The sequence below is a fragment of the Nostoc sp. NZL genome, from assembly GCF_015714705.1.
Classification (GTDB): domain Bacteria; phylum Cyanobacteriota; class Cyanobacteriia; order Cyanobacteriales; family Nostocaceae; genus Nostoc; species Nostoc foliaceum_A.
This window is the reverse complement of sequence record NZ_WBKL01000022.1, coordinates 1-57,671: the sequence shown is the minus strand read 5'-3', so window position 1 is coordinate 57,671 and position 57,671 is coordinate 1. Positions and strand designations below refer to the sequence as shown.

Sequence of the window (57,671 nt, the reverse complement as noted above, 5' to 3'; positions counted from 1 at the left end):
AGGAACAATGCTCTTTGGGCTTTATTTAGCTTCACGCTACACCTTGAAAGAACAACTGAAGTTATGCGCATATATGCTTGGTATCTCAGCAGTAATGTGTTTTCTGTTTGCTCTATTAATACCCAAATACAGTATTGTAGGCGATGTTGGCACAGTTGCTTGGCGAGGAATATACCCACATAAGAATCTTCTTGGCAAGAGATTTGTACTTAGTGCAGCAATATTTTTCTTCCTTGCTATGACTAATAGAGAAAATCGCTGGGTTTTATGGCTTGGCTATATTGCTTCTGGAGTGCTTGTATTATTATCCAAATCAACAACATCTCTGGGCAATTTTATAATCATTACAGTTGCTTTTCTTATATATTATCGAATTTTACATTTAAAGTATAAAGTAATGGTACCTATTGTGACGTTGCTAGCAACATTTGGTATAGCTTTTTATACTTGGTTTCTCTCACAAGCTGATACAATTTTAGGCTCAGTAGGTAAGGACACAACACTTACTGGACGTTCAGATTTATGGCCTGCTGTGTTGGATATGATTGCTAAAAAACCGTGGTTAGGATATGGCTATGGAGCATTCTGGGAGAAGAATGGTGAGTCTTCTCTTGTTCTACAAACTGTACAATGGAATACTCCTAATGCTCACAATGGTTTTCTCGATTTATGGTTAGCGTTGGGTCTAGTAGGAGTTTTGGTTTTTATAATTGGCTTTGTTATTAATTTATTAAGATCGATATATTTAATCCGATGGAATCAAACATTTGCAAACTTATGGCTTTTACTTTATCTAACCTATATTATTCTTTCAAATTTAACTGAAACTACATTATTAGAGCAAAATAGTCTGGAATGGATACTTTATGTATCAGCAATATTATCAAGCAAACTTCCTACACGTGCAAATGTGTAACAATAAAATCAATAGAGTTATTTATTAAATTAGGGTGAATAATGAATATATGTGGTCAAAAATCGCAAACTGACTGGAAAATGAGTTTTTTACTGGGCTGGGTAACTTTAGACATCATGGGTGATTTCACAATGGATAGAGCCATATCAACTTCGACGAGAAAATCAGACCCTTGATAATCGAGAAACAAATTTAAAATTTTAATACTAATGGCTAATAGCAAAAAAAAATTCAATGTATGTAGTGATGCTAAAAGGTTAATTTATGGTGCATTAGAGAGTGACGACACCTTTCACTCACCTCGAATCCAGAATTTGTTAAGTTAGTTTTTGCTCACTAGCGTGGTCTGCAATGCTATGGCACCATTGTGCCAGAATGGGAACTCAATTTGTGACTTAGATAGTCTATACTATTGTCATATTGTCAAATCGCATCAGTCTTGTCAATTGCAGTGGTTTGTGTATTCTTTAAGTAAGTCAATTGTTAGTTTCTTGTTAAAAACCTGTACTTTTGAAGATTTATGTCACAAAAATCTATGGAATCTAGAGAATCTATTGATTTAGACCTTAGTCGTTACTTATTGATATTGAAACGATGGTGGCTACCTGCTACTGCAATATTTGCGGCTACAGTTATGCTCAGTGCTGTAGCTACACAATTTATAAAGCCATCCTATGAAGCCGAAGGAAAACTGTTATTTAGAATTCCTTCTTTTAAGGTAGTAGGATCTAATCTTTTGCCTAATAACAGTGAAGGAGGAGATGCAGGAGATTTAAAATCCCTGATAGCAAATCAAAATCCTATAAATACTCAAATAGAAGTTATTTCTTCACCGACTCTATTGCAGCGAACAATAGACAAACTACAGCTTCAAGACTCAGAAGGTAAACCTCTGGAAGTAGATCAACTACGAAAATCTCTGATACTAAAAATTGTTGGTGGTACAGATGTATTGCGAATTAGCTATACCAGCCGTGACCCCGAACAATCAGCGGCTGTCGTAAACACAATCATGAGTCTTTATTTAGAAAATGACATTCTGACAAATCGCTCTGAGGCAGCAGCAACTCGTCAATTTATGGCCAAGCAGCTTCCTAAAACTCAAGAAGCTGTTAATAATGCGGAAGTAGCCCTACGTATATTTAAGCAAAAGCATCAGATTGCAGATTTATCAGAGGAGACAAGATCAGCCGTTACGACTATTGGAAATCTAGACAATGAGATGAATACTGTTAAGGCTCAACTGGATGAGGTAAACGCCCAAACTAATCAACTGCGCCAGAAAGTAGAGCTAAATTCTAAGGAAGCGATCGCAGTCAGTGCCCTCAGTCAGTCACCTGCAGTGCAGGGAGTTCTTACACAACTTCAAGAAACCGATCGACAGCTAGCGATTGAGCGTAGCCGTTTCCTAGATGACAATCCCGTAATTGTTAACTTAGAAGCAAAGAAAGCTAGCTTACAATCCCTCCTGCAACAGCAAATTGGTCAGACTGTTGGTAATCAAACACAAATTCCACAGAGCCTATTACAAATTGGAGAACTCAGACAAAACCTGATTCAAAATTTTCTGCAGTCAGAAATACAGCGCTTTGGTTTAGCCAAAAGACTCTCCTCCCTATATAATTCCCGTTCTACCTACGAACAGCGAGTTAAAATCATACCACAGTTAGCACAAAATCAGCGGGAGTTAGAAAGGAAAGTTGAAGTCGCAGAATCGACATATCAAACTCTTTTGAAAAAGGTTCAAGAATTACAGTTAGTAGAAAATACAAATACAGCTAGTTCCCGGATTATTGCTCAGGCTTTAGTGCCTAAAAATCCAGTAGCAGGCAAAAAAATGATAGTTTTGCTGCTAGGGGTGATGTTTGGTTTATTTTTGGCGACTACAACTGTTCTCTTTTTAGGAATGAGAGATAGATCTCTGAAAACACTTAAGGAAGTCAGAGATGTATTTAGATATACGTTGCTGGGAATTGTTCCTTTGTCTGTTAAAAAGGTTGGCTCCCGTTATTCAAATGTAGAATCAATAACTCAAAAAATTGCTGTCAGAGATACGCCTTACTCTTTAACTAGTGAAATGTACCGAATGATTCAAGCCAATCTGAAATTCCTGAGTTCAGATAAAGTGCTCAAAACTATTGTGGTAACTAGTGCAGTTCCTAAGGAAGGTAAGTCTACAGTTTCAGCTAATTTGGCAGCAGCGATCGCTCAACTAGGACGTAAAGTTTTACTAATTGATGCAGATATGCGAGTTCCTTCCCAGCATCATCTCTGGCAACTAACCAATGCAGTTGGTTTGAGTGAGGTTCTTGTAGGTCAGTCCGAATTTGAAGTTACAGTATCTAAGGTAATGGATAATCTTGATGTCTTGACTGCTGGAGTTAGACCTCACAACCCACTTGCTTTGCTTGACTCACAACGGATGGCAGCATTAATTGAAAATTTTTCATCTCAACATAACTATGATTTTGTAATTATTGATGCTCCTCCCCTCCTTTTGGCAGCCGATGCTTTAACTTTAAGCCAAATGACTGATGGGATTTTGTTAGTAGCTCGACCTGGGGTAATTGATTCTAACAGTGCTAACGCTGCTCAAGAGATGTTAGAGAGATCCAATTACAATGTCCTAGGTTTAGTCGTGAATGGAATCATTGATAAACATGAGTCTAGTAGTTATTTATATCACGATCATGAATATTTTAAACCAAGGGAGTTGACAAAAGAACTTAAGGGACTTGCGAAAAGATAAAATCTCCAAAGTTTAGGGTCTACTTCAAGATATTAAAAACAAGGTTGTAGATCAGGTAAGCAATGCAGGTAAAAACAACGGGTTGTAGACAAAAGCTCTATATAAATCAGAATTTTGCCATACAACCCGATGCCATACTACTATTAACTCAATACCTGTCTTCGTAAATTAGCAAAGATAATTGTTAACTAATCCTGCTTTTCGTGTGCCCCTCTATCGGATGCTGAACCATAGATACGAGGATTGCCTAGAACATCGGTTGCCAAATTATTCCATCTAAAACCACTATTGATTGCCCGACTCGTCCCTTTCAGTCTAAAGTCACCAATCGAGGCATTAAAAAATTGTGGATCTGCCATAATATCGTTAGTCCCGACAACACTTACACGGGAACCATTGTTGTTGTATAGGTTGTAGTTGAAAGTAGTGTTGCTACTGTTATAACGCGCGTTTATTGGTTTGTTAGGTGCAGAATAAAGGATGTTATTCAAAACTTTGATATCAGCTGAAGAATTACTCATGATTTGCCCATAATTAATTCCCGCAGTCTGGTTATTCAGATAAGTTGTGTTGTGGACAATATCGACATGGTCACTTTCATAGGTATGAATGCCCGAACCACCATTTTTATATGAGATATTGTTGGCAATCAAAGTACGTCCTCGATATGCACTCAATTTTGAGCCACCAGACCCATTATTTCTTGAACGATCAACAATAATGCCATTACCGTCTTGGAACTTTCCGTTCTGAATCCAGGGAATGAGCATTTTATTGTTGTAGACCTTGTTTCTGGTCACAAACATCTTGTAGTTCTGGCTGTTGTCATAATTCCAAGTATTGAGCAGCGAAATGCCGCTACAGCCGTAGACTGAGTACCAGGCATTATTGAACACCTCGTTATTATCCACTGTTATGTAGTCCGATTCTATGGCTGAAATGCCTCCACCTCCACAATCATGTACTTTGTTGTTGAGAATACGTATATGGTGGGGGCGCTTACTGTTTCGTCCATCTATGGTGATGCAGTTTCCATTAGTCAGCGGGTTTGATCTATTATACTTCTGACTCTGGGCGTACGAAAGGGTTATATTGCGATTGTTCCCTGCAATATCCAGTCCGTTTACCTCTATATATGATGCTCCATTGGAAATAAAAATTCCATGCCATCCACTATTCTGAAGTTTTGGCAGGTGTCCAGGATATGCTTTATAAGTAATCCATGCATTTGCCGTTCCAGAACGTTTAATATCTAGTACTGTTCCGGATGGGTGTGCATTCTTATATACCCCATTCATAATGAGTACCTTGTCCCCAGGGTTAGTCAGATTTGCTGCCCTTTGAATTGTCCTAAAGGCGGATGAGGTGGTGCGTCCGCTATTTTTGTCGCTTCCGGTACCACTAACATAGTATGTTGTCCCAGTTGGAACCTGGCTGATCAACTTGCGACTTGGTAGTGTCGTTTCCCGATCAGTAGATGACTGACGAACATCTTTAACTAAAGACTCTGCTATTCTCTCTCCTTGAACTAGTCCTGTTAATGCCCAGGGAAGTACAAGAGATGCGCTCAAACTGAGAAAACCGAAACCATGAATCATCATAGGGAAAAAATAGGGTATGTTGCAAAAACTAAATTGTCAACGGTCAGTAACTCTAGCCTTAGTAAGTAACTCAGTATTGGATACGGTCATGTAACTGCTATTTGTAAGTTTATACACGCTTTATCAGGATTGCACCTGAGAGGTTCCACGTAAATATGGCTGAAAAGCCTTTTTAGCTTGTGTTCCAGAAAATGGCAACTGTCTAGTAAAATTACTGAATTCAAATTATCAGTATCGATGTTTACCGCATTTATGGACATTAAGCAACCGTACAAATAGCGTTATTTCCAATTCGACATCATTCTACTGTGTATACGCGGTATCTATGGTTAAGATAGTATATCTGTCATCAAACAGTTAATTTACTTAAATATTTCTTATGATAATAAGAATCATTTTGTGAGTATAAACAAGGCAGAGCCGAGAAATTAATACCTCTACCTTCTAACTAATTCTCATTATCATAAGAAATTAAAGTAACTGAAACAAACTTTGAAAAAGCCTATCAATAGCAGATTAAGAATTTTCAGTGATAAATTTAGGTTCATACCATTTGTCAATGAGTAATATTACTTGATATTATTTTAAAATGGGGATAGAAAATACAATTTTTGAGTCAGCGATCGCTCCATCTAAGCCAGTTCGTACCATACTCTTGTCTTATCCTGTGGTCGATGAGTGCGTAGCTTGCTTGTCCCCAGGAATACGAGAACGGCTATTCTAGCCTACAAGTTTTTCTTTAGAATATAAAGACGCTTTGCATAGCTTGCTTCTCTGCAAGAGTACAGCTCTACGATCATTGAAGTAGGTGGGCAAGAATAAATAAAACTATGTTACCCAATGTAAAATTTATTAAGTTAGCTCATACTAAGCGGCTCCAACCCTAAAATAGGGTTGGAGCCGCTTAGTACAAACCTTTAATTATTCACATCCACTTACTTAATTCTTGCTTTCAAAAAGCAGTACAGGAGTTAGTTTAATACTGCAATTAATGAGTCTATAGTTGTTTTTATGGCAATCCAATACGGAGATAAATTTACGTATTTATAAGCTTTTCAGCCTTTTTATCTTTCACAAATGATTAAGTAGGGCTATATTAACTCTTGACGATTGAGCTTTGACTCATAGAATAATGGAATTTTGGGGACGGAGAGATTTGACCAACGCCCCCAATTCATATCTGTATTTTAAACTAGAGTCCGAACACCCTCAAAATACTAAATATAACACCTAGAGGCCCAGCTATAGTGTTTGTGGTATCGCCAGCGTTAGCTAAACCAGATCGATTGACTACCACAACATCATTATTGCGGAGTATGGGATTAGTTTGCTCATTAATCCCAGCGGAGAAATCCACCTTTACTATACGTTTAGTCACGGAACCATTAGGATTGAGGCGAATCAAATCAACAGCATCACTACTAGCTCTGGCATCATTAAATCCTCCAGCAGCTAGTATAGCTTGATTTAAAGAGCTATTCGGCTGAACATCTGTTAACCCTGGTCTTTTAACTTCGCCTACCACACCAACTTGAATGCGTGCAGGAGACAAAGTAGTTGTAGCTAATTGAGTGGCTTCTGCGGGGTTGATTTCAGTTGCCGTCGGAATAACAATGGTATCTCCGTCTTGCACAATGATGTCTTGATTGGCATCACCACTCTGCAATAATTGCCAAAGATTGATATCTATAGCTTGTTCTGAACCAGATCTTGTAGGTCGGCGTAGCTTGAGATTACGAATATCAGCCTGTGCTGTAATTCCCCCAGCTAGTTGAATTACCCGCGTCACATTTGGTAGACCATTAGGAGTCACAGTACCACTATTAGCGGTTGCGCCCCCCCCCTGTGCATCTGTGCTAGCTGGGGTGACAAGATACGAACCGGGACGGTTAACTTCACCGATAATTGTTACTGTGCGGGGTGTGGTTTGGCTAGCGGCAAAGTTAGATGCAAATATATTACGGGATTCTGCCACGTTGAAGTTAGTTGCAGTTGGCACAACTATAGTGTCTCCATCCCGCAAGGTAATATCCTGTGATAACCTGCCTGTTTGGATGAGTTCCTTCAAATTGACACTGACGACTTGCTCTGAGGAGCGTCCTATTTTACGCCGTAATTGTACTTGAGTCACATCCGCAGCTAGGGTTACCCCCTGCGCTGTTGTCAGTGCGGCTAATACAGTGGGGTATTGTACGCCTGGATTATCTCCTGCCCCTCCACTCAAGCTCAGGGTGTAAGCCCCTGGACGTGTCACCTCTCCAGCAACAAAAATATTGATCGGACGAGGCGATAACAAATTGACTGAGATCAAGGGACGTTTGAGGAAGCGAGCATATCTTCTGGCAATTTCGTCAGCAGCCTGTTCAGTTGTTAGACCAAGGACTGACACACTACCAATTAAAGGTAGGTTGATTGCTCCACCTGGGGGAATTTGGTATTCGCCTGTATACTCAGGTACTTCAAATACATTTACACGGATGCGATCGCCGCCTCCTAATGAATAATTAGTATCTATTTGTGTTTGCGTGGTTGGTGATTGTGTAGTTGGTGGTACTGGTTGTCCCTGAGCTAGACTGGCAGATGGCACAGCGGCATTGACAGCAGTTAACAAAGCCACACCCACAACTGGCTGAGTTAGGAATTTAAACAAAGTTGTGTTAAGCATATTTACCTTGAGACTCTGAAACTACGATCAATAAAGTACTGTCTAAACATTTTTATTTTGACTATACCTAAGTATTCAAGTTCCCCGACACTCTTATTTTCCTCGAAAAGTGTCATTTTCCGGAGTAAATTTGTCTATTGAATTTGAATTTTTAGTGAAGTTAATTTAAAGTTAAGCCAACTTGAATATAGGAATTATCAAAAAATATTAGGACTTACACAAATCAACATAGTTTATACAAGAAACTATCTGTTAACCGAACAAGTACTTACGAATGAAATTTATTGTCAAAGTCAATTTTACGACATCTTAACTGTGATTCAAAATCTGCTAGGACTACCAAAATTATGAACAATTTCATTAAATAAATACAAATAACCTTAAAAATAGATCGTAATTTGATTTTTTGTAGGTTGGCTTGAGAAAGATAAACTCAAAAAGACAGAAATTTTGGGTTTTCTTCCTCAAATTAATCCAAAATTTACTATTTACCAACAAGCGAGAAGATTAATTAAGTGAGTCATTTTTCCTTTGAATTTGTTGAATAAAAAACTCTTCTAGGGAGTAACGCGACAAGTTCATGGCGATAATTTTACCCTCCATGAGACGAAGACTGGCGAGAAAATCATAGTAATCGTCTTGTAATGTACCTTGCCATGAACCATCAGGTTCAAATCTGAGAGTGGGTATCCATTTTTTCAGAATTTCCCAGTCACCACCTTGACCTTTTACGTGATATGTGTTGTTTTTACCTAAGAGTTCATTGAGGGAACCAGAGCAAATTAATTCACCTTGAGCGAGGATGGCAATGCGATCGCAAATCTGTTCTACTTCACTAAGAACGTGGCTGTTGAAAAAAATCGTCTTCCCAGCGGCTTTTAGCGCCAAGATAATTTCCCGCATCTGGTAGCGTCCTACCGGATCAAGACCAGACATCGGTTCATCGAGAAAAACCAAATCTGGCTCGTTAATTAGCGCCTGTGCCATGCCAACACGCTGTAGCATTCCTTTAGAGTAGCGACGCAGCAGCTTTTTGCGGGCATCGGCTTGGGATAAACCCACTAATTCCAGCAGTTGGGGAATGCGTTGGCGTTGGATACTTTGGGGAATTTGGAATAGCCCAGCGGCTAGCTGCAAAAATTCCCAGCCAGTGAGATAGTCATACAAATAGGGATTTTCCGGCAGATATCCGATATGTTGCTTGATAGTGCGATCGCCCAGTGGCTCACCCAATAATAATCCTCGTCCAGAGCTAGGACGAATAATTCCTAGCAACAATTTTAAAAGGGTAGTTTTCCCAGCTCCATTTGGCCCCAGCAACCCAAAGGTTTCGCCTTTATAAACTGTTAGAGAACAGTTTTTGAGAGATACGACTTTTTGATTTAGCCAAAAACCAGTGCGGTAGACTTTTCGCAACTCAGAAGTCAGGACTACTGGCGGAGTATCTGTGGTATTAAGTTGAGAATCAGGGTCATCTGCAACAGACTTCATCTCGGAATTACCAGCTTGGTATTAATTACAAGTTACCCAGTAGGCTGATAATAACCATCACTAACCTGTGTGTCAATTATCGCAAACAGAGTAGCTGAATTAACATTAAAAATATCAGCCCTGGCAAGTAATTCTGGCTAGCTTTACAAAACGCCTTTAGAACTGGGAATCAAGCCAGCACGACGGGGGTCGATTTCAACCGCCAGCCGCGTTGCCCTCGCAAACGCCTTAAATGTTGCTTCAATAATGTGATGGGAATTAATGCCATCCAGTTGCCGAATGTGCAGTGTCATTTGGCTATGGTTCACCAAAGCCACAAAAAATTCGCGCACGAGTTGCGTGTCATAGGTTCCTACCCGCTGGGTAGGAATTTGCAAGCCGTAGCTGAGGTGAGGACGTCCGGAAAAGTCTAGCGCTACTTGAACTAAGGCTTCATCCAGTGGTGCTAGGAAATTACCAAAGCGGACAATGCCTTTTCTGTCTCCTAGTGCTTGGTTGAAAGCTTGGCCCAAGGTAATGCCTACATCTTCGTTAGTGTGATGGTCATCAATTTCCAAGTCTCCCTTGGCTTGGACATCTATATCAATCAGTCCGTGGGAGGCAATTTGATGCAACATATGATCCAAAAACGGAATGCCAGTTGCTGCCGTGCAAATTCCTCTACCATCCAGATTAATGGTAACTTGCACATCAGTTTCACCAGTGGTGCGGTGGACAGTGGCAATCCGAGGGGTTTTAGTTGACTGATCGTAGCTTGAATTAACTTGACGATTGGTTGTTTGCATGGGGAGTGGAAAGAGTTAGAAGTTAGGAGTTATGAGTTATAAATTTTTAACTCCTAACTACTAACTTTATCGCGTCACATTCCCATAATTTCATATCCTGCATCTACATACAGCACTTGTCCGGTAATACCGCTGGACAAATCACTACACAAGAAAGCGGCAGTGTTGCCCACTTCTAGCTGAGTGACGGTACGTCGTAGGGGAGCTACTTCTTCTACATGATGAATCATATCCAAAATCCCGCCGACTGCTGAAGATGCCAAAGTGCGGATGGGACCTGCGGAGATGGCATTCACGCGGATATTTTGCGGCCCTAGTTCGGCGGCTAGGTAACGTACACTCATTTCTAACCCCGCCTTGGCAACTCCCATAACGTTATAGTTGGGGATTGCTCTAACACCACCTAAATATGTGAGGGTGACGATACTACCTCCCTCTGTCATCAAAGGTTTAGCTGCACCACTTAACTGCACCAGCGAGTAGGTACTAATTTCTAAGGCGGTGTTGAAGCCAGAACGAGAGGTTTGGCTAAAATCTCCACTCAAATCGTCTTTGCTAGCAAAGGCAAGACAATGGATGAGGATGTCTAGCTTTCCCCACTGATTGCGGATTGTTTCAAAGGTAGATTGAATCTGTTCATCATTTTGGACATTACAGGGAAGAAATAAGCTGGGGTTGAGGGGTTCTACCAACTCCGCAACTTTTTTCTCCATTTTGCCGCGTTCATCCGGCAGGTAGGTAATACCCAGGTTTGCTCCGGCTTTATGGAGCTGTTGGGCGATGCCCCAGGCGATCGAGCGGTTATTGGCAATACCTGTAACAAGAGCATTTTTTCCAGTCAGATTCAGCATAGAAATTGTTAATGCGATCGATCATTAGGAGCATACTAGAATCTGAGGCTAGTTTGTCTTTGTTTTACACAGGATTTGCAAAAATGAATATTGGTAAGAGTGTTTGCTGTGACAAAAATCTTGATTTTTTCTAAAGATATTCTCAAAATAACTTTATTTGTTCTTCAAAAAACCTTTTGAATACAGCTATTGGAAGTACTTATCAACAATTAGTAGCTGAAAGGATCAACAATTATGTATCATTATAAACAAAGAGTTATGAAGAGATTAGTTTGAGTATAGGAAAGTACAAAAAGGTTGACGGTGCTATATTCATTTTTCGGGTGTATTCTTAGGTAATCAGTTTTTGTTTTTCCGGCATTGGGTAGGGGAAGGGAGATGATCGTGACACAAGATAAAGCCCTAGCAAATGTATTTCGTCAGATGGCGACCGGGGCGTTTCCGCCAGTTGTGGAAACGTTTGAACGCAATAAAACGATCTTTTTTCCTGGCGATCCTGCCGAACGAGTTTATTTTCTTTTGAAAGGTGCTGTTAAACTTTCCAGGGTGTACGAGGCAGGAGAGGAAATAACGGTAGCGTTGCTACGGGAAAATAGTGTTTTTGGTGTTTTGTCATTGCTGACGGGAAATAAGTCGGATAGGTTTTACCATGCGGTTGCATTTACCCCTGTGGAATTACTGTCAGCACCAATTGAACAAGTGGAGCAAGCACTCAAGGAAAATCCAGAATTATCAATGTTAATGCTGCGAGGTCTGTCTTCCCGCATTTTACAAACGGAGATGATGATTGAAACTCTCGCTCACCGAGATATGGGTTCTCGGTTGGTGAGTTTTTTGCTAATTCTTTGTCGGGATTTTGGCGTTCCTTGTGCAGATGGGATCACAATTGATCTGAAGTTATCTCATCAAGCGATCGCAGAGGCAATTGGTTCGACTCGTGTTACTGTTACTAGGCTACTAGGGGATTTGCGTGAAAAAAAGATGATTTCTATCCACAAAAAGAAGATTACTGTGCATAAACCTGTTACCTTAAGTAGGCAATTCACATAAATGCAATTGGAGAAAGGGGAATCGGCGCGTGTTCTATTTTGAAAAATGACACTAATAGCTAGAGGTAAATCTAAAAATTGAGTAATTTCAGCTATTGCCAATTTCCACTTCTTTCCAGACAATGGTTAAAAGTAGTAGGCTGTATCTGGAAGGATTTCGGTAGCTAAAGATGACCACCGGATACATCCTCATCGCAGCAATTTTAATTCTGGGAGGCGTAATTGCAACCGTGGGCGATCGCATCGGCACACGAGTTGGCAAAGCCCGCCTCTCACTTTTTAACCTTCGTCCGAAAAATACTGCTGTACTGGTAACTATTTTTACGGGCGGTTTGATTTCAGCATCAACCTTAGGAATTTTATTCGCTGCCGACGAAGGCTTGCGAAAGGGAGTCTTTGAATTGGAAGATATTCAAACAGACCTCAGGCAGAAGCGGGAACAGCTAAAAACCGCAGAAGCTCAGAAAAGTCAGGTAGAGAGTGAGCTAAATCAAGCAAGAATTGCCCAAGCAAAAGCACAACAAGAATTGCAGGTAATCAATCAATCTTTGCAGGCGGCAAATGCCAAACAACGCCAAACACAAGCTCAATTGAACCGTACCATTAGTCAACAAGCCCAAACTCAAACTCAACTCCAACGCACTCAAGGTCAGCTAGAACAAGTTGTAACTCAGTACCAAAAAGCTATAGCTGAATTGCAAAGCGTTTACAATCAGAGAAAGGAGCTACAGGCAGCAGTTGAACTACTGAAGACAGAACGTCAAAGGCTTTACGCTGAAGCTAAAAAAGCTATTGATGAAGCCAAAGCAGCTATTGAAAAACGCGATCGCGAACTCGCTAACCGCCAAGAAGCTGTAGAACAGCGCGATCGAAAAATCGCCCAACTGGATCAACTAATTCAAAAGCGTAATCTAGAAGTTGCAGCGCGAGAGCAAGTAATTGCCAAACGGGAATCTCGCCTCAAAGAATTGGAAGGACAACAGGAGCAACTAGAACTGGAAGTTGCAAGGTTAGAAAAATATTATCAGTCCTACCGCGACTTGCGTCTGGGTAAGCTAGCTTTAGTTCGCGGTCAAGTTCTGTCTGCTGGTGTAGTTCGTGTGACCCAACCGAATGCTGCCCGTCAGGCAGTGGTACAACTTTTACAAGAAGCCAATCGCAATGCCAACCTGGAATTAAGTGAACCCGGCGCAAATCCTGCAAATGCAGAGCTAATACGCTTCACCCAGGAGAGGGTTGAGAAATTGAGCAAGCAGATTGAGGATGGTCAAGAATACGTGGTGCGAATTTTTTCCGCTGGTAATTATGTCAGAGGAGAAAAGCAGATAGAATTTTTTGCCGATACAGCCCGGAATCAATTGGTTTTTTCGGGAGGCGCGGTGCTGGCCACAACTACTACCGATTCCAAAACCATGACATCCTATCAGTTACAGCAGCGGTTGGAAATACTGATTTCTGCTTCCCAATTTCGGGCCCGTAACGCCGGAATTGTCGAAAATGTCCAAGTAGACGGGACTTTTTTACGCTTTGTCAATCAATTAAGACAGTATAATCAACCCTTGGAGATCAAAGCGATCGCAGCAGAGGACACTTATACAGCTGGGCCCTTGAGAGTAAAATTAGTGGCAATAGTCAACGGACAAATTATTTTTAGTACTTAAAAAATTATTTGCACACTGTTATTAGTAAGATTTAAACATATTGAACAGCAGGCAAAATAGTTGCTGTGATTGTATTTATTCTCTACGAGACGCTACGCGTAGCAAGATCCCTGTAAGGGTAAATTTCTAATTCTTAATTTTTAATTTTGAATTTATTATGAATTTCCGTGAATTTTCACCAACGCAACCAGTCATCTTGGGGTTTGATCCAGGTCGAGATAAGTGTGGTTTAGCGGTGATGGGACTGGATCGGCAACTGTATTATCATCAGGTCGTGCTAGCAAAAGAGGCGATCGCTACCATTGAGACACTGCGTCAAAAGTTTCCGATTTCCTTGATGGTGATGGGCGACCAAACTACAGCCAAGCAGTGGAGACAAAAATTATATCAGGAATTGACAGAACCTCTGAGTATTATTTTAGTGGATGAGCGCTACACAACCCTAGAAGCACGCGATCGCTATTGGCAAATGTTCCCGCCCAAGGGGCTAATAAAGCTATTGCCACAGGGTCTGCGACAGCCACCAAGACCGATAGATGACATTGTTGCCATCCTCTTAATCGAAAGATATTTAAATCGCCTCACTGAATCAGCAGTCAACCAATTTTAGATTTTGGATTTTGGATTGAAGAAAAAATCTAAAATCTAAAATCCAAAATTAAATTCCTAAATCCTAACTTTTAAAGTTCTGCCCGAATAGTAAAAGCATAATCTCCTCCAGGCTCTAATTGATAATCTTGTTGCTCCAAGAATCGACCTAGGGGTTCTTTGATTAAGGCGCGGCCTTGGGAAGGCTTGACGGCAAGTTCTCCCCGGCGAAAATGCCACTGGAAATGCCACTCAAACTCACCTGCACTCACTTCGCCTTCAAGGAAGCCGTGTTGCCAGGATTGGCGAGTAATTCTGACATGGGCAATGGTTTCTGGCAGACGTTTTGCACTCACAATGCTTTATGTCAAGTGTGGAATAACAGCCGATCATGTAGGCTACTTATTTTATTTACCAAACATAGCTTAATTAGACAAACTGACAAAGTGGGTATTTGTAATTGACTAGGTTGTGTTAATGAGCAAAACGACATCAGGATACTGAAGTCGCGGCTATAAACCAAGGCAGTTCAGTTAAGATTTGATGAGATCCTCCCTAACCCTCCTTTTTAGATCGTCTGGCATGGGTTGGAGGGATTTTCTATAATCAAAAATTACTGACCCAAGCCTATTGAGCTATAATCTACGCGGACTTAATGCCAAAAAGTTTGGGTCAGCAAGCTATCCTGCGAGTAATTTTGGTTAAACTTACAAGTGTATCTGTACCAGATATTTTGTGAAATGTATTATTAGAATTATCGAAAATCAGCCGCCTCTAATTACTGCTAGGAATTTCAATCACAAACTCTGTTCCTTCTCCTGGTTTAGAGGAACATTTAATTTGACCATGATGTTTTTCAACTACTATTTGATAGCTGATAGACAATCCTAAACCCGTACCTTTACTTGGTGCTTTGGTAGTGAAGAAGGGGTCAAACATGTGCGATCGCACTTCTTCTGGAATCCCAAGACCATTATCAGCTATTCTAATTACAATCTGGTTATTAATGGCTTGCGTACTAATCCAGATAGTTAAGGGTATTCTTGGACACGTTTGGGATAGCTTCAAATACCTTTGCTGTATAGTTTTAAACTTTTCCTCTAATGCATCAATACTATTACTCAAAAGATTCATAAACACTTGATTTAATTGCGAGGGATAGCATTCGAGCAAAGGGAAAGTACCATATTCTTTCACAATCTCAATAGCTGGGCGTTCATTATTGTTTTTGAGCCGATGCCCTAAAATCAGCAAAGTACTATCCAAGCCTTCATTAATATCTACTGGTTTTAATTCAGCCTCATCTGTACGAGAAAAGTTTCGTAGTGATAGCACAATTTCACAAATACGCTCTGTTCCTACTTTCATTGACTCAAGAGTTTTGGGCAAATCTTCGATGAGAAAGTCCAAATCAGTCTTGTTAATTTGCTCTTGGACAGTTGGCGATAGTGAGGAGTTTTGTCGGTAAAGCTTCACTACATTTAGCAGTTCCTGAGTATATTCATTTAAATGGATCAGATTACCAAAAATAAAACTTACAGGATTGTTGATTTCATGCGCGACTCCAGCAAGTAATTGTCCTAAGCCTGCCATTTTTTCACCCTGAATTAACCGGGTTTGAGTTTGTTTTAATTCTTGGAGAGCTTGAGTAAGTTCTGAGGTTTGACGTTTAGTTTGTTCGAGTAATTCTGCTTGCTGAATCGCAATCCCCAATTGTACCCCTACTTGAGCCAGCAAATTAATTTCTTCCTCTTTCCAATAACGCGGTTGCGAATTCTGATAAGCAACTAATAATCCCCATAATTTTTCACCTTCCCGAATGGGAACAAAGGTTTCGTTACGCGGAAGTTCGTTATCGTCGTCTGTGTCCTCAAAGGTTTCTATAATTATTGGTTGAGCTTGTGCAACAGGTATCCAACCATCTTTAAAAGAATCTGCTACAAATTTACCGCTCCAATCTGTGTTGAAGCGGTAGATTGCAACTCGCTCGACTTCGAGCAACTCTCGCACAGCTTGAGTAGTAGTTTTAAAAATAGTTTTAATATCGAGTGACTGGCGGATTTTATCTATGGTTGCAGCCAGTAATTCTTGCCGTTCCATTGCTTTCTCCCGTTCAGTAGCTTCTGCTAACTGGATAACCTGCATTTGAACTTGCTTTAAATAAGAATCCTGTTTTAATGCGACTCCCAATTGCTCGGCTATTTGACTGGCAAATTCAATTTCAGAGGGTTGCCAGTAACGAGGAGTGTTGCATTGGTGAATACACAGCAATCCCCAAAGTTCACCTTTTTTCAATAGAGGTGCGATCATATTTGCACGCACTTGAAATTTTTCTAGGATTTGGACGTAGCAACCTGGAAACTTTCCTTGATAAATGTCCGCGATCGTATTTACTCGACCTTGTGCGTAAAGGGGTGCAAAGTTTTCACCGAAACAATAGTCATAAACTTTTTCTGCTATAACCGAGTTACATTCAGGTACAACATCCTCAGAAATAAATTCTCCTTCCCAATCTTTTTGAGGGTCAAAACGAAAGACTGCTACTCTATCGGCTTGCAGCATTTGCCGTGCCTCGGTGACAGTAGTCTGGAAGATTGTATCTAAATCTAAAGACTCTCGAATTCGAGTAATCACGCTAGTCAGTGTCTTTTGTTGCTCTGCTTGGTACTGAGCGTGTGCTAGTAACTTATAGTGTCGCAGTGCCACACCAATTTGTGTGCCGATTTTGGTCAGCGATTCGACTTCATAAGATTGCCACTGTCTGGGTGAGGCATTTTGGTAGGCAGCAATGACTCCCCAAAGTTTATCTCCTTGGAGAATGGGGGCAGTTGCAAAGGCTTTTGCCTGGAATTGCTCTAACAGGGTTATATGGCAGTTTGTTAATCCGGCTTGATAAATGTCATTGACTGTAAATGTTTGATTGTTAACGTAACGTCCGCCTTGCGTCTGTTGTAAATAAGTATCAGCGATCGCAGGCTCAACACCAACTAAAGGAGTCCAGCCTTCTGCAAATGATTCAGCAACGAAGTTACCACTCCAATCGTCATTGAAGCTAAAGATGGCAACTCGATCAGCTTGCAGCAGCTGGCGTATTTCTTGAGTAGTGGTTTTAAAGATGGTTTCAATATCAAGGGGTGAGCGAATTTCATCGACAATCCGAGCAATTACTTGGTCGCGTTGAGCCGCTTGAGCTAACTCTGCGGCTTGCAATTGGACTTCATGGAGATGCTTCGCTTGTTGAATCGCAACAACAAGATGATCAGCAATTTGACGAATAAACTCAATTTCCGATTCTTTCCAGTCACGAGCCTCACTGCACTGATGAATGCAAAGCAATCCCCACAGTTCTTTTTCCCGCAATAGAGGCACAACGAGGTTGGCCTGTACCTGAAATTTACTCAAAATTGCGGCATGACAATCACTCAGTCCTGCCTTGTAAATATCTGCTACTGCTTGCACTCGACCTTGTTGATAACTGGAAGCAAATTGTTCTCCAAAGCAGTGGTCGTAAACTTTGACTGCCAGCGCTGAGTCCCAGCCAAGTGCAACATCCTCAGAAACAAATTCTCCTTCCCAATCTTTTTCCAAGTCAAACTGGAAGACTGCTACACGATCAGCATTTAGCAACTGACGCACTTGTGTAACAGTAGTTTGAAAAATTGTTTCTAAGTCAAGAGACTCCCGAATTCGCACAATTACACTCGCCAAAGCCTTTTGTTGCTCTAGTTGCTCTTGAAGTTGAGCGCTTGACAAGAGAAGTTGATTTTCCGTGAAATTTGAATTGGGTTCCATTGCTCTGGATTATGTCGTTTTTATATAATGATTCCTCATACCAAACTTCAGGGAGCCAAAGCGCGTCAAAGTATGACAAACTGCAATGCGAATTTTTGCAGTGTTCAACTATTTCCCAGAAAATGGTTATTCTTATAGTTCCCCTTTCTTTATCTATCCTCGTAATGGGTTAAAAAATAATTCTGGCTGAGAATCAATAAATCCGCGATTTGGTTTAATGTTTCTTGTGTTCTCTTTGTACAAGAGTTCCTGCCTTTGCCTGGAAATGAGAGCTAAAATGCGTACTATTATAGCGATCGCTCAGCCAATAGCAAGAGCGAAAGCATTTAAAAAAAGTAATTTGTGGAAATTTACCTGACAGACTGCGGTATTTCAGGTTAAATGTTTTAAAATATGCACTCTGCAAGAGTTGTCGGGTAATATTCGTGACACAACAAGACCAAAAACCCTCTCGTTCTTTCGCTGGAATTGCTGGCATTGTTGCCGCAGCCACATTAATTAGTAAAGTCTTCGGCTTAGTGCGGCAGCAAGCGATCGCTGCGGCTTTTGGTGTTGGTGCAGCTGCTACCGCCTATAGCTACGCCTATGTTATTCCTGGCTTTCTATTGATATTACTCGGTGGTGTAAATGGGCCATTACACAGTGCAGTTGTCAGCGTTTTAGCCAAGCGACGGCGAGAAGAAGCGGCTCCCCTTGTGGAAACCGTGACAACGCTGGTGGCTGGATTGCTGTTGCTGGTGACGGTTGCTCAGATTTTATTTGCGGATGCGATCGTTGATTTAGTCGGTTATGGTTTGGAGCCGACAACCAGAGCGATCGCAATTCAACAACTCCGCATTATGGCACCGATGGCTTTATTTTCAGGATTAATTGGCATTGGCTTCGGTACTCTTAATGCAGCCAATCAATATTGGTTGCTCTCCATCAGCCCTCTGTTATCTAGCATTACCGTTATCATCGGTATTGCTTTCATGACTATGCAAGTGGGCAAGGATATTATCAAGCCAGAATACGCTTTAATCGGTGGTATGGTATTAGCCTGGGGAACCTTGGCAGGGGCAATTCTCCAATGGCTGGTGCAGCTAATTGTTCAGTGGCGGTTAGGACTAGGTACGTTACGTCTGCGGTTTGATTTTAAATCCCCCGGTGTTCAAGAAATGATTAGAATCATGACTCCGGCAACAATTTCTTCAGGGATGATGCCAATTAACTTTGCTACTGTGCTTTACTTCGCCAGTCCCATCCCTGGTGCTGCTGCTGGCTTTAACTATGCCAATTTGCTAGTGCAAACTCCCTTAGGCATTATTTCTAATATCATTTTGCTGCCTCTATTACCGATATTTGCCAAACTTGCCGAACCAGAAAATTGGGACGATCTCAAATTACGTATTCGTCAGGGACTCCTGCTTAGTGCTGTCACCATGCTACCTCTAGGAGCGTTGATGGTAGTGTTATCTGTACCAATTGTCCAGGTAATATATGAGCGGGGTGCTTTCACGCAAGATGCTACGCAGCTAGTTTCCGAGTTGCTAATTGTTTACGGGATTGGGATGTTTGCTTATTTGGGGCGTGATGTCTTGGTGCGGGTATTTTATGCCTTGGGTGATGGGCAGACACCTTTTCGCATCAGTACTTTTAATATCTTTCTCAATGCTGTGCTCGATTGGATTTTAGTTGGGCCTTTTGGTGCTCCCGGTTTGGTGTTAGCAACAGTGGGTGTAAATTGCAGTTCTCTGTTGATGCTGTTATGGTTGCTCGATCGCAAACTCAATGGTTTACCTTGGCGTGAGTGGAGTGTGCCAATTCTAGGTTTGACTGCTGGTAGTGTGGTAGCTGGGGTTGCCAGCTATGGAACTTTAGTTGCTACTCAACAGTTGTTAGGTAAAACGGGTTTACTGGTTCTGTTGTTACAGTTGGGTGTATCTGGCTTTGTGGGGATTGCAGTGTTTGCTGCGATCGCTTCATGGATGAAAATACCAGAGGTGAATATTTTTATATCTCGTCTACGTCAGCGTTTTTTGAAGAAATAACTGTTATCTGAATATTTCAGTTTGTACACCCAGGTGGGTGAGAAATAATTCAGCCACTTGGGTGAGCCAGATGTGCGAGGTTACATTTTGTAAAAAAAGAGATTCTAGTACTAGAGAACATTGATTTTACCTAACTCTAGTGAGAAGAATCCTATGAAACTTACAAAATTAGCTGCCTCTTTCCTCGCTGTTGCTTCCATTGTCCTCTCGGCCGGAATTGCTTCTGCTCAAACAGCTGGTACTAACGGTAACTACATCGGTGCTGGTGTTGCTGCTGGTGCAACCAGTGGCGGGCAAGGAAACGATGAAGCACAACTTGGTGGCAATATTCAAGGACGGTACGCCGTTCCCAATGCGCCTGTTTCAGTGCGGGGTTCTGTGCTGTATGGTGGTGATGCTGCCGCAATTATGCCCATAGTGACTTACGATGCGCCTATCGCCAGAAACACTAACCTTTACTTCGGTGGTGGTTATTCTTTTGTAACTGATGAAGGTCAAAAAACTCCATTGGGCAATCAGAATGCACCTGTAGTTACCCTTGGTATTGAATCAGAAGTTAGCAACAATGTCATTGCCTATGGCGATACTAAATGGGGCATTGACGCTTACAGAAATAGTGATGCTGATGCCGTCAGCTTTCAAGCCGGATTAGGCTATCGTTTCTAGTGATTCCGAGCTAGAAAACAGCTTATTCGGAAGCTAGGGCGATGATGTTAGCCAGGCGTGAGATTGATTCATTCTGTCATATCTGAGTAACCGTACTCAGATATGAACCCTTTTTCAATCATTTTTATTTATGATTTTAAGAAAAAATTATATTGGTTATTATTGATAGTTTCTCTTAAAGTGAAATGAGCAATTTCAAATACGTGTACGTATAAGATATTACTCATGAAAAATATGAATCCCATTCCAGAAATACTGGGTGAAACCACTGATGTAGAATCTTGGCTGATTCGGGCTGGACTAAGATTTTCAGACTTAGGTAACGATGCTGCAAGTATTGCAATCCGTAAGCAATGGCGAGAGTATCAAGCCGCAGTTCAAAGATGCTGTGCAACGCTACACCAACCACCGTCACGTGTTCAATTGTGCGGCGACTATGCCAACCTGAGAATACCTGGTGTAGCCTATCGAGTTGTGCCAAATCCTTAAACTAGGCAAAAGATAGAAAATCTGTAAACAGCAAGTATCAATTGCGGTTAGAGTATTCAAGTGTCGATTAGGGCAACTTATAACTGTTTGACCAAAAATAATTTAGAAGTCAGGAGCCAGAATTCATACTGAATTCTGTGCGCCTGTGTGGCGAATCGAGGTTACAGAGCAAGCAGATTTACCCCTCCAGAAGCATAAATCTTAGTAACTTTATTGAAACCCTGAATTCATGGGGTTATTCTAAATACTGAATTCTGACTCGTTCTCATTAATAATCCTGTTGCACGCCACCTACCACTGGCTTAACTTCAGAAAATGGATCAGTGCCGCCACCCCAGTTAAAATCACTAATTCGGACGCTGAAGCCGCCTAACTCCAGCACCGGATTGTAACGCAAGGTGATGCCATAGGTGCGACGGCTATATTCCAAAATGTAGTCTGTGCTAGTTTCTTTACCAGTATCCAAGTTAACAGAAGTTTGAAAGCCTAAGCGAAAAGGGCCATAGATTTGCTGTGATATCCCAGCGCTCAACACTTTGTTATCAACAGAGCGATCAAACAAAAAGGGTGATAATCCGTTATTTAAGCCTTGAGAATAACTAATATTAAAGGCGGTATAGTCGAAAAAAGGTCGAGAAAAATGACCAATTTGCCCTTGTAAGCCAATTGTACCAGTTAGGGTGCTTTGGTTATCACCATTGGTGTAATAACTGGAAGTGCCTGTGAGGCTAGCGATCGCTTGCAAGTAAGGAACTACAGGGGTAGCCGTGTATCGTAATCCCTCACTGGCAGTGGGTGGTAATGGTTTTCCCTGCCATAGCAACAACCCTCTACTGAGGGAAGCACTGCCTTGTAAACGACCTAGTGAGATGCGATCGTTTTCGCGCTGCGGTTCTAGCAAGTCTTGGCGATCGGTGTTGGCATTGATATACTGAGCGCCTGCCTGATAGGTGAGGTTGATGCCACTCTTTCCTAAAGGAATCACAGGAGAGGTAATAATACCGCCAAGACTGCTCTGGACGGTTTGAAAGCCGAGAGTACCGTTGTAAAGACGATCGCGGTAGTTATATTGCAGATTCAATGTATGGGGAAGGGAAGTCCCTAATATCTGGCGTAATCCCAAATTCACCCGCAAATTTTCTTCCACCTTGTTCAAGTCCAAGCTGGTTAACTCCCCAGTCCCTTCAATTACTGCTCGTGGACTCAAAACAGAATTTATCTTTGTCTTGACAGCAAACAGTGCGCCTAAGTCACCCGTACCTCCTTGCACAGCTTTTTGTACTAGCAACTGAGGCGTGATCGTCCAGCTTGTCCGCTCTGTATCGATCACTGGAAAGCCACGCTCAATATACAAACCACCCCGATCTTCTCCGTCATAGCCGGGGGAGACTATTGCAGGTGTAACGTCCCGCTCCCGACGGTCAATAGTCCGCTGATTCACGGGAATTGGTAAGGAGATTGTTTGATCCAATACCAAACGCTGCCCTTGTGTCCTGATGCGGTCTACCAAGGGTGTCTCTCGCGTCAGAGTTACTGTATCTGCGCGTAATTCTAGTTCTGGGGGCGAAAAAGGATCATTGGTGATGCGGACATCCCTTGCTTGCCACCCTTGTGGATAGAAGTCAATGTTTTCAGCTTCAAACCTGAGCCGATTAACTGCACCCCCTGCTTTCGGTGGCGGGATGTTGCTAGCATCTGACTGACCACCAAATGTCACATCAATTCCTCCAGGGCTGCTCACACCGGAAAGGGGCTGATTGGCTCTAATGCGATCGCTGGGCGGACGTTTTGGAACTCCACCAGCAGTTATACCTGTGGGTGAAAAAGCAAAATCTGTTTGTGCTGAGGGTACGTAAATTTCTCCTCTACCATTTTCCAGTTCTCCATTATCTTGAACAAAGTTATAGGTAAAGCGTTGTCCGCGCAGTACCTGATCGCCCCGTGTTAAAGTTACGTTGCCTTCCCCCGCAGCAATCAAGTTGTCTAAATTGACTTGCAGGCGATCGGCATCCACCACCGCCCCATCAAATCGCACAACTACATTCCCAACAGCTGTAATAATTCGCCGTTGTTCGTCATACTCTTGCCGATCTGAAGTGACTTCTACAATTCTTGGTTTGGCCGGCGGCGTGCTAGCTGGCGCTTGTGGCTGATTGGTGGTGTCTACCTCTGGTGTAGGCGTTGGTGCTTGAGTTTGTTGTTGGACTTGGGAATTAAATTCTACAGTAATGGGCGTTGAGAGTTGGTTTGTCGGGTTACGAGACTTGAATTTGATAAAATTTTGTACTGATTGAGAACTCAGTGCAAGATCAGCAGCAGATACAGAGATATTGTCTCTTTCTGAAGACTGTGGTGCAGTAATATCACTTTGCTGTTTTTGCTGGGTTAACTTCTTAGTTAAAATTTCCCTCTTGGACTCGACATTGCTGTTTGTGGCACTTGGGGCATTTTGAAGAGGACGCGGAGATTGAGCGACAACGGGACTAGGGGCAACTCTAAAGCTACCAGAGTCCAAAAAGGTTTGTTTTTCTTCACTACTAGAATTGGAATCTGGCGATTGCTCACCGAGGTTTTGATAAGGTTCACGTTTTGCTTCTAGAGCGGAAGCCTCCGCTCCAACTTTTCTTGACAACGCAGTGGCTTCTCTTTGTGCCTCCCGTTTGCGTAACGCCGCTCTTAGGACAAGTTCCGAACGCCGAATGCCGATGCTCGGACTTGTCTTTGTGTCTTCTTTATCTTGGCGATTAGAAGTTTTAACCTCCTGCGTGGGATAACCAACGACCAGCGATCGCCCCAAAAGTGCGGCAGATCCAGAATCGCTCAGTGGGGAAGTTTCTGGTGGGAAGGTTTCTGGTGAATCAGGTACAGAGGAAGTTTCGCTAACTACCAAGTCATCCTGAGTTGATTTGATCGAAGTTGGCAATTGCGGATCACTCTTTGCGTTATCCGTAATTGCTAACTGAGCCAAAACCTTAGGCTGCTTGGATTTATCTGTCTTTTCGTGTATTCCAGTATCTACACCTGAAAGAAACCTTATATGACTAGCAGATGAGGCGGGATTTACAGGTTGTAAAGATTCGACGATAGGAGGCGGATCGGGTGGCAGAACTGGATGAAGCATATTTGAGCAAAATCGGGCTAACAAACAGCCAAATGACGAAGGGAAGGATAAACATACATTTTGCCTTCCGACTGTCGCCTTCTGCTACCTACAGCAAGCTACCTGGAGGAAGAAACTTACTAACTTTCGCTTAGTAAGTTTCTGTGGCGTTTAGTATTTTCCGCCTTCCAAAGTCGCGGATGATTTATCGCCCTTTTACTCTAAGTCCCGGCGACCGGGGTTACGAGCGGGATCGTTCGATAAAAATCCGAAGATGAAGATAGTTACGAAGAAGGCAACAACAATATAAACAGCGATTTTTAAAGTCAGCATAGAAATATCTCCAACTGGTAAGACAAAGAAAGCTTTTCTTTCACGATCTGCGATGCAGAAAAGATAGCTACTTTATATTACCCAAATCTTGCCCCTTTTTTAGAGGACTCTAGGGACTTGGGACTGGGACTTGGAGATTAGGGACTAGCAGTGCCTACCCTACGGTTATTGAGAACGGTACAAGATGTCAATTGTCTGACTTTTAGATGACCCTAAGAAATAACTCAGAGGCTGGCTACTCTTGTGACGTTGACTGACGGCAAAAGTTTCTTAAAAAGGGAACATAGTTACCGTCACCTGTTCCCTATCCCCTATTTCTCGGTTTGAACTTTTACTAGGTCTTTGCCAATTCGGTTTTTGATTACTCGTGCAGGTATGCCTACAGCAACAGAAAAAGGAGGAATATCTCTATTGACAACCGCTCCTGCACCAATAACACTGCCTTTACCGATGGTAACTCCATCTAACACCGTTACTCCATGCCCTAGCCAACAGTCATCCTCAATCACAATTCCCTTGCGAGTAACACCTTGGTATTTAATCGGCTTCATCGGATCGGCAAAATTATGATTATTGGCATATATCCCTGAGTGGGCAGCAATCAAGCAGTGTTTACCAATTTTAATGTCTCCTGGACCCTCAATACACACGTTGGGAGCAATGAAGGTGTCTTCATCAATATGTATACAGGTATTTTCCAAAGACCCTATATCAACGTTACGCTCAATGGCGACTCTATTTCCTAGATGAATTCTATTATTTTTGTGTCCTCTAGCATCCATCCGCACACCCTTGAAAATATATACTCCACTACCTATCTCAATACAAGGAGTACCGTTAAATTCAACACCATTTTGAATAAAAACTGGGCTGCCTATTCTGGCAAAAATACTACGATATCCCAAATTACGCAACTTTGGGCCGAGAATAAGTGTAGGAATATCTCCTAATACAGTAGTTACTAAAAGTTCTTGCACGCGCTGCAATTTTGAAAAATATTTCTGATTATGCATGGCTACATATCTCTTAAGTCAATTGTTGTTGGGAGTCTTGAAAGTTGTTTTCGCTGTATCCTAATCTTCTGCCAGCACCAAAAAAATTTGTATTTATTAATACGTTAAATTTATCTGGAATATTACCGAATTTACCCATATTTATAGATGGTTTTCCAATATTTGAAAAACCATAGTCTGGCTTTGACTATGTGAGCAATTATTGAATTTAGATGTGTATAATCACCCAATTGATATGCATAATTGCGTTAAGTCGTTAGAAGCTGTTGTACTATAGTACGTAAAAATTCGGCTTCTTTTTCACGATAACAATTAACAAAACAATTTCAGTAGATTGCAGAGTCAAACCTCAGACTATTAAATTGTCTGATGGGCAAAATTGCTGGTTTAGATTGGCTACTGTTTTAGTTATCCGGCAAATTTGCAAAGCTTGTTACACAATTAGAGATTGAGTTGTTTACCTTGAAGCTACTTTTTTTCAGGCGGTTTTAGCCTTTTTAAACAACTCAGCTCGGCAAGCTATTTTGCAACAAACAATACATTTAACTAGACTATATTCAAAGTTCAGATAAAATTTATGCCTAGCATGACAATGTAATTATTGCTGGATTTTTATGGGAATTTTTCCCAAAGAAAACCCAACTAGGGTGGATTATCTCCCACATCAGCCATCACATTGAAGTTAACCATCGGTGCAAACAAGTAAGCGCTTCCCCGACTGCTATGACGGCTTTCTTGCAACGAATTTCTAGAGTATGCTGCTCCAATCATGTTGCACACAGATGATTTACGGACTAACCAATTCATATTTGTAATTACATGAATGGCTTTTAATAACAATTGTTTTTAACGATAACACATTTTATTTTTAGTGGAACACTCTTATTAAATAAGTTGATTTCCCAGTTGGTTGTTGATGAGAATGGAGGAAATCAGTTAATTTTTCTACTGGAGCGATGCCTACGGCGGGCAAAGCCTACGCTACTCTTAAATAATTTTATACATTTAGAAAAAATCCCTTAAGTAGGGAGAGCAGAGAGGGCTGTGGTTCAATCAGTTGAAAAATGCTATAAGGGGTTAATTGGCACTTTTGTCTATATTTCTCAAGTTGTTTGTGTAAGTAATTTTATAATTAAATGTTAAACTCAGAATGATATCTACTATACTTATGACACCCTCTTTGTTAAAAAGCTAAAAATTTTCCTCTTACCTATTACTTATATCTAAAAATTTGTAAATCACCCATTCGGGTGAGCCAAGCGGGTGATGTGTGCTTGGGACTACTTGTTATAAATTTTATTGAAAGAAAGCTAAAACGCAGCTTAGTTTCCAGGAGAAGTCCCCAAAACAACATCAAATGCCCACATTGAGGTATCGGTTTTAACTCACACACTTGGTTCAAATTATGGCTTTAATTAAAGAAATTGTCCAAGAAGCTCTAACTACCGGCTATCTGAGTGTTGTAGCCGAAGATCAACTGCGATCGCAACTTCAAAGTAATTATGACTCAGAAGACCTAGATGCCTGGATCATTTTACAGCGATCTGTTGTGGCAGGTGATGTCAAACAAGAGTCGCGCCGAAAAAAAGCTTCTCTCTCTCCTAAAGCCAAGGACGCTTCATCGAGTATCAAACTTGCTTATCAAATGGCAGCGGAGATTGCCTATGCAGCAGCTGTAGCTTTGTCGATGACAAAAAATACTAAAGATCAACCTTCACTAGGCGCTTAAAATAACACCTTCGTAAGTTATTTTCCTGGTTTGTTATCAAAATTTATACCAAGTAGTTAGCATAGGCGTAGCCCGCCGCAGGCATCGCTTTTCCTAGTTAACTGCTTGGTATTATTTTTACATCAGCCAATTTTAGCCGATGTTTACAACAAGCTATTTGGTGTCTCATGACCTTGAGCTAACCTTGACCGAAGAATTATTATATTAAGTCTTTCTTCTCACACTGTCTCTACGCTAGGGCAATTTTATTAAAAAATAATTAAAGTTTTAAGTGTTCCTGTAAGCAGCTATGCAGAATTTTCACCCTCAGCCAAGGACTTAGATTGATCCCCGCAATCAATTCTAAAATAAATATAAATTATTTCTTCAAAACTAAATTTTTTTTCAGTTATATATGGCAGTAAATGATTAAATTTTAATATACCAAGTATATGGCTGAGGCTAACGCATAGAATTAGAAACACCTTGGTGTAAACTTTAGCAACGAGGTTAAAAAGAATTCTCAATGCTTAACAAAGTCATCGCTTTTTCACAAACTACTGTATAAAGAATTGGCAACATTGGTAAAGAGAGTAAACAATAACCATAGCTAAACTTGGAGTTTTGCCAACCTATGCAGCCAATTCGCACATTTAACGTATCCCCTTCACTACCGCCGCGACTCGAACCACTACGGCGGCTGGCATATAACTTGCACTGGGATTGGAACGTTGAAAGTAAAGATTTATTTCGTCGCTTAGACTCTGACCTGTGGGAGTCTAGCCATCATAACCCTGTGTTGATGCTGGGTACTATCTCTCAATCGCGGCTTCTGGAAGTTGTCGAAGATGAAGGCTTCCTAGCGCAAATGGATCGAGCTGACCGTCAGTTAGAAGATTATTTGCAAGAGCGCACCTGGTATCAAAAACAACGCGAGCAAAAACCAAAAGAATGTTACGCCTATTTCTCGGCTGAATTTGGACTTGTAGATTGTTTACCCGTCTATTCTGGGGGCTTGGGCGTTCTGGCAGGGGATCACCTCAAATCTGCCAGTGACCTGGGGCTACCGCTTGTGGGTGTAGGTTTGCTGTATCAGCAAGGCTACTTTGCCCAGTATCTGAATGCGGATGGGTGGCAGCAGGAACGCTACCTGCTCAACGATTTCTATAATATGCCTTTGCATCTGGAGCGCAATGCCGATGGTTCAGAACTGCGAATTGCGGTAGATTATCCAGGACGCAAGGTGTATGCCAGAGTTTGGCGCGTACAGGTGGGAACGGTTCCCCTGTATCTGCTGGACACCAACATTGAACCCAACAACACTTACGACCACGACATTACAGATCAGCTGTATGGTGGCGACATAGATATGCGTATCCACCAGGAAATTATGCTGGGGATCGGTGGTGTGCAAATGCTCAAAGCCTTGGGGCTGAAAGTTACCGCCTACCACATGAATGAAGGCCACGCCGCCTTCTCTGCCCTAGAGCGCATCCGCTTGCTGATTCAGGAAGAGGGACTGAATTATGCCCAAGCCAAACAGGTGGTGGCTTCCAGCAATATCTTTACCACCCATACACCAGTACCAGCGGGAATTGACTTGTTCGCTCCCGATAAAATGCTGTACTACCTGGGGTACTATGCAGAGATATTTGGGTTGCCCAAAGAGCAATTTTTAGGACTGGGGCGCGAGAATACAGGTGATTTATCTGGGCCTTTCAGTATGGCGGTGTTGGCGCTGAAGATGGCAACATTTTCTAACGGTGTGGCACAACTGCATGGTGTGGTGTCGCGGCAAATGTTCCAGGGACTGTGGCAGAAAGTGCCAGTAGAGGAAGTGCCAATCGCCGCAATTACTAACGGTGTCCATGCTCGGAGTTGTGTTGCAAAATCGACTCAAGAGTTGTACGATCGCTACCTCGGGCCAAACTGGTCATCAGCACCACCAGATAGCCAATTGTGGGAGCGGATGGACGCTATTCCCGATGAGGAATTATGGCGCAATCATGAGCGCTGCCGCTTAGATATGATTTTGTATGTACGGGAGCATTTAGTGAAGCATTTAACCGATCGCGGCGCTTCCGCTTCCGAAATTATCCAAGCCCAAGAAGTTTTAGATCCTTACGCTTTCACCATTGGCTTTGCTCGTCGGTTTGCCACCTACAAACGCGCCACCCTCTGGATGCGTGATTTGGATCGCATTAAGCGGCTTTTACTGGCTAACAAAGACCGGAAAGTGCAATTTGTGATTGCTGGTAAGGCACATCCTAAGGATATTCCCGGTAAAGAACTGATCCGCGAGATCAATCACTTTATCCGCGAACAACATTTAGAAAAACAGGTAGTGTTTGTTCCCAATTACGACATTCACATATCCCGGTTGATGGTTGCGGGTTGCGATATCTGGTTAAATACACCGCGTCGTCCACGGGAAGCCTCTGGTACCAGTGGCATGAAAGCAGCAATGAATGGCTTGCCGAATTTAAGTGTACTAGATGGCTGGTGGGATGAAGCTGATTACGTCCGCACGGGCTGGGCAATTGGACATGGAGAAAATTACGACGATCCCAACTACCAGGATGAAGTAGAAGCAAATGCTCTTTACGAATTGTTAGAGAAGGAAGTTGTACCGTTATTTTATGAACATCGGGATAGTGATGGTTTACCCCGTCCGTGGGTTGCCAAAATGAAGGATGCAATTCGGTTGAATTGTCCGTTCTTTAATACAGCGCGGATGGTAGGAGAATATGCACAAAGAGCTTATTTCCCAGCTAGCGATCGCTATCATACTCTGACTGTTGATAACTATGCCCCAGCTAAAGAACTAGCTGCTTGGAAAGAAAAACTAAGCGAACACTGGTTCAACATCAGAATCAAAGATGTTGATGTATCGGCAGCTTCAGACATTGAAGTTAACCAAACCGTTGCTGTCAAAGCCAAGGTTGACTTAGCAACTTTGACCAATGATGATGTGCAGGTGGAATTATATCAAGGTGCGATCGATGCCAATGGTGAGATTGTCAACGCTATACCAGTGGTGATGGATTACCAAGGTGAGGATGCACAACAATTGAGCATTTACACGGGTAATATTACTTATACCGCTTCTGGTTTGCAAGGCTTATCGTTGCGTGTATTACCGAAAAATCCACACCTGGCTAATCCTTATGAACCAAGGTTGATTGCTTGGGCAGAGTAAGAGTGCTGGGTAGTTATTGAATACTCAAGATTAGGCGTTGCTGATTTAAGTTTAGCAACGCCTTTTATTTTACAAGTTTTCAGGTAGATAATTAATATCTACTAGCTGTTCTAAGGTATAAGTACAATATTGAGGTAAATTATCTAATTTCCCCTCGGTTTTTTCAATTACATATCCTAAAGCATCATCATAAATTGATACTAGTCCATTTTCTAAATATTAATATAAATTCGTTATCAAATTACGTTTTAATTGATTTCTAAAACTTCTAACTTCTGCTTTCCAATGTCCAGAATTATATTGAGATTCTTCTGTCGAATATTGCAGCAATAAAAGATGTCTAATAATTTGTTCTAATAAACTAGCGACCTGGGCTTTGTCTCTACGACCCAAATTTTCTAGCTCCTCAATTAAATTTTCTAAATCTAATTTTTCTAAATGGCTAGCTTTCAATAGCTTGATTGTTTCCTCTAACCAGAGATGATCATCAATTTCATAAAGCTCTTTTAAACTCAAGTTAGAACTAACTCCTTGCATAAAACCTCCTGGACTTAAATCTTAGGATATTACAATTTTAGGATAATGTTCTCTGGGGAATAATAATGTAGCCAGTGGTGCGATCGCCTAATACTAAATTACGTTGTTCTCCCCAATACCACCAATAAGCAGCAACATAGGCGCAAATTAAGCTATCTAGTTTATCTTCAACTGCTTTGAGGGCTGCGCCTGTCGTGGGGATTTCAAGAAGAAACGAAGCGCAGAGGTGCAGAGGAGGACAGAAGGAGGGGAGAATATCGAGAAGATAATTTTGGAGTTTGATTAATTCTAAGCGGCGTTCACTGATGCGTCCTTTTTTGTATTTGAGGATGCGTTCTAAGTTAAATAGGTTAACGATTGCTGGGTGGGGAAAAACTTCTATTTGATATCTGCTGAGTTTTTGCGGTTCAATGGTGGGTGCATGTGCAAAACCACGTGATTCTAATTCTAAGCCAAAGTTGAGGGTGCGCTCTGCGAAGGGTAAGTTTTGATTAGCTGGGTAGCATCCCGCATGATATTTACCAAAGTACTTATGGCTGAGTTTGTCGGGGAGGCGACTCCCGCTAGCGTTGGGTATGAGGGTAGGTGCATCTACGGCGATGATGGCTGGTTCGTCTGGTTGTACACTTTGATCGATCCAGGTGAGAATGTCTGCAATGGCTTCTTTGCGGTCTAGATCAAGTAGTTGCAGTTGTCCGTCTATCCATTCTAAGCAGCATAGTCCACTTGGTTGAGATTTCCAGCCAAAATCAATGCCAATAAATTTCATGGTCATAACACGAATTTGCGATTATTTTCGCATTTTCGGGTAACCATTTATCTAAATTTACTTGCTAAAAATCGTGAGAAATAATCTTATAATCTTAAGCAGCTTGCCTTAATTTATTTTATCTCGCAATAAATTAATCAAGATTATTCCAATGAAAATTTTATTTTTACATCCCAATTTTCCCTCGCAATTTCGCAACCTAGCGACAGTTTTAGGTAAAGATCCTAATCACAAAGTCGTCTTTGGGACAAATCGTCGTGAAGGGGAAATACCTGGCGTTTATAAAGTTATTTACACTCCTTCTCGTGAAGCTGCTCCCCAAACTCACCACTATGTTCGCAACCTGGAAAATGCTGTTCTTACCGCTCAGGCTGTCTATCGCGTAGCAGAAAAATTAAAAGCCGAAGGTTTCGTTCCAGATATAGTTTATGGCCATTCTGGTTGGGGGCCGACTTTGTTTATGAAAGATGTTTTTCCTAAAGCAGAATTATTGTGTTATTTCGAGTGGTTTTACCATGCTCACGGTTCAGATGCAGATTTTGATCCCAATGAACCACTTAATGCTGATGATGAATGCCGCATCCGGGTCAAAAATGCGCCGATTTTGACTGATTTATATAGCTGCGATCGCGGTCTTTCTCCGACAAATTGGCAGCGTCAACAGTTTCCCAAAGAATATCATAGCAAACTCACTGTAATTCACGATGGTGTTGATACCAAATATTTTGTTCCTAAACCAGATGCAAAATTAGTTTTACCAAGAATAAATCTTGACCTTTCCCATGTAGAAGAGTTAGTAACTTACGTGGGACGGGGAATGGAACCTTATAGAGGTTTTCCGCAGTTTATGGAAACGGTGGCGCTACTTCAGCAGCGACGACCTAAGTGTCATGTGGTAGTTGTGGGAGAAGATAGGGTTGCTTATGGTAAAAATCTCCCCGATGGTAAGACTTATAAACAATTAATGCTAGAAAAATTATCTTTGGATTTATCTAGACTGCACTTTACAGATAGGCTTCCTTATAATGAGTACCTTCAGGTTTTGCAAGCTTCTTCTGCTCATATTTATTTAACCCGTCCTTTTGTTTTATCCTGGTCAATGTTGGAAGTAATGGCAGCAGGATGTTTACTAGTCGCTTCTAAGACTCCACCAGTATTGGAAGTCGTACAGGATGGGGTGAATGGACTGCTGGTAGATTTCTTTTCTCCTCAGAATATTGCTAAGAGAGTTGAAGAAGCGCTGAATCATCCTCAGGAGATGAACGCTATTCGTGCAAAGGCGCGAGAGACAATTCTGAAGCGTTATGATTTGGCGAAACTGTTACCACAGCATTTGCAATGGATGTTGGCTGGTAAAAGTTCTGACAGTTTGAAAAAGCGCCCACATTCTAAAGGATTTGGCATAAATTAGATGTCATTAGTCATTAATTATGAGTCATTAGTTACAACCAACAAAGGACAAATGACAGAGAAATATCAAAGCGATATTTAAAATGCGAATTATTTTTACTATTGCCCATTTTTTCAAACCTAGCAGTGAGGGTCGCCATGCTTCCCAATGCAAAGACCCCCAACCACGCTTGCAGGCTTTAGCTAAAAGCCTTGCCGCTTTACACCAATTATTTGGTAAATCTCAAAGTATCATCAACATTGCTCAACGAATAGCTTTTCCTGCCAACCAACCGCAGTCTCACGAACTAGATATTGTTATTTGTACAACCAAAGATAATCATCTTTTGAATCAGCTTCCTTTACCATCATCTTTATATAAGCATCATTCTACTAATGTAGAACCTCTGCTTTTGGGTTTTGAGTGTCAAGCTGTTCTGCAAAGTTGTCTCGGTCAATATGATTACTATTGCTTTTTGGAAGATGACCTAATTATCCATGACCCTTGGTTTTTTATAAAATTAAACTGGTTTACCCAACAAGCAGGTGATTTAAATTTGCTCCAGCCAAATCGTTATGAAGTCTCCCCTTACGGTTTGGTTCATAAAGCTTACATTGATGGGGATTTGGCTTTACGAGTAACGGCTCCCTTTCAAAATGTGCAGGAGCAACAGGAACTCAAAGGTACAATTATGAATGCACCAATTACCTTTTGTCGTGCCCTCAATCCTCACGCAGGCTGCTATTTTTTGAATGCAAATCAGATGACTCATTGGGCTAATCAAACTTATTTCCTTGACCGGGATATTAGCTTTGTTGGGCCTCTAGAAAGTGCTGCAACCTTGGGAATTATGAAGACATTTCGGATTTATAAAACCTCATCAGAGCAAGCAAGTTTTTTGGAGATTCAACACTCTGGAACAGGATTTTTGGGGCTAATTGGTGGACAGGTGGGTTTAGCAGAGAGGTAAATCGAATTTAAAAGTTTGGTTTTTGTGAACAAAATTAATGCGATCGCTATTTATAAAAACACATTAGCGATCGCTCGACAATCAACTAACCTTAAATTGTGACTAATGGTTTTTCAACAGGGGTAGGCGTGGTAAGCGGATCAAATCCTAACTGCTCAGTAATGCGCTCTCTAGCTAAAAGGCGGTATTCCCAAAAATGCTCACCAGCAGCACATAAACCCAAATACATATTTACAAATTGGGGCTTAGTACGGAGAATAGCCCAAAGCTGTTGCCAAAATTGACCCCGAATTTCCTGCCGTTGCCAGCCTTGTCGCCAGAGCAAGTGTGCAAGTAATCGCAGTCCTTTACCAGGAGGAAAATACATTGTCTGCTGTAGTTGCGGATTAGGTGTAATCTTCAGACATTGTTCAAAACAACGTCGGAGATAGTTTTTGGGTTCGTATATTTTCCAAATTGCCTCTAAATATTCTTTAGCAACTTCAGCCATCGGCCGGGTAGGAACAAAATTCATTAAAGAATTCTGATCCCCCACCTCCAAACCTCCAAATCCTTCTAATAATCGCTCCTCTCGTTTTAGTCTTTCCCAGAGGGCAGTATTGGGAAGGGCTTGCAGTATACCTAGCATTGGTTGAGGAATGCTGGTTTCTTCAATAAAAGCTTGAATTCGCTCTCCAGCGCCAGACTTTTCGCCATCAAAACCAATGATAAATCCTGCATAGATCAGCAATCCAGCTTCATTGATGGTACGACAGGCTTCTAATAGCGGATTGCGGGTATTTTGAAACTTGCGGGTGACTTGCAGGCTGTCTTGATCTGGTGTTTCAATACCCAAAAAGACTGCGTAGAAACCAGCTTTAGCCATTAGTTCTAATAGCTCAGGATCTTCTGCTAGGTTGACGGAAGCTTCGGTTAGGAAGGTGAAGGGATAATTCCGTTCCTCCATCCACGGAATTAATGCTTGTAAAAGGCGTTTTACATTGCGTTTATTGCCAATGAAGTTATCATCCACTACGAACAGAGATCCGCGCCAGCCTAAGTCATAGAGGGTTTGGAGTTCTGCTAGAGTTTGATTGGGTTCTTTGGTACGTGGTTTGCGACCGTATAGATTGATGATGTCACAGAATTCGCATTCAAAAGGACAACCGCGAGAAAACTGGATTGCCATCATTAAGTAATCATCTCGTTTGAGTAAATCAAAGCGAGGTATAGGGCTTTGGGTGACATCTGGTTTTTCAAGGGCGCGAAATGTTCCTTGTTCTTCACCTTTAGCGATCGCATCTAAAAATTGCGGAACTGTAATCTCCCCTTCATCTAAAATCAAATAGTTAGCTCCTGCTTTTTGGGCAGGTTCTGGCACTGATGTTGGATAAGGGCCACCTACAGCAACTTTTTTCCCCAGCTGCGCTGCTTTGTGAATTTGGGCGAGAAAATCTTCTTTCTGTGCAAGCATCGCTGAAAGAATCACGATGTCGCACCATTGCCAATCAGCATCTGTTTCTTGATTAACATTGCGGTCATAAAACCGAACTTCCCAGTCTGTTGGTAGCATAGCGGCAACAGTTAGAATCCCTAACGGTGGGATAAATGCTTTAAGCCCCGCTATTTTCATGAATTCGTCGTAAGACCAAAACGTTTTGGGAAAGCGGGGGTAAAGTAAGAGTACTTTCATTGCTGTAGTCCTCTAATTAAATTTTGGTTGGAAAATTTTTTTACTTTTGATCAATCCGTGTTTTGGATGCCGATTGCAGAGATGATGCTACGATCCCATTACCCCTATTCTTTATCTATCTGTCTTTAGATAGACATTTGCAGATGCAAATATAATTTTTAATTAATTAGCAGGATTACCGCCGTTGTAATAAAACGTCGAAATCACGTTTAATTGCGGAGTTTTGCGATTTAGTATTTGTATTGCCGTGTTATGTAAACGCAACCTCTTGCAATGCGATTGTATTGACTAACAATGCCATTGTATTGACTAACAATGGCATTGCATCGACTAACAATGCCATTGTATTGACCAACAATGCCATTGTATTGACCAACAATGCCATTGCATCGACCAACAATGCCATTGCATCGACCAACAATGCCATTGCATCGACTTCAACAGACTACAGTAAAGCATTGCAATGCCCACTCAACAAGCTGTGGTTAACACACTAAGTTATCGTTTTCCTTCGTAAAGAGTTTTTATAGCAATCCGAGTTGAGTTAAAATCTCTCATCCCACAACGGCGAGTTGACCTGGAAAATGTCAAAATTAAATGAGTTTTGCGTAGGCGCAAGCGACTTGTCGCCAGACATCGCCATTTTACTAGCGCGGATTTGAGATAATTAAATTGGAATTTATGGGCAAGCAACGTGTTCTTTCTGGAGTTCAACCAACGGGCAATTACCATCTAGGTAACTACTTGGGAGCCATTCGCAACTGGGTAGAAGGTCAGAGCGAATACGAAAATTACCTTTTTGTGGCTGATTTGCACGCGATTACAGTGCCACACGACCCAACACAGTTGGCAGCTGATACCTACACTCTTGCTGCTCTCTATCTAGCCTGTGGTCTTGATTTAAATCACTCCACCATCTTTGTACAATCCCACGTTTCGGCCCACAGTGAACTCACTTGGTTGCTCAACTGCATTACACCTCTAAACTGGCTGCAAGACATGATCCAGTTCAAGGAAAAGGCTGTTAAACAAGGAGAAAATGTGAGTGCAGGTTTATTAGATTACCCTGTGCTAATGGCAGCTGATATCTTGCTTTACCAAGCGGATAAAGTGCCGGTGGGTGAAGATCAAAAGCAACACTTGGAATTGACACGGGATATTGCAGCTCGGTTAAATCACCAATTTGGTAAACCAGATCAACCAGTTCTGAAGTTACCAGACCCTTTGATTCGCAAGGAAGGGGCAAGGGTAATGAGTTTAGCGGACGGTACACGTAAAATGTCGAAGTCTGATCCTTCGGAGTTAAGTCGAATCAGTTTGCTAGATTCACCAGAACAGATTCAATACAAGATTAAACGTTGTAAAACCGATCCGATTCGTGGACTGACTTTCGATGATCCAGCGCGTCCAGAGTGTAATAATTTGTTAACGCTGTATACATTGCTTTCTGGGAAGAGAAAGGAAGATGTCGCAGTTGAGTGTCAGGATATGGGCTGGGGACAATTCAAGCCATTGTTGACGGACACAATTATTGAGTCCCTGAAACCAATTCAAGAAAAATATCACTCGATAACAGAGGATAAAAGCTATTTAGAGTCTGTGTTGCGGGATGGAGGGGAAAAAGCTAGAGCGATCGCAAATCAAACTTTATCACAAGTAAAAGCTGCTTTAGGCTACTCTCTTCCTCTATAAGTTTTCCCTTTTCGGTGTGACTTGCTATACCATTTAAGAAATTGAAATTCTTAATGTTATGCATCACACCCATAGCCACACAGCCTTCCGCAGAGCTGTACAAGCAGGTGAATTTCTAGTTACTGCTGAGGTAGCACCGCCAAAAGGGGGAGATCCAGCGCACATGATTCAAATGGCGGCGACTCTTAAGGGAAGGGTTCATGCTGTCAATGTTACTGATGGTAGCCGCGCAGTATTACGGATGTCTTCGTTAATGGCATCGGTCATTTTGTCACAAAACGGCATAGAGCCGATTTGTCAAATTGCTTGCCGCGATCGCAACCGCATTGGTTTACAAGCTGATCTGATGGGCGCTCATGCTTTAGGTATCCGTAATATTTTAGCTTTGACTGGCGATCCAGTTAAAGCAGGTGATCATCCAGATGCCAAAGCAGTGTTTGACTTGGAAGCTGTGCGACTGCTGCAACTAATTAGGAAAATGAATCAAGGCGTTGATTGCAACGAGAAACCCTTGACTGATGGAGCATTAGATTTATTTGTTGGTGCAGCAGTAGATCCACAATGTAAGAGTTGGTCGGGTTTGCAAAGTCGATTTGAACGCAAAATCGAAGCCGGAGCGCAGTTTTTTCAAAGTCAGCTGATTACCGATTTTGAGCGGCTAGAAAAGTTTATGGATACCATTGCCGCTGGTTATAAAAAACCGATTTTGGCAGGAATTTTTCTGTTGAAATCGGCAAAAAATGCCCAGTTTATTAATAGATGTGTTCCGGGCGTAAATATTCCCCAACATATTATTGATAGATTGGCAAAAGCTAAAGATCCTTTTGAGGAAGGGATAAAAATTGCCGCCGAGCAAGTGCAGATAGCGAGGCAATTATGCCAGGGTGTCCACATGATGGCGGTGAAGCGAGAAGATGCGATCGCGCCAATTTTAGATTTGGCTGGGGTTGCTCCACTTAATCAGTTAGTATCGTATCCAAGTAAATAAGATAACGAATCTTTTATTAAAGCAGATGGTTTCATCTGCTTTTTTTAATGCTTAATCAGACACGTACACACTATTTTTGATAAACTTTCAATATCTAATTTTCGCTTGACTAAATCCAGGTGCAAACGGACAAAATATTTTATAGCTTATTTCAAGCTTTTCCTAGCATATTTTTTGCCATAATTGGCGATACGACTGTGAATGCCAACGCCTATAAATTTGTTTCAGTTGAAGTAAAAGAAACTGCTTTTAGGATTGATGGGGTATTCATCCCTACAAGTGAAACCACAAACCAACCACTTTACTTTGTTGAAGTTCAGTTTCAATTAGACTCAACTTTTTATAGACGCTTCTTTGCTGAAATCTTTCTTTACTTGCGTCAAAACGAATCAGTCAATTTTTGGCGTGCTGTTGTCATCTATCCGCAACGAAGTTTAGATCCGCAAGACCAACAGCCGTATCAGTTGCTGCTAAACAGTTCACAAGTACAACGCATTTATCTAGATGAATTAGATTCAGAAGACAACTCACTTCAAGTTGCGATCGTTAAATTAATTATCGAAAGGGAAGAAACAGCCGTTGACAAAGGTAGAGAATTGATTTTACAAGCAAAGCAACAACTGGCAGATGAAGCCACCACCAAGCAAATTGTAGAATTGATAGAGACTATTCTGTTGTACAAATTTACTCGGTTAAGCCGAGAGGAGTTAGCAGAAATGTTGGGTATAGACGACGAATTCAAAAAGACAAGGATGTATCAATCAATCAAGGAAGACGGCTTAGAAGAAGGTCGGCAACAAGGTCGGCAACAAGGTCGGCAGGAAGGTAAGCAGCAAGCTAAGTTAGAAGCTATTCCCCGGTTGTTAGCATTAGGATTGAGTGTAGAACAAGTGGCGGTGGCTCTTGATTTAACGGTGGCGCAAGTACAGCAAACAGCCCAGAATCAGTCTAGCTGATAATGGGCACTGCTTGCGTCTAATGTAATCAGCGAGAGCGACGCAAAATGACCCGTCGTAGTCATCGCCTCTTTTTGTTTTAGCTAAACCAGAGGCGATGTCCACGACGGGCTTACGCTTACGCACTTAAAACCTGGGTTACATCTTACCGTGTTGCATCACTTGTTGTAGATGTTGGCGAACCTCTTGTGCTTGCTCAAGATCAGATTGGCGCAATTTTTGGAATAACTCTACACAAGGCTGGGAACCTACTTGCTCTGCATCTTTAATGTAAATATCGTAAGCTTTAACGGCTTCAGCCTTGTTATGCAAAACTGTGACGAAATCATACTCCAAGTTGCTAATTGGTTCTTGAGATTGTCCGTTACCTGTGTTTGTAGTCATTACCTGATCCTCTTTTAGAATTTCTAATTAACTTTATACTCACCCTTAAAGAGCGATTCATCTTCCAAAAAGAGTATATTTCAATACGTCGGAAGTACCTTGCAAAAGTAAGTTCTACCATTTTAGATTTGAGATGCATCCAAGTTACTGATACAGCTTTAAGCAAAGGAGTGGAGAGTAAGAAAATGCTTTTTCCCACTCCTCACTCCTCACTCCCCATTTTCATAAGAATTTATCCAAGAGGTTGATTTTCATCACATTGACGTGAATACTGTAATTCCAAATCATTTTGCCGTTCCCTACCCCCTCTATACACAATCGGGCAAAACTTAGTGTTAGCACTCATGCAATCCATGTGTGGTGTCTTAGCACAGACCACGAGTAGTCCACCCAGAACAAACAACAAACCACAAATTGCAAGCGTATTAACCCAAGAAATTTCCAGCGCTCCGTGAACTACTACCTCTCGCAGTAGAGATACAATTGTTACCTCAACTGCCACTCCTACAGAGATACTATGTTCTTGCAAATAGACCATTAATAGTCGAAATAACTCGACTAAAATCAACACAAATAGTATTTTTGCAGTCACATGTTTATAGTCTAGTGGCTGCGTGAGGGCGATAGCTATCCCCCACAATTGGATTAGCATGACGGCGAACAAACCCAAACACAAAACAATCACAATTAAGTCTTGAAAGGCTTCCATGTTGCGAACAATTGATTGCCGATCAAGCCAGCGATCGCTAAATAAAAATCGACTCTTCGGGCGCTTTTGCATGTACGTTTTTTCCAATCGGGACAAGTTCAGACAACACCAGCGAGTCAACCCAATAGTTTTATGTTATGCAATATTAAGTTTTTGCGCATCAGCGAGGTTGGTAATTTAAATTTTGTGCTTGTTGCAACAATTGTTCGGCATTTTTCGCCCACTGAGGATTACCCTGAGCATTATATAAATCTCTAGCAAATTGCAATACTTGTACTGCATCTCCATATTGCTGTAACTGCATAAAAACTAACCCTGCACCATAATAAGCATTAGGATAGTTAGAGTTAGCTTCGGCTGATTTTCTAAAAGCCTCTAATGCTTCTTGTGATTTGCGTTGCTGAAACCAAATTGAACCGAGATTGTAGTAAGCTTCGGGGTACTTCGGATTAATTTTTATTGCCTGATTAAAAGCATCTTTGGCTTGATCGAGTTTGCCTTGTTGGAGATAACACATCCCCATATGATAAGGAGGCTCTGGTGCATTTTTGCTATATTCTATGGCTTTTTTAAAAGATGCGATCGCTCGCTCGCAATCTCGTTGCTGTTCTTGTACTAACCCCAAGTTATAGTGGGCAAATCCGAGTTTGGGATCAAGTTCTAACGAGCGTTGCAAATAATCGTTAGCTAACTGTAAATTATTCCCTTCTAACAACGCACCACCTAAATTCGCAAAAGCTGGAGCAAATTTAGGACCGGCTTGCGTCGCTCGATAAAATGCATCCGCAGAGGGTTGCAATTGTCCCGTTTGTCGGAATGCTAGCCCTAAATTATAGTGCGCTGGTGCTAATGCTGGATCTAATTGGGTTGCTTGTTTAAAGGCTGCGATCGCATCTTGTACCCTTCCCGCCTGAATTGCCTGTAAGCCTTGGTTTAACCAGTCTATGGCAGTTTTAGGATTAGATTGTGCCAGCTTTAAGGCAACAGGAGGAGCTAGAGAAAGAGAGGGAAAGGAAATACTAACAACGAGCAGAGTCAAACTTGCTAACCCGGCTATGCGATATTTAAAGAATGATAATGCCATTGATTTTCTGACTCGCAACACTTTCAGTTAAATTTACTTCATCAAAACTTTTTTACAAATATTTTTAATTTGCCATAAAAATTTGTATTTATTAACTTTTCTTAAGCTAAATCTTACGACAGGCTACAATTTTTTTAACTTTCGATTAAAGGGAGGATAATAGCAAATTAAAGAAGGGGTAATTTTGACTCCAGAGAACCATTTTTTATCCCTGATATATACAGAATCGTGCGGTTAGGAAAAACTTACCGCAAGGGAGGTTTTATGAACGAAAAAGTAAAATCGGGTTCGCGGAATGTTGCAATTGTCGGGCCTTATTTAAGTGGAAAAACCACTTTACTAGAAAGCTTGTTATTTGTCACAGGGGCAATCTCTCGCAAAGGGAGTGTTAAGGACAGCAATACAGTAGGAGATAGTTCTGCCGAGTCGCGCGATCGCCACATGAGTGTAGAAGTCAGCGCCGCTAGCACTGAGTATAACGACATACGCTTCACCTTTATTGACTGTCCGGGAAGTGTAGAATTTGCCCAAGAGACGTACAATGCTTTAATCGGAGTAGATGCGGCAATTGTAGTTTGTGAACCCATACGCGATCGCGTTCTCACCCTCGCCCCTCTATTTAAATTCCTCGACGATTGGGAAATTCCCCACCTTGTCTTCGTCAACAAAATGGATCGGGCAAATATTCACGTTTTGGAAACGTTGCACGCCCTCAAAGCAGTATCTAGCCGTCCCCTGGTAGCACATCAATATCCCATCATGAACGGGGAACAACTCACCGGCTTTATTGATATGGTGAGTGAACAGGCATATCAATATCATCCAGGCGCACCTGCTGACCCCATTCCCTTCCCCGAAAGTTTAAAAGAAGAAGAACACACAGCACGAGCAGAAATGCTCGAAGCCTTAGCAAATTTTGATGACCATTTACTCGAAGAACTTTTAGAAGACATTGAGCCACCTCAAGAAGAAATCCTCAAAGATTTAAAAATGGAATTAGGGGCAGATTTAGTAGTGCCCGTTTTCTTTGGTGTAGCAGAACAAGATTATGGTGTTAGACCTCTATTAGAAGCTTTGTTACGGGAAGCCCCCGAACCAGAAACCACAGCAGAACGTCGTTTAAAAAACATAAAAGGTGATACAGCTTTAGCGCAGGTATTAAAAACTTACTACACTCCCCAAGGTGGCAAGCTCTCTCTGGTGCGTGTTTGGCGAGGCAAATTAACTGATGGCATTGTCCTCAATGGCATTCGCACTGGTGGAATTTACCGCCTCATGGGACAACAACAGCAGTCAGTTAACCAAGTTAATGCTGGTGAAATTGTCGCATTGAGCCGTTTAGAAGGAATCAAGACAGGCGATACAATCTCTATAGAACAGCAGTCGGCAATAAAATTACCCAAAGCTGTAGAGTTGGAACCAGTGTATGCTCTCGCCATTACACCAGAAAAGCGCAACGATGAAGTTAAACTCAGCAGTGCTATTACCAAGTTATTAGAAGAAGACTGCTCACTTGCTTGGGAACAACATGGCGATACCCACGAAGTTATTCTTTGGGGTCAAGGCGAGATTCATTTACAAGTCGCTTTAGACAGACTGCGCCGCAAATATAACTTGCCAATGACAACGCACTTACCACAAGTGCCTTACAAAGAAACCATCCGCAAAACAGTGGCTTCAGTTCATGGGCGCTACAAACACCAAAGTGGTGGTCACGGACAGTTTGGTGATGTTTTTCTCGAAATCAAGCCTTTACCACGCGGTACAGGTTTCAACTTTAATGAAACCATTGTCGGCGGTGTGGTTCCGAAACAGTACATTCCTGGCGTAGAAATGGGCGTGCGGGAATTTCTCACACATGGGCCTTTGGGCTTCCCAATAGTAGATTTGGCGGTAACTCTGACTAATGGTTCGTATCACAACGTTGATAGTTCCGAACAAGCCTTTAAACAAGCGGCCCGATTGGCAATGCAAACGGGGATACCCCAAGCAGAACCTACCTTGTTAGAACCAATTCTGCGGGTAGATGTTACCACACCGAGCGAATTTACCTCCAAAGTGCTGCAACTGTTGAGTGGTAGACGGGGGCAAATTTTAGGCTATGAGGGAAGAAATGATTGGCAAGGCTGGGATAATGTCTCTGCATACTTGCCACAAGCTGAGATGCAGAATTTTATTGTAGAGCTGCGATCGCTCACTCTTGGCGTTGGTTCCTTCCACTGGGAATACGACCATCTCCAAGAAGTACCAGAAAAGCTTGCCGAACGTGTCATTCACAGCAATGGTAATGGTGGTAACGGCAACGGTAAGTAATTTTGGATTGGGAATTAATCTAGAGTAGCGTAGGCTTTGCCCACCGTAGGCATCGCTCCAAGGCTGAGATTCCTGACTTCTGAGAGAAATCGGGAGTCTTTTTTACATCTGTAAAAGGATTCGTAAACCTCTAACTTGTCTGAAATGATATGAGTTTCATAAAAGCGTTTGGGAATTATGTGATTAAGTATATTCGTCTTAACTACACAGAAAAAACTCATGGGCTTTATAGTTTCTCTTGTCACTAGCCTAATTGCAATTCTCGTCTATCTCAATACACATAGCATCTCTGGTGGAAGGTCACGTTTAGCTATACGCACAATTATGATGTTGATTGGCAGTATTGCAGTACTGAATTCTTTTTCTAGACTTTTGGTGATTGTCCCACCTGGTAATGTCGGTGTCGTCAATTTATTTGGTGAGGTTCCCGAAACTACTCTTAATCCTGGTGTCCACTTGCTTAACCCCTTTAGCAAGGTGCTGAATTTTTCTACTCGTTTTAAAGATATAAAGGAAAATGTAGATGCAACATCTCAAGAAGGTTTGAGCCTAAATCTTGATGTCAGTCTTCAATACAAGCTCGATCCACAAAAGGCAGCTACAGTCTATAAAACGATTGGAACTGATGAAACACAACTGGTAATTTCCAGATTCCGCTCTACTGTCCGCGCCATCACGGCAAACTACCCAGCCAATGCTATTTACTCTACCAAACGCCAAGAAATCGCCCAAAAAATTGACCAACAACTTACCCAAGAGATACCGGCTTTGGGTTTCATCGTTGAGGAAGCTCTTTTACGAAACATAAAAATGCCTGATACTCTACAAGCTGCAATTCAAAACAAACTCAAAACAGAGCAAGAAAATCAGCAGATGAAATTTGTTTTAGAGAAAGAGCGTCAAGAGGCACAACGAAAGCTTATTGAAGCGCGAGGTATAGCTGATTCCCAAAAAATCCTCTCAGGTGGACTTAGTAACCAAGTGCTACAATTACGAGCGATTGAAGCCACAGAAAAGCTAGCTCAATCTAATAATTCTAAGCTTGTAATTATTGGTTCTGAAAAAAGCACAGTGCCTATTATGATCCAGCCATAAACAGGAACCTCGAGGCCTTAAAATTTTCTGATCGGGTCAATGGTTTGATATAATCTCAATTGTATCAAACATACACGATACATTATTTGCTAGTAAGGTGTGATCGTTTCAGCGTTGGTTCTTTCCACTGAAAATACGACCATCTCCAGGAAGTGAAAGAAAAACTTGCCAAACGTATCATTCACAGCAATGGAAATGATGGTAACGCAACAGCAAGTAATTTTTGATTTATCTAGAATCCATATTGATTTTCTATATAAGGACACTCATAAAGGGTGTTCTTAATTTTATAGAGCGTCCTCAATTTTAGCGATTAGGTATCAATGGGTTCGACCTAACACTTCAAAACATAACTTTATTTTTAGTTTACATGAGTAAACTAAATTGCTACAGCTGGATATAAAGAATCTGTAATTTGTAGTGCTCATAATACAAAATATTAAAAATTTCTCATTTCCACTTTGCTGCTAGTTGAATGATACAGTATGAGCGTTGCTAGAAACTGATGACTATGAGCGGTGAAATTGTCGAAAAACTGAAGGAAGCTAGTACTGGCTTGTTAATGATGAGCGAGTCGGATTACCCTTTTGAGGTTGTTCAGTGGAAAGGTGCTGCACCTGCAACCCAGGAAAAAATTTTACAGCTAACAGGTTCTCAAGACCTGCCAGTAGAAATAGTAGACTTGGAATATCTCTTTCGTAATTGTGCATTTGAACAAGAGTGGCACAATGAATTACAGAAAAAAGATGTTGAAAAGTTTCAAACGCTTATCCAGACGCTTAAAGATAATCTTAGTGATATCAGCGTTTATCGTGTTGGACAAATAAATATTGACGCTTATATCATAGGACAAACTAAAGACGGTGACTTAGCTGGAGTAGTAACAAAACTGGTTGAAACCTAGTAAGCAGTTGGGAAATTTATTTAAATAAAAGCCTAGCCATCTGTGCAGCTAGGCTTTCTCGTTTTTAAAATTATCCCAACTTATAAATTATCCACTCGCGCTTCTATTACAGACTGAATAGATGTTGAAACTTGTGAGAGAAAATTGTATCCAGTTAGGGATTCTAATGAGTCAACGCTAACCCGATAGTTTCTCCAATTCGCTGTTCGCACCCCTTGAGCGTTGGGAATATTGACAGCAATAACTCTCGTACTGGTTGTCACGCCACCAAGGCCTGAACCGGGAGTATTTAATACAACAATAATTTTCCAGGTTCTGTTAGGGACTTGAACCCGTCCATTAGCTATTGTATAGAACGTTCCGTTAGAACCAGTACCGCCCATCCCATATCCACCAGATATGATGTAGAGTTCTTTACCCTGTCCTACTAGAGTTCTGGCATAATCCTCTAGGTTTGCCCAAATTCCCTGATTGTTATCTGGCGCTTGAGCAATCATATTGCTCATCAAAAAAGTGGCAGAATTATTAGTAACATTACTAGTCCTGTCAGCACTAGGTGTCATGTGACCACGATCAAACCCACTTCCACTAAAATCGGTAGATTGAACTTGATAACACCCAGAAGGAAGTGTTGTATCAGCCCGAAAAGTATCTTGCCTCGGTGTGCTACCTAACCAACTACTATTCAACTGCCAAGACACCCAATTTGGTCTACCTGTTCCGCAGTTGTAGCCAATTACATACTGTGGTTTTACCAACAAGTAGTTATTTTGGCTAGAAGTTCCAGCGTTGCTGGGGTTACCAAGGGTTAGGTGAACACTTACTGATGACTGGGCTGGTACAATCTGTGCCAACCCAACTATGAATAAAACTACCGTTACAAATGGCAGTAGAAATTTGAAAATCTTGATTTTTTTCACGTTTTTGTACTCTTGATGACAAAAACAGTGTCCAAGTTCTTCGCTTCAATATCAAGCATTCAGTGATACAAAAATAAAGATTTTTCTAATGATAAATATGTAGTGACACAATAGCCGCAAATCTCGATTCGGCAAGAGTTAACAATTAAAAAACTTACTTTCTTGATGAGCGATAGCTTAAAATTAGGACTTACGCAGAGGTCACGGAGGAATGAGAGTTTGAGAGGATTTTTACATAAGTCCTGAAAATTTTGCATCTCTACACTAAGATTCATGCATCTAATCAGCAACGCCAATATTTTCTCTGAGAGGAAATTTAATTGATGGGATAAATGAGGGCGATCTAGTGCGATCGCCTTTTCCTCTAAAATATTCACACACCAGCATATAGAAACTTGAACGCCAGCAGTTAATGATGAAGGTTATCGGTATCTATTGCCTTAATATCTAATTTTCTGGTTGCGGTGGCTATTTAATTTCCTCAAAATTCTCAATTGTGAGATATATTTCTTCATCAGCTATCTGGCTGTTGTAATCGATCTCAATTTGGGTTGGATAGCCAAGTCCAGGGCTGTAACTCACATTCAGGCTGAAGGCTTGACGGTTGATAGCATCTTGAATCACATTAAACAGCTTAGGAATTGTTTTGTAGTTTTGAAAGAATTCTGGATTAACTACTTCACCTGTAGCTACAGAAGTAATGGAAATTGTTTGACCATTACGGACTTCAATGACTACTGGCCCCCTAGCATCGGGTATACAAAAGCATCCATTACTAAATGTATAGCGATAGTTGGAAATATTTTGCTGATTCCACAAATGGCGATTAAATTGTAATCGCCTTAAATTCAAGTTATTATTACTCGCTAGCGATTGTGCTATCTCTATGGGAGATTTGGACATTACTGGTAGGTTAAAACCTAAAGATAGCAATAATCCAGCACTGATAATGATAGGTAAACGCATATCAATCCACTTAATTTCAAAAGTATTACATACATTAATTCATCTACTTGTTTAAATACACTTTATCTTTTGATTAAAATTCATGAGTAGTTAGCCAAGGACAAATAACAAATTTATGACTGTAGTTATTTTTCCACTGTGGTAAACTACCCAATGCACCAAAACAAAATCAAAAATTCTGTAGAAAAGCGAAACCTTGCGTTTCCATATAATCAATCATCCTGGAGAATTAATTGGTCTACAGGATGATGATATGCTGCTTGGCGTGAAACGAATTTGCACCAGCCAAAAAGCTCTAGTAACGATATTCTGTCAGTAGAGAAAATTCTACGCCGTTACAAGAGCTATGTCTAAATCATATCCAAATGACTTTGGCAATTAACTTCGGTGCGATCGCATCTGTGCGAAAATCTTCTATCTATGCCGTAAAATTTTTACAGTAAAAAACAAATTTTTTATTTCAAGCATGAATGAATCACAAACTTGGTATATTGTCAAATATTCTGCTGGTAACTGCGAAATCTTCGCCAGCGACAAAGTTGCAGACGATGATCTAGAAACTATAGAACAGTGGGGGCCTTTTAGTTCGCAAGGAGAAGCGATCGCTCGGCGTGTCGGACTTATTAGGTCTGGAAAGTGCCAACCAGTATAAGTTAGGAGTTAGCAATGATGGATTTTATTGCTAACTCCTAACTATTCACTCCTAACTTTATTCCTAACTCTTCATTTTTCTGCTGTGGCTGTGCCTTTAACAGCAATTTTTTTACCTATCACTTCCACTGCTTTAGCGAATTGGGGGTCTGCGAGGGTAGCGAGTTTATCACGTTCGTTGAGCCACAAATCCTGTCGCTGGGCATCTGTCAAATCTACCTTTATATCTGGATCAATACCATGCTTATTAATATCTCTATCATTGGGCGTATGGTATTTAGCAATTGTCACTGCTAATCCTGAACCATCTTCTAGGGGACGCACCGATTGCACTAATCCCTTACCAAAGGTTTGAGTTCCTACCAAAGTAGCACGTTTGTTGTCCTGCAACGCCCCGGAAAGGATTTCGCTGGCACTAGCTGAACCTTTATCCACTAATATTACCAACGGTTTATTTGTTAGAGCACGTCCGTTTGCCACTTCTCGCTCTCGCTCACCTTGACGGTCAATGGTGGAAACAATTGTGCCTTTATTCAGCCACATCCGGGCAATATCTATACTAGAGAAAAGTAAGCCGCCTGGATTTCCACGTAGATCAAGGATATATCCAGCTACCCGTTTGCTTTCTAAATCTTTGATGGCGCTTTGCATTTCTTTACTAGCATTGGCGCTGAACTGGTTCAGGCGAATGTAGCCAACGTTACCTGCTGGAGTTTTCTTTTGGGAATATTTAACTGGATGGATTTCAATCCGCGCCCGTTTGATGTCAAATTGTTTTGTCTGACCATTGCGCTGAATCGTTAAGCTGACTTGCGATCCTGCTTCACCTCGAATCAGGGATACTGCCTGATTGGTATCCATCCCCTTGGTGCTTTTGTTGTCGATTTTAAGGATGACATCTTTTGCCAAAACACCAGCTTTAAATGCTGGTGTATCTTCGATTGGCGCAATTACAACCAATTGCTTGGTTTTTTCATCCTGACTGATCGTGATCCCAATCCCTGTGAGTTCTCCAGAGGTATCCACTTGCATATTTTTGAATTCCGCTGGGTCCATAAACCGGGTGTATGGGTCTTCTAGCTTTTTGAGCATTTCCCGAATGGACTTATACGCTTCCTGCGGATTACTGTAGGACTTGCTTAAGTACTCCTTACGAACAGCCTGCCAATCTACCTGATTAAAAGTACCGTCTACATATTGGCGTTGAACAATTTGCCAAACTTCATCTACCAATTCTTTGGGACTTGCTTTAAATAAAGCCTGACCTCGCGAATGAATGCCAAGGCTAGTAACAGCGATCGTGGAGAGTGTCACTGCCGTAGCACCCAAAACAAGCCTACTTTTTGTAATCACCATAATGACAGCTGCGTCAGAGGGAAAATATATAGTCAGTATGCTCAATCTAACACAGGCTACCACTGTACAGACCGAGCATGTATTCCTAATTTAAACAAAATACTTGACAATCCAGCGACCTTGGTGATTTAAAGATACAAAATTTTTGAGCATGGGGCATTTGGTTATTCTCCTTGTTTCCCCCTGCCCCCACTCCATTTAAGGTTCTACCCAGCGTTCATCAGCTTTAATGAGGTTAATTAATTCCTCTACACCTTTATCTTCTGGGACTTTTTTTATTTCTTCTCGACCACGATACAAAGAAATGTAACCAGGTGTTTTGCCAACATAACCATAGTCAGCATCCGCCATTTCTCCAGGCCCATTGACAATGCAACCCATAACCGCTATGTCAAGACCAGTTAAGTGTTTAGTGGCCTCCCGGACTTTGTGCAGCACTTCCTCTAGGTTGAACAAAGTGCGTCCACAGGAAGGACAAGCGACGTATTCCACCATCGTTTTTCGCAATCCCAAAGCTTGGAGAATGCTATAACAAACGGGAATTTCTTTTTCTGGTGCTTCTGTAAGTGAGACGCGAATTGTATCGCCAATGCCATCAGCAAGTAAGGTAGCAATACCAGCCGTGGATTTAATTCGCCCGTATTCGCCATCACCGGCTTCCGTAACGCCTAAATGTAGCGGATAATCCATACCCAGTTCATCCATGCGTTTGGCTATCAGGCGATAAGCGGCTAGCATCACCGGTACTCGTGAGGCTTTCATGGAAATTACCAAGTTGCGGAAATCCAAAGATTCACAAATACGAATGAATTCTATGGCAGATTCCACCATGCCTTCTGGGGTGTCACCGTAGGTAAATAGCATCCTTTCAGCAAGGGAACCGTGATTTACCCCAATTCGCATCGATTTACCTTGGTCGCGCAAAGAAACTACCAGAGGTTCTAAGGTTTCGCGGATTTTTTCGCCAATTTCTTCAAATTCTGATTGAGTATACTCGGTTCGATTGACGTTGGGTTTTTCAAAAACATACAAGCCCGGATTAATCCGCACTTTTTCTATGTGCTTAGAGACTTCCAGAGCGATTTTTAGCCCATTGTGATGGACATCAGCCACAATGGGCACGTCTTGGTAAGTTTTTATTAATTTTTGTTTAATTTCTGCTAAAGCTTTAGCATGAGCCATACTCGGCACTGTGACGCGGACAATTTCGCAGCCAATTTCGTGCAGACGACGAATACCAGCCACGGAACCATCAATATCAAGAGTGTCTTCGTTAATCATCGACTGCACTACAACGGGGTAGCCACCGCCAATGGTGACATTTCCCACCTTAACGGGACGGGTTTTACGCCGCTTGATAGTTGTATCAAAGCTAGGTTGACTGGATGTAGTATTTGAAGTATCTACTATGGGCAGAGTTTGCATAACCTGATTAGGTAAATTTGCTGTCACTAAAATATTAGATTTGATAAATCTCTGTTTCCCAGATTGCCACAGCTACGACTTTTTTGGACAATTTAGGTAGAAAAAAAATGGAGAATGAGACAGGCAAAGAAATAAAGAGCAATTTAAAGATATGCTGCTTAAAAGCTCTTCTAAGTGAGTAGTGTTAGCGTTCGCGGAGCGTCTCATAGAGAAGCTGAACGTTCGTGCAGCGTCTCGTAGAGAAGTTATCGCTCTTTTGCTGAGTTATAAATACTATCAGCAACACGACAATTGTATGGAGCAATCTTTGATACCTGTAATTCGCTCAATTCTTACTGGTGCAGCTTGAATTACAACTGTACTCCGTGACTATCCGATTCTTCCGGCTCATAGCTGTAAGTTATACAAGCGAGGGCTAAACGATATTTATCTAGTCGAAGCTGAGAGAAAAAAGTATATTTTGCGGGTTTATCGGCGTGGCTGGAGAAATAAAGAAGAGAAAACCTCTTCACATATTCGGACACCCTGGCATGTTATCTCCAAGCAGCAACCGTGCCAGACTGGGTAAAGCTTCACCATAGGTGGGATGGATGTGAACTGATCGCTCTAATAACTGCCAAGTTGCTCCTGCTTCCATCAGGGATAAAAATACATGCACCAGTTCAGCAGTTTCGTACCCCACCAGGGCTGCTCCCAGGATTTTGTCTGTGTCGCTGTCAATCACCATACGATAAAATCCAAGGTCATGCCCCCACTCGATCGCACGGGCAATTTGGCTCATGGGTAAGGTGACAGCACACGCATTGATGCCTTGTTTCTGAGCCTGTTCTAACGTCATACCCACTCGTCCAACCTGGGGTTCTGTATAGATCGCATAGCCAAGGACGCGATCGCTCCGTGTCCGGTTTTCTCCACACAAAATTGCTTTTAAGCGGCGATAGTCCTCCCACGACACATGCGTAAAGGCAGGCTGTTTGGCAGCATCCCCGATCGCATAGACTCCAGAACAGGTGGTATGGAACTGGTCGTCAATTTTAATAAACCCTCGATCGTCTAGCTCAATTCCGCTGGTGGCTGTATTTAATGCACTTGTATTGGGTTTCCGTCCAATCGCAACCAGCAACGCTTCTCCCTGGAGTTGTTCGCCACTGCTCAGGGTCAGCCTAAACACATTATTCTCATGGGCAACGTGATTTACATTAACTCCAAAATGGAGCTTAATCCCATCCAGCTTTAATGCTTCTGCTAAGACCTCGCTGACATCAGGCTCTTCCTGCCCAAGGACGCGATCGCCACGGACAATTAAGTGGGTCTGACTGCCCAAACGCGCGAGTCCTTGTCCCAATTCCAAGCCAATATAGCCGGCTCCAATTACCAATAAACGGTCTGGCAAGGTGTTCAAGTCAAAGAAGTTGCGGTTGGTCAGGTAGGGAGTTCCTACAAGTCCGGGAATGTCAGGAATCAGTGATGAGGTGCCCGTGTTAATGATTACCAGAGGAGCTTGAATGGTAACATCCCCACCTTTAACCGTCCGTTCTCCCACAAAGGAAGCTTCGGCACAAATGACTTTGACACCCGCAGTCTCCAATCGCTTGCGAATCCCTTGATTAAAGCTGCTGCGGATTCCCCGAACTCGCTCCATGACAGCGGGAAAATCCACTTCAATCTCCGTGTGGATGCCTAACTTCTTGCCCTGGCGCGATCGCCCTGCTGTATGAGCGGCTGCTAAGAACGCTTTAGACGGAGTGCAGCCATAGTTGATGCAACTGCCGCCTAAAGCATCCCGCTCAAACAAGACAACCTTACGTCCCTCATTGGCAAAATCAGCCGCCAGTGGAATGCCTCCTTGACCACTGCCGATCACAATGACATCTGCTGTTTCCATCAGGCTAAACTCCTTGGAGATAGTTTGCTTTCATAACACTCTCACACTCAAAGCTAACGCTGTTCTATGACTCTCACGAGATAAAATTCAGAAACCAATGTTTCCGATTTTGTTTTTATAAATCTAGGCGTAGCGACTGTCTTAAAAGAACGCTAATATCAATTCTTATGTTTGTGAAAGCTGCTCATATTTAGTTTATGGGAATTAACACAAATGCGGTTGGCGATGTTTTGCCTTATGGTTGGTTTACAGATGAATGGTTAGATGAACGGTTGGTGATGTTGCGGAGTTTAGATGAGAGCGCTAGCTAAATTTATGTTTTAGCAATATTGATTATCGTAATCGAATTTTATTTAAATTTGTTACAAATTATGAATCAGTAGAGGAAGAAATTTTGTTGCTCACTTTAGGTTCCCATAATGAGTTTTTCTAAGTAAAGCATTATATTATATTTAACTAAGGGCAAGCTTAATAATTACAACATAAATATAGAATTATATGAATACCCAAACAACAACCCAACTACCAATTCCCCCACATTTTAACTCCAATAAGGTAGGAGAAGTATGGCGCGTACCTTACCAAGAATGTGCAGCAGCAGGCGAAATATGGGCACAAAAGCACGACATCAAACCAGCATCTTTAGATAAAACCAGGATTTGTTTACTATTAATTGATGTCCAAAACACCTTCTGTATCCCAGGATTTGAATTATTTGTAGGTGGAAAATCTGGGAAAGGGGCAGTGGATGATAACGTCAGATTGTGTGAATTTATATATCGGAATTTGGGAGTAATTACACAAATTGTACCCACCCTAGACACCCACACAGCAACGCAAATCTTTCATCCCATCTTTTGGGTGAACGCCGCCAGAGAACATCCTACTCCAGCAGCGACTAACATCACCCTAACAGATATCGAACAAGGAATCTGGAGAGTTAACCCAGCAGTTGCTGACAGTGTTACTAATGGAAATTATGAATTATTAGAAAAACATACTTACCATTACGTTAAAAAACTAAGCCAAGACGGTAAATATCCCCTCACAATTTGGCCTTATCATTCTATGTTGGGCGGCATTGGTCATGCTTTAGTTTCTTCAGTAGAAGAAGCAATATTTTTTCACGGCATTGCTCGTCAGAGTCAAACGCAATTTGAAATAAAAGGTGAGAACCCATTAACAGAAAACTATTCCATCTTACGTCCAGAAGTGTTAGAAGATTTTGAACAACGTCCACTTGCTCAAAAAAACACGCGCCTGATTAAGCAACTTTTAGAATTTGATGCTGTAATTATTGGTGGGCAAGCTAAAAGTCATTGTGTTGCGTGGACAATTGAGGATTTATTAACAGAAATTAAACAGGTAGATGCTACCCTTGCTCAAAAAATCTATTTACTAGAAGATTGCACTTCCCCCGTTGTCGTTCTAGATATTGTGGACTACACGGAACAGGCAGATGCGGCATTTACAAGATTTTCAGAGGCAGGAATGCACATCGTAAAATCTAGCAAATCAATAGCATTTGGGCATGGGGCATAGGGCATAGGGCATGGTTATTCTATCCTCTTGTCTCCCTATCTCCTCCTGCTTGCTCATCCCCCACTCCCCACTCCCTAATCCCTAATCCCTCATTTCTTCAAATAACCTTTTGGATCTTGTGCTACCCAACCGAGAGATGAGCTAGAACGCACTTCAAAATGGAGATGTGATTGACTGGAGGTTGGTTTTCCACTAGTACCTACTGTTCCCAGTAAGTCTCCTTTGCTCACCTGCTGACCGACAGTAACCTTGATATTGTCAAGCTGGGCATAGCGGCTTTGAAGTCCGCCACTATGGTTAATAATGACCAACTTGCCATAGGAACCTTGGTCATTAGCAAAAGCTACAGTTCCAGGTGCGATCGCTAGCACATCTGTACCAACTGGTGCTAACAAATCAACACCACTATGAAAGAAAACTTCACCTGTAGCAGGATTAATTTGCCAGCCGTAAGGTAATCCCACAGTTACTACTTGTGCCAAGGGGTATCCAGACAGGGATGCACGGTTTGGCGTACCTGCATCAGTAGGTAAAGGGGACTTAGTTACAACACCATTGGGTGACCAATTTACCCCCGGAACAAACACAACTCTGGGGTCTTGTTGGCAGCCATTCACCTCAAAAAGGCTATCAGCACGAACTTTGTATTGTGCCGCTACTTGTCGCCAAGTTTGACTACGAGGCACTTCGACTACAATCCCATTGTAGGGAGGAATTTGAAGTACACTACCAACGGCTACGTAGGTGGAACGCGCCGTAGACATCGCACCATTCTGTAAAGCTGGATTCATGCCAATAATAGTTGTAGGCATGAGATTGTAGCGCTGCGCTATGCTCTCCAAAGTTTCGCCACGAACAACTTTATGGCGTTGGAAGCGAGATAGAGCTGGAGTTGGACAACCACCCACAGCAGCGTTGGCGCTGTTGGTGTTTGGCAGTATGGATACTAGGCTCAAGGCGCTAACTAAGCTACAGAGAAACAGTTGACGAAAGGGTAAAGTCATGTATAAAGGTCAAGAGCGCATTAACTTTAGATTTTAGATGGAGAGTGTGAGAAGTGGGGAGCAGAGGGAGACAAGGAGAAGAATCAATGCTTAATACTTCTCTATGAGAGGCTGCGCCCTAAGCGTAGCTATGCCGCAGGCTTGACGGCAACGCTCAGTACAAATCCCCTATACCCCATGCCCTATGACCAATTGATCGTAAATTGATCTGTCCACTTACCGTTAGCTTGACTACACTTAGAAATTAGCAACTGCATTGTTGTCCTTAAGCAGAATGATTATGAAGTTATCTTTAAAGCAACTGGGCGTTTATGTGTTCTTACTGGTGTTCGGCTGTGGTGCAGGTTTATTTGGTAGTCGCTATCTCCTGCTACAAAATCCCTCGTTCCGACAGTTAAAAAATGTAACAATGGCTTCGCCTCCAGAATCGGTAGTGCCAAATTCTTCTAACGGAGCGATTGGTGCTACTGGGGGCGATAATGTGAATTTTATTGCGACGGCAGTGCAAAAAGTTGGCCCAGCTGTGGTACGAATTAACGCCACTCGCAAAGTCGCCAATCCCATCTCTGATGCATTGAAAAATCCCCTCTTGCGGCGATTCTTTGGAGAGGATGAGCAACCAATTCCCCAAGAACGCATTGAGCGCGGTACAGGTTCGGGATTTATTTTGAGCGAAGATGGAGAATTACTCACCAATGCTCATGTAGTGGCAGATACAGATACAGTACAAGTCACCCTCAAAGATGGTCGCAGTCTAGAGGGGAAGGTGGTAGGAGTTGATTCTGTTACAGATGTGGCAGTAGTGAAAATAAAAGCGAGCCATTTACCGACAGTAAAGTTGGGCAATTCGCAAAACTTAATACCAGGACAATGGGCGATCGCTATTGGCAATCCTCTGGGTTTAGATAATACTGTCACTATTGGCATCATCAGTGCTACAGATCGCACCAGCACTCAAGTTGGTGTCCCAGATAAGCGAGTCAGCTTTATCCAAACTGATGCCGCAATTAACCCTGGTAATTCTGGTGGTCCCTTGTTAAACGCCCAAGGCGAAGTAATTGGTGTTAACACTGCTATCCGCGCTGATGCTCAAGGACTCGGTTTTGCCATCCCCATTGAAACCGCCGCCCGCATCGCCAATGAACTTTTTACCAAAGGGCGTGTAGAACATCCGTTCTTGGGAATTGAAATGGCAGACCTTTCTCCCATCAGAAAACAACAGATTAATCAAGAAAATCAACTGAACATTCAGCAGGAAGCTGGAATTGTGATTAAAGGAGTCACAGAGGATTCCCCAGCCAAGCGTGGAGGACTGCTTCCTGGAGATGTGATTCAAAAAGTTAACGGTAAACCAGTCAAAAACTCAGCCCAAGTTCAGAAGTTCGTAGAGTCCAGCACAGTTGGGGACATAATAGCTATCGAAGTCAACCGCAGCGGTAAAATTCAAACCTTCAGAGTACAGTCAGGAGCTTATCCCAAAAGGAAATAGTCAAAACAATTCGTAATTGATAATGACGCTGGCGGACTCCTTCGCGCTGCGCTAACGTAATTCGTAATTAGATCATAACGCTGGCGGACTTGCTACCGCTACGCTATCAGTGGAAGCTTGAACTCTCAACAAATGTCTTGTTGACACTGAATTTTTAATTCACCGTGGGCTGCTATACCCTCTTTAATTACGAATTACGAATTACGAATTACGAATTACGAATTACGAATTACGAATTACGAATTACGAATTACGAATTACGAATTACGAATTACGAATTACGA

46 protein-coding genes and 1 pseudogene (1 of these 47 running past the window's edge) are annotated in these 57,671 nt (G+C 41.8%); 22 read left to right on the top strand and 25 right to left on the bottom strand.

The genetic code is table 11. The features are described from left to right. Together F8R90_RS02465 and F8R90_RS02460 are read left to right on the top strand one after the other, a co-directional pair. Positions 1 to 916: the 3' portion of an O-antigen ligase family protein gene (locus tag F8R90_RS02465; RefSeq protein ID WP_196509310.1), read on the top strand. Its footprint begins 308 nt before the window's first position; the window shows 916 of its 1,224 coding nt (coding positions 309-1,224); its start codon lies beyond the left edge, outside the window; it ends in the stop codon at positions 914 to 916. Between the two features lie 520 nt (positions 917 to 1,436). Continuing rightward, on the top strand, positions 1,437 to 3,665 hold the full coding sequence (locus F8R90_RS02460) for a GumC family protein (protein ID WP_196509307.1): 2,229 nt from the start codon (positions 1,437 to 1,439) through the stop codon (positions 3,663 to 3,665). A gap of 188 nt (positions 3,666 to 3,853) precedes the next feature. On the opposite strand, the gene F8R90_RS02455 is transcribed toward F8R90_RS02460, so the two are convergent. Next, on the bottom strand, positions 3,854 to 5,266 hold the full coding sequence (locus F8R90_RS02455; protein WP_230966054.1) for a right-handed parallel beta-helix repeat-containing protein: 1,413 nt from the start codon (positions 5,264 to 5,266) through the stop codon (positions 3,854 to 3,856). Positions 5,267 to 5,855: 589 nt separating this feature from the next. On the opposite strand from F8R90_RS02455, the gene F8R90_RS33325 reads away from it, so the two are divergent. Beyond that, entirely contained in the window at positions 5,856 to 5,990 is a 135-nt protein-coding gene (locus F8R90_RS33325) for a hypothetical protein (protein WP_269141719.1), read from the top strand. 468 nt (positions 5,991 to 6,458) lie between these two features. Here F8R90_RS33325 and F8R90_RS02450 read toward each other — a convergent pair whose 3' ends face one another. The 4 genes from F8R90_RS02450 to fabI all read right to left on the bottom strand — a co-directional run bounded on the left by F8R90_RS02450 (position 6,459) and on the right by fabI (position 11,058). Continuing rightward, positions 6,459 to 7,931: a polysaccharide biosynthesis/export family protein gene (locus F8R90_RS02450; protein WP_196509303.1), complete on the bottom strand. Its 1,473-nt coding sequence runs from the start codon at positions 7,929 to 7,931 to the stop codon at positions 6,459 to 6,461. 507 nt (positions 7,932 to 8,438) lie between these two features. Next, complete coding sequence (locus tag F8R90_RS02445) at positions 8,439 to 9,422, bottom strand: ABC transporter ATP-binding protein (protein WP_196509301.1); 984 nt, start codon at positions 9,420 to 9,422, stop codon at positions 8,439 to 8,441. A gap of 143 nt (positions 9,423 to 9,565) precedes the next feature. Then, the gene (gene hisB, locus F8R90_RS02440; protein ID WP_190897002.1) at positions 9,566 to 10,207 is read right to left on the bottom strand and encodes an imidazoleglycerol-phosphate dehydratase HisB; all 642 of its coding nucleotides are present in this window, start codon (positions 10,205 to 10,207) and stop codon (positions 9,566 to 9,568) included. Between the two features lie 74 nt (positions 10,208 to 10,281). Beyond that, a complete protein-coding gene (gene fabI, locus F8R90_RS02435) occupies positions 10,282 to 11,058 on the bottom strand; it encodes an enoyl-ACP reductase FabI (protein WP_190897004.1) in 777 nt (258 codons plus the stop codon). A 378-nt stretch (positions 11,059 to 11,436) separates the two neighbouring features. Between fabI and ntcA the strand changes: the two genes are divergently transcribed. The 3 genes from ntcA (at position 11,437) to F8R90_RS02420 (ending at position 14,378) form a co-directional block, all read left to right on the top strand. Next, positions 11,437 to 12,108: a global nitrogen regulator NtcA gene (ntcA, locus tag F8R90_RS02430; protein ID WP_010998529.1), complete on the top strand. Its 672-nt coding sequence runs from the start codon at positions 11,437 to 11,439 to the stop codon at positions 12,106 to 12,108. Positions 12,109 to 12,277: 169 nt separating this feature from the next. Beyond that, a complete protein-coding gene (locus F8R90_RS02425) occupies positions 12,278 to 13,768 on the top strand; it encodes a DUF3084 domain-containing protein (RefSeq protein ID WP_196509298.1) in 1,491 nt (496 codons plus the stop codon). A gap of 157 nt (positions 13,769 to 13,925) precedes the next feature. After that, complete coding sequence (locus F8R90_RS02420; RefSeq protein ID WP_196509295.1) at positions 13,926 to 14,378, top strand: pre-16S rRNA-processing nuclease YqgF; 453 nt, start codon at positions 13,926 to 13,928, stop codon at positions 14,376 to 14,378. Positions 14,379 to 14,448: 70 nt separating this feature from the next. On the opposite strand, the gene F8R90_RS02415 is transcribed toward F8R90_RS02420, so the two are convergent. Together F8R90_RS02415 and F8R90_RS02410 are read right to left on the bottom strand one after the other, a co-directional pair. Beyond that, positions 14,449 to 14,712: a DUF3146 family protein gene (locus tag F8R90_RS02415; protein ID WP_069070640.1), complete on the bottom strand. Its 264-nt coding sequence runs from the start codon at positions 14,710 to 14,712 to the stop codon at positions 14,449 to 14,451. Between the two features lie 418 nt (positions 14,713 to 15,130). Next, entirely contained in the window at positions 15,131 to 18,148 is a 3,018-nt protein-coding gene (locus tag F8R90_RS02410; protein WP_196509293.1) for a GAF domain-containing sensor histidine kinase, read from the bottom strand. Between the two features lie 425 nt (positions 18,149 to 18,573). Here F8R90_RS02410 and murJ point away from each other — a divergent pair, with 425 nt between their 5' ends. From murJ to F8R90_RS02395, 3 genes are all read left to right on the top strand, one after another. Further along, positions 18,574 to 20,178 (top strand): murein biosynthesis integral membrane protein MurJ, encoded by a 1,605-nt coding sequence (gene murJ, locus F8R90_RS02405; protein WP_196509291.1) that lies wholly within the window; start codon positions 18,574 to 18,576, stop codon positions 20,176 to 20,178. 153 nt (positions 20,179 to 20,331) lie between these two features. Next, on the top strand, positions 20,332 to 20,844 hold the full coding sequence (locus F8R90_RS02400) for an outer membrane beta-barrel protein (protein WP_196509287.1): 513 nt from the start codon (positions 20,332 to 20,334) through the stop codon (positions 20,842 to 20,844). Between the two features lie 225 nt (positions 20,845 to 21,069). Beyond that, a complete protein-coding gene (locus tag F8R90_RS02395; RefSeq protein ID WP_190897019.1) occupies positions 21,070 to 21,333 on the top strand; it encodes a hypothetical protein in 264 nt (87 codons plus the stop codon). A 268-nt stretch (positions 21,334 to 21,601) separates the two neighbouring features. Here F8R90_RS02395 and F8R90_RS02390 read toward each other — a convergent pair whose 3' ends face one another. The 4 genes from F8R90_RS02390 to F8R90_RS02375 all read right to left on the bottom strand — a co-directional run bounded on the left by F8R90_RS02390 (position 21,602) and on the right by F8R90_RS02375 (position 26,586). After that, positions 21,602 to 24,454: a DUF3769 domain-containing protein gene (locus tag F8R90_RS02390; protein WP_196509284.1), complete on the bottom strand. Its 2,853-nt coding sequence runs from the start codon at positions 24,452 to 24,454 to the stop codon at positions 21,602 to 21,604. Positions 24,455 to 24,649: 195 nt separating this feature from the next. Beyond that, positions 24,650 to 24,766, bottom strand: coding sequence for a photosystem II reaction center protein I (locus F8R90_RS02385; RefSeq protein WP_041566417.1), 117 nt, complete (start codon positions 24,764 to 24,766; stop codon positions 24,650 to 24,652). A 311-nt stretch (positions 24,767 to 25,077) separates the two neighbouring features. Continuing rightward, the gene (locus F8R90_RS33655; RefSeq protein ID WP_196509281.1) at positions 25,078 to 25,779 is read right to left on the bottom strand and encodes an acyltransferase; all 702 of its coding nucleotides are present in this window, start codon (positions 25,777 to 25,779) and stop codon (positions 25,078 to 25,080) included. A gap of 642 nt (positions 25,780 to 26,421) precedes the next feature. Beyond that, positions 26,422 to 26,586, bottom strand: coding sequence for a hypothetical protein (locus F8R90_RS02375; protein WP_190897083.1), 165 nt, complete (start codon positions 26,584 to 26,586; stop codon positions 26,422 to 26,424). A gap of 598 nt (positions 26,587 to 27,184) precedes the next feature. Between F8R90_RS02375 and F8R90_RS02370 the strand changes: the two genes are divergently transcribed. Both F8R90_RS02370 and glgP read left to right on the top strand, forming a co-directional pair. Continuing rightward, entirely contained in the window at positions 27,185 to 27,508 is a 324-nt protein-coding gene (locus F8R90_RS02370; RefSeq protein ID WP_190897025.1) for a hypothetical protein, read from the top strand. Positions 27,509 to 28,121: 613 nt separating this feature from the next. Beyond that, complete coding sequence (glgP, locus tag F8R90_RS02365) at positions 28,122 to 30,686, top strand: alpha-glucan family phosphorylase (RefSeq protein WP_196509278.1); 2,565 nt, start codon at positions 28,122 to 28,124, stop codon at positions 30,684 to 30,686. Positions 30,687 to 30,755: 69 nt separating this feature from the next. Here glgP and F8R90_RS02360 read toward each other — a convergent pair. Next, positions 30,756 to 31,223 (bottom strand): annotated as a pseudogene (locus F8R90_RS02360) (DUF29 domain-containing protein). Positions 31,224 to 31,260: 37 nt separating this feature from the next. After that, positions 31,261 to 31,992, bottom strand: a complete 732-nt coding sequence (locus F8R90_RS02355) for a DUF429 domain-containing protein (RefSeq protein WP_196509319.1) — start codon at positions 31,990 to 31,992, stop codon at positions 31,261 to 31,263. Positions 31,993 to 32,143: 151 nt separating this feature from the next. Between F8R90_RS02355 and F8R90_RS02350 the strand changes: the two genes are divergently transcribed. Beyond that, positions 32,144 to 33,403, top strand: a complete 1,260-nt coding sequence (locus tag F8R90_RS02350) for a glycosyltransferase family 4 protein (RefSeq protein WP_196509275.1) — start codon at positions 32,144 to 32,146, stop codon at positions 33,401 to 33,403. A gap of 82 nt (positions 33,404 to 33,485) precedes the next feature. Beyond that, entirely contained in the window at positions 33,486 to 34,352 is an 867-nt protein-coding gene (locus F8R90_RS02345; RefSeq protein WP_196509272.1) for a calcium-binding protein, read from the top strand. Positions 34,353 to 34,443: 91 nt separating this feature from the next. Here F8R90_RS02345 and F8R90_RS02340 read toward each other — a convergent pair whose 3' ends face one another. Next, entirely contained in the window at positions 34,444 to 36,024 is a 1,581-nt protein-coding gene (locus F8R90_RS02340) for a B12-binding domain-containing radical SAM protein (RefSeq protein ID WP_196509270.1), read from the bottom strand. A gap of 250 nt (positions 36,025 to 36,274) precedes the next feature. Next, positions 36,275 to 36,451 (bottom strand): hypothetical protein, encoded by a 177-nt coding sequence (locus F8R90_RS02335; protein ID WP_196509267.1) that lies wholly within the window; start codon positions 36,449 to 36,451, stop codon positions 36,275 to 36,277. Between the two features lie 254 nt (positions 36,452 to 36,705). Here F8R90_RS02335 and trpS point away from each other — a divergent pair, with 254 nt between their 5' ends. From trpS to F8R90_RS02320, 3 genes are all read left to right on the top strand, one after another. After that, on the top strand, positions 36,706 to 37,716 hold the full coding sequence (gene trpS, locus F8R90_RS02330) for a tryptophan--tRNA ligase (protein ID WP_196509264.1): 1,011 nt from the start codon (positions 36,706 to 36,708) through the stop codon (positions 37,714 to 37,716). Positions 37,717 to 37,774: 58 nt separating this feature from the next. Continuing rightward, positions 37,775 to 38,704, top strand: a complete 930-nt coding sequence (locus tag F8R90_RS02325) for a methylenetetrahydrofolate reductase (RefSeq protein WP_196509261.1) — start codon at positions 37,775 to 37,777, stop codon at positions 38,702 to 38,704. A gap of 119 nt (positions 38,705 to 38,823) precedes the next feature. Further along, positions 38,824 to 39,660: an Rpn family recombination-promoting nuclease/putative transposase gene (locus F8R90_RS02320; RefSeq protein WP_196509258.1), complete on the top strand. Its 837-nt coding sequence runs from the start codon at positions 38,824 to 38,826 to the stop codon at positions 39,658 to 39,660. 138 nt (positions 39,661 to 39,798) lie between these two features. Here the strand turns inward: F8R90_RS02320 and F8R90_RS02315 are convergent, their stop codons facing one another. The 3 genes from F8R90_RS02315 to F8R90_RS02305 all read right to left on the bottom strand — a co-directional run bounded on the left by F8R90_RS02315 (position 39,799) and on the right by F8R90_RS02305 (position 41,837). Then, positions 39,799 to 40,044 (bottom strand): hypothetical protein, encoded by a 246-nt coding sequence (locus F8R90_RS02315; RefSeq protein WP_196509255.1) that lies wholly within the window; start codon positions 40,042 to 40,044, stop codon positions 39,799 to 39,801. A 232-nt stretch (positions 40,045 to 40,276) separates the two neighbouring features. Continuing rightward, on the bottom strand, positions 40,277 to 40,825 hold the full coding sequence (locus F8R90_RS02310; protein WP_196509253.1) for a phosphate-starvation-inducible PsiE family protein: 549 nt from the start codon (positions 40,823 to 40,825) through the stop codon (positions 40,277 to 40,279). Between the two features lie 88 nt (positions 40,826 to 40,913). Further along, positions 40,914 to 41,837: a tetratricopeptide repeat protein gene (locus tag F8R90_RS02305; protein ID WP_196509250.1), complete on the bottom strand. Its 924-nt coding sequence runs from the start codon at positions 41,835 to 41,837 to the stop codon at positions 40,914 to 40,916. Between the two features lie 264 nt (positions 41,838 to 42,101). On the opposite strand from F8R90_RS02305, the gene F8R90_RS02300 reads away from it, so the two are divergent. Further along, positions 42,102 to 44,150 carry an elongation factor G gene (locus F8R90_RS02300; RefSeq protein ID WP_196509247.1) on the top strand — a complete coding sequence of 683 codons (2,049 nt, stop codon included), beginning with the start codon at positions 42,102 to 42,104 and terminating at the stop codon, positions 44,148 to 44,150. Positions 44,151 to 44,164: 14 nt separating this feature from the next. Here F8R90_RS02300 and F8R90_RS32610 read toward each other — a convergent pair whose 3' ends face one another. After that, positions 44,165 to 44,371: a hypothetical protein gene (locus F8R90_RS32610; RefSeq protein ID WP_230966053.1), complete on the bottom strand. Its 207-nt coding sequence runs from the start codon at positions 44,369 to 44,371 to the stop codon at positions 44,165 to 44,167. On the opposite strand from F8R90_RS32610, the gene F8R90_RS02295 reads away from it, so the two are divergent. Both F8R90_RS02295 and F8R90_RS02290 read left to right on the top strand, forming a co-directional pair. Beyond that, positions 44,370 to 45,245, top strand: coding sequence for a prohibitin family protein (locus tag F8R90_RS02295; RefSeq protein ID WP_196509244.1), 876 nt, complete (start codon positions 44,370 to 44,372; stop codon positions 45,243 to 45,245). The genes F8R90_RS32610 and F8R90_RS02295 overlap by 2 nt on opposite strands. A 511-nt stretch (positions 45,246 to 45,756) precedes the next feature. After that, on the top strand, positions 45,757 to 46,149 hold the full coding sequence (locus F8R90_RS02290) for a nuclease A inhibitor family protein (protein WP_196509242.1): 393 nt from the start codon (positions 45,757 to 45,759) through the stop codon (positions 46,147 to 46,149). 80 nt (positions 46,150 to 46,229) lie between these two features. On the opposite strand, the gene F8R90_RS02285 is transcribed toward F8R90_RS02290, so the two are convergent. Together F8R90_RS02285 and F8R90_RS02280 are read right to left on the bottom strand one after the other, a co-directional pair. Then, complete coding sequence (locus tag F8R90_RS02285) at positions 46,230 to 47,069, bottom strand: DNA/RNA non-specific endonuclease (RefSeq protein ID WP_196509239.1); 840 nt, start codon at positions 47,067 to 47,069, stop codon at positions 46,230 to 46,232. Positions 47,070 to 47,537: 468 nt separating this feature from the next. Beyond that, on the bottom strand, positions 47,538 to 48,035 hold the full coding sequence (locus F8R90_RS02280) for a DUF6174 domain-containing protein (RefSeq protein ID WP_196509237.1): 498 nt from the start codon (positions 48,033 to 48,035) through the stop codon (positions 47,538 to 47,540). A gap of 466 nt (positions 48,036 to 48,501) precedes the next feature. Here F8R90_RS02280 and F8R90_RS02275 point away from each other — a divergent pair, with 466 nt between their 5' ends. Further along, on the top strand, positions 48,502 to 48,687 hold the full coding sequence (locus F8R90_RS02275; RefSeq protein ID WP_196509235.1) for a transposase: 186 nt from the start codon (positions 48,502 to 48,504) through the stop codon (positions 48,685 to 48,687). A 71-nt stretch (positions 48,688 to 48,758) separates the two neighbouring features. Here F8R90_RS02275 and ctpC read toward each other — a convergent pair whose 3' ends face one another. From ctpC to F8R90_RS02260, 3 genes are all read right to left on the bottom strand, one after another. After that, on the bottom strand, positions 48,759 to 50,042 hold the full coding sequence (gene ctpC / locus F8R90_RS02270; RefSeq protein ID WP_196509233.1) for a carboxyl-terminal processing protease CtpC: 1,284 nt from the start codon (positions 50,040 to 50,042) through the stop codon (positions 48,759 to 48,761). A 198-nt stretch (positions 50,043 to 50,240) separates the two neighbouring features. Beyond that, positions 50,241 to 51,467 carry a (E)-4-hydroxy-3-methylbut-2-enyl-diphosphate synthase gene (ispG, locus tag F8R90_RS02265; RefSeq protein ID WP_196509316.1) on the bottom strand — a complete coding sequence of 409 codons (1,227 nt, stop codon included), beginning with the start codon at positions 51,465 to 51,467 and terminating at the stop codon, positions 50,241 to 50,243. A 508-nt stretch (positions 51,468 to 51,975) separates the two neighbouring features. Then, a complete protein-coding gene (locus F8R90_RS02260; RefSeq protein ID WP_196509231.1) occupies positions 51,976 to 53,352 on the bottom strand; it encodes a dihydrolipoyl dehydrogenase family protein in 1,377 nt (458 codons plus the stop codon). 498 nt (positions 53,353 to 53,850) lie between these two features. Here F8R90_RS02260 and F8R90_RS02255 point away from each other — a divergent pair, with 498 nt between their 5' ends. Further along, positions 53,851 to 54,894, top strand: coding sequence for an isochorismatase (locus F8R90_RS02255; RefSeq protein ID WP_196509229.1), 1,044 nt, complete (start codon positions 53,851 to 53,853; stop codon positions 54,892 to 54,894). An 89-nt stretch (positions 54,895 to 54,983) separates the two neighbouring features. Here F8R90_RS02255 and F8R90_RS02250 read toward each other — a convergent pair whose 3' ends face one another. Further along, positions 54,984 to 55,898 carry a M23 family metallopeptidase gene (locus F8R90_RS02250; protein WP_196509227.1) on the bottom strand — a complete coding sequence of 305 codons (915 nt, stop codon included), beginning with the start codon at positions 55,896 to 55,898 and terminating at the stop codon, positions 54,984 to 54,986. A gap of 280 nt (positions 55,899 to 56,178) precedes the next feature. Here F8R90_RS02250 and F8R90_RS02245 point away from each other — a divergent pair, with 280 nt between their 5' ends. Continuing rightward, entirely contained in the window at positions 56,179 to 57,387 is a 1,209-nt protein-coding gene (locus F8R90_RS02245; protein WP_196509225.1) for an HhoA/HhoB/HtrA family serine endopeptidase, read from the top strand. Positions 57,388 to 57,671: the final 284 nt, after the last annotated feature.

Excerpts from the sequence above, each read along its gene's own strand:
- F8R90_RS02460 (WP_196509307.1), top strand. The coding sequence starts at position 1,437 with ATGTCACAAAAATCTATGGAATCTAGAGAATCTATTGATTTAGACCTT.
- F8R90_RS02455 (WP_230966054.1), bottom strand. The coding sequence starts at position 5,266 with ATGATGATTCATGGTTTCGGTTTTCTCAGTTTGAGCGCATCTCTTGTA.
- F8R90_RS33325 (WP_269141719.1), top strand. The coding sequence starts at position 5,856 with ATGGGGATAGAAAATACAATTTTTGAGTCAGCGATCGCTCCATCTAAG.
- F8R90_RS02450 (WP_196509303.1), bottom strand. The coding sequence starts at position 7,931 with ATGCTTAACACAACTTTGTTTAAATTCCTAACTCAGCCAGTTGTGGGT.
- F8R90_RS02445 (WP_196509301.1), bottom strand. The coding sequence starts at position 9,422 with ATGAAGTCTGTTGCAGATGACCCTGATTCTCAACTTAATACCACAGAT.
- hisB (WP_190897002.1), bottom strand. The coding sequence starts at position 10,207 with ATGCAAACAACCAATCGTCAAGTTAATTCAAGCTACGATCAGTCAACT.
- fabI (WP_190897004.1), bottom strand. The coding sequence starts at position 11,058 with ATGCTGAATCTGACTGGAAAAAATGCTCTTGTTACAGGTATTGCCAAT.
- ntcA (WP_010998529.1), top strand. The coding sequence starts at position 11,437 with ATGATCGTGACACAAGATAAAGCCCTAGCAAATGTATTTCGTCAGATG.
- F8R90_RS02425 (WP_196509298.1), top strand. The coding sequence starts at position 12,278 with ATGACCACCGGATACATCCTCATCGCAGCAATTTTAATTCTGGGAGGC.
- F8R90_RS02420 (WP_196509295.1), top strand. The coding sequence starts at position 13,926 with ATGAATTTCCGTGAATTTTCACCAACGCAACCAGTCATCTTGGGGTTT.
- F8R90_RS02410 (WP_196509293.1), bottom strand. The coding sequence starts at position 18,148 with ATGGAACCCAATTCAAATTTCACGGAAAATCAACTTCTCTTGTCAAGC.
- F8R90_RS02400 (WP_196509287.1), top strand. The coding sequence starts at position 20,332 with ATGAAACTTACAAAATTAGCTGCCTCTTTCCTCGCTGTTGCTTCCATT.
- F8R90_RS02395 (WP_190897019.1), top strand. The coding sequence starts at position 21,070 with ATGAAAAATATGAATCCCATTCCAGAAATACTGGGTGAAACCACTGAT.
- F8R90_RS02390 (WP_196509284.1), bottom strand. The coding sequence starts at position 24,454 with ATGCTTCATCCAGTTCTGCCACCCGATCCGCCTCCTATCGTCGAATCT.
- F8R90_RS02385 (WP_041566417.1), bottom strand. The coding sequence starts at position 24,766 with ATGCTGACTTTAAAAATCGCTGTTTATATTGTTGTTGCCTTCTTCGTA.
- F8R90_RS33655 (WP_196509281.1), bottom strand. The coding sequence starts at position 25,779 with ATGCATAATCAGAAATATTTTTCAAAATTGCAGCGCGTGCAAGAACTT.
- F8R90_RS02375 (WP_190897083.1), bottom strand. The coding sequence starts at position 26,586 with ATGAATTGGTTAGTCCGTAAATCATCTGTGTGCAACATGATTGGAGCA.
- F8R90_RS02370 (WP_190897025.1), top strand. The coding sequence starts at position 27,185 with ATGGCTTTAATTAAAGAAATTGTCCAAGAAGCTCTAACTACCGGCTAT.
- glgP (WP_196509278.1), top strand. The coding sequence starts at position 28,122 with ATGCAGCCAATTCGCACATTTAACGTATCCCCTTCACTACCGCCGCGA.
- F8R90_RS02355 (WP_196509319.1), bottom strand. The coding sequence starts at position 31,992 with ATGAAATTTATTGGCATTGATTTTGGCTGGAAATCTCAACCAAGTGGA.
- F8R90_RS02350 (WP_196509275.1), top strand. The coding sequence starts at position 32,144 with ATGAAAATTTTATTTTTACATCCCAATTTTCCCTCGCAATTTCGCAAC.
- F8R90_RS02345 (WP_196509272.1), top strand. The coding sequence starts at position 33,486 with ATGCGAATTATTTTTACTATTGCCCATTTTTTCAAACCTAGCAGTGAG.
- F8R90_RS02340 (WP_196509270.1), bottom strand. The coding sequence starts at position 36,024 with ATGAAAGTACTCTTACTTTACCCCCGCTTTCCCAAAACGTTTTGGTCT.
- F8R90_RS02335 (WP_196509267.1), bottom strand. The coding sequence starts at position 36,451 with ATGGCATTGTTGGTCGATGCAATGGCATTGTTGGTCGATGCAATGGCA.
- trpS (WP_196509264.1), top strand. The coding sequence starts at position 36,706 with ATGGGCAAGCAACGTGTTCTTTCTGGAGTTCAACCAACGGGCAATTAC.
- F8R90_RS02325 (WP_196509261.1), top strand. The coding sequence starts at position 37,775 with ATGCATCACACCCATAGCCACACAGCCTTCCGCAGAGCTGTACAAGCA.
- F8R90_RS02315 (WP_196509255.1), bottom strand. The coding sequence starts at position 40,044 with ATGACTACAAACACAGGTAACGGACAATCTCAAGAACCAATTAGCAAC.
- F8R90_RS02310 (WP_196509253.1), bottom strand. The coding sequence starts at position 40,825 with ATGCAAAAGCGCCCGAAGAGTCGATTTTTATTTAGCGATCGCTGGCTT.
- F8R90_RS02305 (WP_196509250.1), bottom strand. The coding sequence starts at position 41,837 with ATGGCATTATCATTCTTTAAATATCGCATAGCCGGGTTAGCAAGTTTG.
- F8R90_RS02300 (WP_196509247.1), top strand. The coding sequence starts at position 42,102 with ATGAACGAAAAAGTAAAATCGGGTTCGCGGAATGTTGCAATTGTCGGG.
- F8R90_RS02295 (WP_196509244.1), top strand. The coding sequence starts at position 44,370 with ATGGGCTTTATAGTTTCTCTTGTCACTAGCCTAATTGCAATTCTCGTC.
- F8R90_RS32610 (WP_230966053.1), bottom strand. The coding sequence starts at position 44,371 with ATGAGTTTTTTCTGTGTAGTTAAGACGAATATACTTAATCACATAATT.
- F8R90_RS02290 (WP_196509242.1), top strand. The coding sequence starts at position 45,757 with ATGAGCGGTGAAATTGTCGAAAAACTGAAGGAAGCTAGTACTGGCTTG.
- F8R90_RS02280 (WP_196509237.1), bottom strand. The coding sequence starts at position 48,035 with ATGCGTTTACCTATCATTATCAGTGCTGGATTATTGCTATCTTTAGGT.
- F8R90_RS02275 (WP_196509235.1), top strand. The coding sequence starts at position 48,502 with ATGAATGAATCACAAACTTGGTATATTGTCAAATATTCTGCTGGTAAC.
- ctpC (WP_196509233.1), bottom strand. The coding sequence starts at position 50,042 with ATGGTGATTACAAAAAGTAGGCTTGTTTTGGGTGCTACGGCAGTGACA.
- ispG (WP_196509316.1), bottom strand. The coding sequence starts at position 51,467 with ATGCAAACTCTGCCCATAGTAGATACTTCAAATACTACATCCAGTCAA.
- F8R90_RS02260 (WP_196509231.1), bottom strand. The coding sequence starts at position 53,352 with ATGGAAACAGCAGATGTCATTGTGATCGGCAGTGGTCAAGGAGGCATT.
- F8R90_RS02255 (WP_196509229.1), top strand. The coding sequence starts at position 53,851 with ATGAATACCCAAACAACAACCCAACTACCAATTCCCCCACATTTTAAC.
- F8R90_RS02250 (WP_196509227.1), bottom strand. The coding sequence starts at position 55,898 with ATGACTTTACCCTTTCGTCAACTGTTTCTCTGTAGCTTAGTTAGCGCC.
- F8R90_RS02245 (WP_196509225.1), top strand. The coding sequence starts at position 56,179 with ATGAAGTTATCTTTAAAGCAACTGGGCGTTTATGTGTTCTTACTGGTG.